This is a genomic window from Geminicoccaceae bacterium (assembly GCA_020638465.1).
Classification (GTDB): Bacteria; Pseudomonadota; Alphaproteobacteria; order Geminicoccales; family Geminicoccaceae; genus JAGREO01.
On the sequence record JACKIM010000001.1, the window covers coordinates 115,344 to 172,470 of the forward strand.

General features: G+C 63.3%; 55 protein-coding genes, 2 tRNA genes and 1 pseudogene (1 of these 58 running past the window's edge). 25 read left to right on the forward strand and 33 right to left on the reverse strand.

The genetic code is table 11. The features are described from left to right. Positions 1-445 carry the start of a peptide ABC transporter substrate-binding protein gene (locus H6851_00500; GenBank protein ID MCB9942089.1) on the reverse strand. It extends 1,145 nt beyond the left edge of the window, so the window shows 445 of its 1,590 coding nt (coding positions 1-445); it begins with the start codon at positions 443-445; the stop codon falls past the left edge of the window. A 174-nt stretch (positions 446-619) separates the two neighbouring features. Here H6851_00500 and H6851_00505 point away from each other — a divergent pair, with 174 nt between their 5' ends. After that, positions 620-1,510, forward strand: a complete 891-nt coding sequence (locus H6851_00505; GenBank protein MCB9942090.1) for a hypothetical protein — start codon at positions 620-622, stop codon at positions 1,508-1,510. Between the two features lie 43 nt (positions 1,511-1,553). On the opposite strand, the gene H6851_00510 is transcribed toward H6851_00505, so the two are convergent. Beyond that, positions 1,554-2,420, reverse strand: a complete 867-nt coding sequence (locus tag H6851_00510; GenBank protein ID MCB9942091.1) for a lysophospholipid acyltransferase family protein — start codon at positions 2,418-2,420, stop codon at positions 1,554-1,556. Positions 2,421-2,637: 217 nt separating this feature from the next. On the opposite strand from H6851_00510, the gene H6851_00515 reads away from it, so the two are divergent. Continuing rightward, complete coding sequence (locus H6851_00515; protein ID MCB9942092.1) at positions 2,638-3,456, forward strand: cyclase family protein; 819 nt, start codon at positions 2,638-2,640, stop codon at positions 3,454-3,456. 133 nt (positions 3,457-3,589) lie between these two features. Next, positions 3,590-4,327 carry a hypothetical protein gene (locus H6851_00520; GenBank protein ID MCB9942093.1) on the forward strand — a complete coding sequence of 246 codons (738 nt, stop codon included), beginning with the start codon at positions 3,590-3,592 and terminating at the stop codon, positions 4,325-4,327. 116 nt (positions 4,328-4,443) lie between these two features. Here H6851_00520 and H6851_00525 read toward each other — a convergent pair. From H6851_00525 to H6851_00540, 4 genes are all read right to left on the reverse strand, one after another. Then, positions 4,444-4,517: transfer RNA gene (locus H6851_00525), tRNA-Gln, on the reverse strand. Positions 4,518-4,526: 9 nt separating this feature from the next. After that, the gene (locus H6851_00530) at positions 4,527-5,273 is read right to left on the reverse strand and encodes an SAM-dependent chlorinase/fluorinase (protein ID MCB9942094.1); all 747 of its coding nucleotides are present in this window, start codon (positions 5,271-5,273) and stop codon (positions 4,527-4,529) included. Then, positions 5,270-6,172, reverse strand: a complete 903-nt coding sequence (locus tag H6851_00535) for a 4-(cytidine 5'-diphospho)-2-C-methyl-D-erythritol kinase (GenBank protein ID MCB9942095.1) — start codon at positions 6,170-6,172, stop codon at positions 5,270-5,272. The genes H6851_00530 and H6851_00535 overlap by 4 nt, the downstream gene beginning before the upstream one ends. Further along, a complete protein-coding gene (locus H6851_00540) occupies positions 6,165-8,015 on the reverse strand; it encodes a tetratricopeptide repeat protein (GenBank protein ID MCB9942096.1) in 1,851 nt (616 codons plus the stop codon). The genes H6851_00535 and H6851_00540 overlap by 8 nt, the downstream gene beginning before the upstream one ends. On the opposite strand from H6851_00540, the gene H6851_00545 reads away from it, so the two are divergent. The 4 genes from H6851_00545 (at position 8,002) to moaB (ending at position 11,899) form a co-directional block, all read left to right on the forward strand. Beyond that, positions 8,002-8,196, forward strand: coding sequence for a hypothetical protein (locus H6851_00545; GenBank protein ID MCB9942097.1), 195 nt, complete (start codon positions 8,002-8,004; stop codon positions 8,194-8,196). The two genes, H6851_00540 and H6851_00545, sit on opposite strands and share 14 nt — an antisense overlap. Positions 8,197-8,510: 314 nt before the next feature. Then, on the forward strand, positions 8,511-9,413 hold the full coding sequence (locus tag H6851_00550; protein ID MCB9942098.1) for a uracil-DNA glycosylase: 903 nt from the start codon (positions 8,511-8,513) through the stop codon (positions 9,411-9,413). Between the two features lies 1 nt (position 9,414). Further along, on the forward strand, positions 9,415-11,370 hold the full coding sequence (locus H6851_00555; protein ID MCB9942099.1) for a lytic transglycosylase domain-containing protein: 1,956 nt from the start codon (positions 9,415-9,417) through the stop codon (positions 11,368-11,370). Then, positions 11,354-11,899: a molybdenum cofactor biosynthesis protein B gene (gene moaB, locus H6851_00560; protein MCB9942100.1), complete on the forward strand. Its 546-nt coding sequence runs from the start codon at positions 11,354-11,356 to the stop codon at positions 11,897-11,899. The genes H6851_00555 and moaB overlap by 17 nt, the downstream gene beginning before the upstream one ends. A gap of 159 nt (positions 11,900-12,058) precedes the next feature. Here the strand turns inward: moaB and H6851_00565 are convergent, their stop codons facing one another. Then, positions 12,059-12,625: a LysE family translocator gene (locus H6851_00565; protein MCB9942101.1), complete on the reverse strand. Its 567-nt coding sequence runs from the start codon at positions 12,623-12,625 to the stop codon at positions 12,059-12,061. A gap of 216 nt (positions 12,626-12,841) precedes the next feature. Between H6851_00565 and H6851_00570 the strand changes: the two genes are divergently transcribed. Then, complete coding sequence (locus tag H6851_00570; GenBank protein ID MCB9942102.1) at positions 12,842-14,158, forward strand: MATE family efflux transporter; 1,317 nt, start codon at positions 12,842-12,844, stop codon at positions 14,156-14,158. Here H6851_00570 and H6851_00575 read toward each other — a convergent pair. Continuing rightward, positions 14,116-14,961, reverse strand: coding sequence for a sterol desaturase family protein (locus tag H6851_00575; protein MCB9942103.1), 846 nt, complete (start codon positions 14,959-14,961; stop codon positions 14,116-14,118). The genes H6851_00570 and H6851_00575 overlap by 43 nt on opposite strands. A gap of 130 nt (positions 14,962-15,091) precedes the next feature. On the opposite strand from H6851_00575, the gene H6851_00580 reads away from it, so the two are divergent. Continuing rightward, positions 15,092-15,168: transfer RNA gene (locus H6851_00580), tRNA-Pro, on the forward strand. A gap of 179 nt (positions 15,169-15,347) precedes the next feature. Here H6851_00580 and tnpA read toward each other — a convergent pair. The 8 genes from tnpA to H6851_00620 all read right to left on the reverse strand — a co-directional run bounded on the left by tnpA (position 15,348) and on the right by H6851_00620 (position 23,165). Further along, positions 15,348-15,779 (reverse strand): IS200/IS605 family transposase, encoded by a 432-nt coding sequence (gene tnpA / locus H6851_00585; GenBank protein MCB9942104.1) that lies wholly within the window; start codon positions 15,777-15,779, stop codon positions 15,348-15,350. Positions 15,780-15,895: 116 nt separating this feature from the next. Further along, positions 15,896-16,753: an IS1595 family transposase gene (locus tag H6851_00590; protein MCB9942105.1), complete on the reverse strand. Its 858-nt coding sequence runs from the start codon at positions 16,751-16,753 to the stop codon at positions 15,896-15,898. A gap of 89 nt (positions 16,754-16,842) precedes the next feature. After that, a complete protein-coding gene (locus H6851_00595) occupies positions 16,843-18,441 on the reverse strand; it encodes a transposase (protein ID MCB9942106.1) in 1,599 nt (532 codons plus the stop codon). A 353-nt stretch (positions 18,442-18,794) separates the two neighbouring features. Then, positions 18,795-19,286, reverse strand: a complete 492-nt coding sequence (locus H6851_00600; GenBank protein ID MCB9942107.1) for a hypothetical protein — start codon at positions 19,284-19,286, stop codon at positions 18,795-18,797. A 1-nt stretch (position 19,287) separates the two neighbouring features. Continuing rightward, entirely contained in the window at positions 19,288-19,992 is a 705-nt protein-coding gene (locus tag H6851_00605) for a hypothetical protein (GenBank protein MCB9942108.1), read from the reverse strand. Beyond that, positions 19,989-21,041: an Mrp/NBP35 family ATP-binding protein gene (locus tag H6851_00610; protein ID MCB9942109.1), complete on the reverse strand. Its 1,053-nt coding sequence runs from the start codon at positions 21,039-21,041 to the stop codon at positions 19,989-19,991. The genes H6851_00605 and H6851_00610 overlap by 4 nt, the downstream gene beginning before the upstream one ends. Continuing rightward, positions 21,038-21,229, reverse strand: a complete 192-nt coding sequence (locus tag H6851_00615; protein MCB9942110.1) for a hypothetical protein — start codon at positions 21,227-21,229, stop codon at positions 21,038-21,040. Before H6851_00615 ends, H6851_00610 begins: the two co-directional genes overlap by 4 nt. Beyond that, a complete protein-coding gene (locus H6851_00620; protein ID MCB9942111.1) occupies positions 21,222-23,165 on the reverse strand; it encodes a 4Fe-4S binding protein in 1,944 nt (647 codons plus the stop codon). Before H6851_00620 ends, H6851_00615 begins: the two co-directional genes overlap by 8 nt. A 196-nt stretch (positions 23,166-23,361) precedes the next feature. Here H6851_00620 and H6851_00625 point away from each other — a divergent pair, with 196 nt between their 5' ends. From H6851_00625 to H6851_00670, 10 genes and pseudogenes are all read left to right on the forward strand, one after another. Continuing rightward, positions 23,362-23,928, forward strand: a complete 567-nt coding sequence (locus H6851_00625; protein ID MCB9942112.1) for a DUF3305 domain-containing protein — start codon at positions 23,362-23,364, stop codon at positions 23,926-23,928. Continuing rightward, on the forward strand, positions 23,928-24,524 hold the full coding sequence (locus H6851_00630) for a DUF3306 domain-containing protein (protein MCB9942113.1): 597 nt from the start codon (positions 23,928-23,930) through the stop codon (positions 24,522-24,524). The genes H6851_00625 and H6851_00630 overlap by 1 nt, the downstream gene beginning before the upstream one ends. Continuing rightward, positions 24,521-25,120 (forward strand): molecular chaperone TorD family protein, encoded by a 600-nt coding sequence (locus H6851_00635; protein MCB9942114.1) that lies wholly within the window; start codon positions 24,521-24,523, stop codon positions 25,118-25,120. Before H6851_00630 ends, H6851_00635 begins: the two co-directional genes overlap by 4 nt. 15 nt (positions 25,121-25,135) lie before the next feature. Beyond that, positions 25,136-25,327 (forward strand): twin-arginine translocation signal domain-containing protein, encoded by a 192-nt coding sequence (locus tag H6851_00640; GenBank protein ID MCB9942115.1) that lies wholly within the window; start codon positions 25,136-25,138, stop codon positions 25,325-25,327. 25 nt (positions 25,328-25,352) lie between these two features. Next, entirely contained in the window at positions 25,353-28,331 is a 2,979-nt protein-coding gene (locus H6851_00645) for a formate dehydrogenase subunit alpha (GenBank protein ID MCB9942116.1), read from the forward strand. A 13-nt stretch (positions 28,332-28,344) separates the two neighbouring features. Beyond that, positions 28,345-28,908, forward strand: a pseudogene (locus H6851_00650) (4Fe-4S dicluster domain-containing protein). Between the two features lie 425 nt (positions 28,909-29,333). Continuing rightward, a complete protein-coding gene (locus tag H6851_00655) occupies positions 29,334-30,488 on the forward strand; it encodes a formate dehydrogenase subunit gamma (GenBank protein MCB9942117.1) in 1,155 nt (384 codons plus the stop codon). Further along, positions 30,485-30,628 (forward strand): hypothetical protein, encoded by a 144-nt coding sequence (locus tag H6851_00660; protein MCB9942118.1) that lies wholly within the window; start codon positions 30,485-30,487, stop codon positions 30,626-30,628. The genes H6851_00655 and H6851_00660 overlap by 4 nt, the downstream gene beginning before the upstream one ends. Before the next feature lie 423 nt (positions 30,629-31,051). Beyond that, on the forward strand, positions 31,052-31,417 hold the full coding sequence (locus H6851_00665; GenBank protein ID MCB9942119.1) for a hypothetical protein: 366 nt from the start codon (positions 31,052-31,054) through the stop codon (positions 31,415-31,417). A gap of 237 nt (positions 31,418-31,654) precedes the next feature. Then, a complete protein-coding gene (locus tag H6851_00670; GenBank protein MCB9942120.1) occupies positions 31,655-33,274 on the forward strand; it encodes a response regulator in 1,620 nt (539 codons plus the stop codon). 203 nt (positions 33,275-33,477) lie between these two features. On the opposite strand, the gene H6851_00675 is transcribed toward H6851_00670, so the two are convergent. Then, positions 33,478-33,795: a ribosome-associated translation inhibitor RaiA gene (locus tag H6851_00675; protein MCB9942121.1), complete on the reverse strand. Its 318-nt coding sequence runs from the start codon at positions 33,793-33,795 to the stop codon at positions 33,478-33,480. Positions 33,796-34,102: 307 nt separating this feature from the next. Here H6851_00675 and H6851_00680 point away from each other — a divergent pair, with 307 nt between their 5' ends. Beyond that, positions 34,103-34,819: a molecular chaperone gene (locus H6851_00680; protein MCB9942122.1), complete on the forward strand. Its 717-nt coding sequence runs from the start codon at positions 34,103-34,105 to the stop codon at positions 34,817-34,819. A gap of 89 nt (positions 34,820-34,908) precedes the next feature. Here the strand turns inward: H6851_00680 and H6851_00685 are convergent, their stop codons facing one another. The 10 genes from H6851_00685 to H6851_00730 all read right to left on the reverse strand — a co-directional run bounded on the left by H6851_00685 (position 34,909) and on the right by H6851_00730 (position 46,194). After that, positions 34,909-35,112, reverse strand: coding sequence for a Flp family type IVb pilin (locus H6851_00685; GenBank protein ID MCB9942123.1), 204 nt, complete (start codon positions 35,110-35,112; stop codon positions 34,909-34,911). A 130-nt stretch (positions 35,113-35,242) separates the two neighbouring features. After that, positions 35,243-35,488 (reverse strand): hypothetical protein, encoded by a 246-nt coding sequence (locus H6851_00690; GenBank protein MCB9942124.1) that lies wholly within the window; start codon positions 35,486-35,488, stop codon positions 35,243-35,245. 176 nt (positions 35,489-35,664) lie between these two features. Continuing rightward, entirely contained in the window at positions 35,665-37,785 is a 2,121-nt protein-coding gene (locus H6851_00695) for an AsmA family protein (GenBank protein MCB9942125.1), read from the reverse strand. Positions 37,786-37,976: 191 nt separating this feature from the next. Next, complete coding sequence (locus H6851_00700; protein ID MCB9942126.1) at positions 37,977-38,750, reverse strand: cytochrome c; 774 nt, start codon at positions 38,748-38,750, stop codon at positions 37,977-37,979. Positions 38,751-39,055: 305 nt separating this feature from the next. Beyond that, on the reverse strand, positions 39,056-39,508 hold the full coding sequence (locus H6851_00705; GenBank protein MCB9942127.1) for a cytochrome c: 453 nt from the start codon (positions 39,506-39,508) through the stop codon (positions 39,056-39,058). A gap of 127 nt (positions 39,509-39,635) precedes the next feature. After that, complete coding sequence (gene recJ / locus H6851_00710; GenBank protein MCB9942128.1) at positions 39,636-41,405, reverse strand: single-stranded-DNA-specific exonuclease RecJ; 1,770 nt, start codon at positions 41,403-41,405, stop codon at positions 39,636-39,638. A gap of 4 nt (positions 41,406-41,409) precedes the next feature. Continuing rightward, positions 41,410-42,402 (reverse strand): class II fructose-bisphosphatase, encoded by a 993-nt coding sequence (gene glpX / locus H6851_00715; GenBank protein ID MCB9942129.1) that lies wholly within the window; start codon positions 42,400-42,402, stop codon positions 41,410-41,412. A 63-nt stretch (positions 42,403-42,465) separates the two neighbouring features. Beyond that, positions 42,466-43,761, reverse strand: a complete 1,296-nt coding sequence (locus tag H6851_00720; GenBank protein ID MCB9942130.1) for a homoserine dehydrogenase — start codon at positions 43,759-43,761, stop codon at positions 42,466-42,468. Next, positions 43,761-44,975 (reverse strand): LL-diaminopimelate aminotransferase, encoded by a 1,215-nt coding sequence (locus tag H6851_00725; GenBank protein MCB9942131.1) that lies wholly within the window; start codon positions 44,973-44,975, stop codon positions 43,761-43,763. Before H6851_00725 ends, H6851_00720 begins: the two co-directional genes overlap by 1 nt. A gap of 100 nt (positions 44,976-45,075) precedes the next feature. Then, a complete protein-coding gene (locus H6851_00730; protein MCB9942132.1) occupies positions 45,076-46,194 on the reverse strand; it encodes a hypothetical protein in 1,119 nt (372 codons plus the stop codon). A 276-nt stretch (positions 46,195-46,470) separates the two neighbouring features. Here H6851_00730 and phaC point away from each other — a divergent pair, with 276 nt between their 5' ends. The 3 genes from phaC to H6851_00745 all read left to right on the forward strand — a co-directional run bounded on the left by phaC (position 46,471) and on the right by H6851_00745 (position 51,000). Next, positions 46,471-48,213: a class I poly(R)-hydroxyalkanoic acid synthase gene (gene phaC, locus H6851_00735; protein ID MCB9942133.1), complete on the forward strand. Its 1,743-nt coding sequence runs from the start codon at positions 46,471-46,473 to the stop codon at positions 48,211-48,213. Between the two features lie 268 nt (positions 48,214-48,481). Then, a complete protein-coding gene (locus tag H6851_00740) occupies positions 48,482-50,083 on the forward strand; it encodes a DUF839 domain-containing protein (GenBank protein MCB9942134.1) in 1,602 nt (533 codons plus the stop codon). 392 nt (positions 50,084-50,475) lie between these two features. Then, positions 50,476-51,000: an OsmC family protein gene (locus H6851_00745; protein ID MCB9942135.1), complete on the forward strand. Its 525-nt coding sequence runs from the start codon at positions 50,476-50,478 to the stop codon at positions 50,998-51,000. A 33-nt stretch (positions 51,001-51,033) separates the two neighbouring features. On the opposite strand, the gene H6851_00750 is transcribed toward H6851_00745, so the two are convergent. The 3 genes from H6851_00750 to H6851_00760 are packed head-to-tail and all read right to left on the reverse strand — an operon-like array spanning position 51,034 to position 53,569. Next, the gene (locus tag H6851_00750; GenBank protein MCB9942136.1) at positions 51,034-52,383 is read right to left on the reverse strand and encodes a HAMP domain-containing protein; all 1,350 of its coding nucleotides are present in this window, start codon (positions 52,381-52,383) and stop codon (positions 51,034-51,036) included. Between the two features lie 5 nt (positions 52,384-52,388). Next, positions 52,389-53,075 carry a response regulator gene (locus H6851_00755; GenBank protein ID MCB9942137.1) on the reverse strand — a complete coding sequence of 229 codons (687 nt, stop codon included), beginning with the start codon at positions 53,073-53,075 and terminating at the stop codon, positions 52,389-52,391. A 2-nt stretch (positions 53,076-53,077) separates the two neighbouring features. After that, on the reverse strand, positions 53,078-53,569 hold the full coding sequence (locus tag H6851_00760) for a MarR family transcriptional regulator (GenBank protein ID MCB9942138.1): 492 nt from the start codon (positions 53,567-53,569) through the stop codon (positions 53,078-53,080). A gap of 296 nt (positions 53,570-53,865) precedes the next feature. Between H6851_00760 and H6851_00765 the strand changes: the two genes are divergently transcribed. After that, complete coding sequence (locus tag H6851_00765) at positions 53,866-54,732, forward strand: branched-chain amino acid aminotransferase (GenBank protein ID MCB9942139.1); 867 nt, start codon at positions 53,866-53,868, stop codon at positions 54,730-54,732. Positions 54,733-54,755: 23 nt separating this feature from the next. Beyond that, positions 54,756-55,301 carry a TIGR00730 family Rossman fold protein gene (locus H6851_00770; GenBank protein MCB9942140.1) on the forward strand — a complete coding sequence of 182 codons (546 nt, stop codon included), beginning with the start codon at positions 54,756-54,758 and terminating at the stop codon, positions 55,299-55,301. A gap of 176 nt (positions 55,302-55,477) precedes the next feature. On the opposite strand, the gene secB is transcribed toward H6851_00770, so the two are convergent. The 3 genes from secB to H6851_00785 are packed head-to-tail and all read right to left on the reverse strand — an operon-like array spanning position 55,478 to position 57,066. Next, positions 55,478-55,993 carry a protein-export chaperone SecB gene (secB, locus tag H6851_00775; GenBank protein MCB9942141.1) on the reverse strand — a complete coding sequence of 172 codons (516 nt, stop codon included), beginning with the start codon at positions 55,991-55,993 and terminating at the stop codon, positions 55,478-55,480. Positions 55,994-56,050: 57 nt separating this feature from the next. Next, positions 56,051-56,587: a histidine phosphatase family protein gene (locus tag H6851_00780; protein ID MCB9942142.1), complete on the reverse strand. Its 537-nt coding sequence runs from the start codon at positions 56,585-56,587 to the stop codon at positions 56,051-56,053. Next, positions 56,587-57,066: an FxsA family protein gene (locus H6851_00785; GenBank protein ID MCB9942143.1), complete on the reverse strand. Its 480-nt coding sequence runs from the start codon at positions 57,064-57,066 to the stop codon at positions 56,587-56,589. Before H6851_00785 ends, H6851_00780 begins: the two co-directional genes overlap by 1 nt. Positions 57,067-57,127: the final 61 nt, after the last annotated feature.

The window sequence follows — 57,127 nt, forward strand, 5'->3', positions numbered from 1 at the left end:
CACCGACATCCTCCGCACGCCCCTCACCGCTGTTGAACATCTTCGCACCGGCGATCGGAAACAGCACATCGGCATATTTCGCGCCGGTGGCAGGATCGAGGATACGACGATAGGAGAACACGAAATCGTCGGCCGTCACCGGATCCCCGTTCGACCACTTCGCATCGTCGCGCAGCTTGAACGTATAGACGAGGCCATCGTCGGACACCGACCAGCTTTCGGCCACGCCAGGCTGCACCGAGCCATCCGCGCCGTCGATCACGAGCCCCTCGTAAAGGTCGCGCAGAATGTTGGATTCATAGATGGTGGACGTCAGGTGCTGGTCGAGCGTTTCCGGTTCCGCGGTATTGCCGCGATGATAGACCATCTCCGCCCGAACCATGGCCGTCGAACCGAGCAACAGGGCCGCCGCCAGCGCAAAGCCTCTCAGATGCCGTTTGATCATGCGCCTCTCCCTTGGAGCGATGACGTGGGTCGCAGGCGGGCAACGGCCGCACTGCTGGACTTTTTCCTTCTCTTTCATTTTAACCCAATCATGCGTTGCAGGCGAGCGATCCATCGTCGCTGGTCGTTGCCAACCATGTCTGGCAGGGCTTCGGATATCGCGGTGGCATCTCCCATGAACAGCAATTCGGCCGATTTCTGGCTGCATCTCGACCACACGGACAGCAATGCGCGCCGCAAACTGGAACAGACCGGCCTCGAACCGGATGCGATCGCCGCCCTCCTAGACCCCGAAACACGTCCGCGGCGGGCCCATTTCGGCAATGGCGACGTGATCATCCTGCGCAGTGTCAACCAGTCTCCCGGCGCGGAAGTCGAGGACATGATCTCGCTGCGGATCTGGTTGACGAGGGAGCGGATCATCACCGTGGTCCTTAGGAACCTGCAACTCGTGACCGAGGCCCGCCAGCGCATCGCCGACGGAATGGGTGAAAGCAGCGCGCCCGACCTGTTCCTGTGGCTTGCCAACACCATCAGCGAACGGCTGAGGGAAACCGTCCGGTCAGCCGAGGTCGAGCTCGAGGATGCCGAGGACAAGATGCTCGAAACCTACGATGCCTCGCTCGCCAACGTGTTCAGGGAACAGCTCCGCCAGGCGGTGGCCCTGCGTCGCTACGCCGAACCGCAGCTTCAGGCGCTCAAGGACCTGCAGGACAATCCGCCCGACTGGATCAACAAGCCACGGCGGCTGCGGCTGCGGGAAATCGTCAACAATCACCAGCGATCCCTGGAAACCCTGATTGCCACTCGCGAACACATCAGCGCCGCACTCGATCAGTTGAACACGATGATCGCCGACCGCATGCAGCGCACCAGCCAGGCACTCACCATCGTCGCAACCATCTTCCTCCCGCTCAACCTCATCGGCGCCCTGTTCGGCACCAATGTGGGAGGCATACCCTATGGTGGCGATCCGATGGGCTTCTGGCTGCTCACCGGCGGCTTCACCCTCGCCTTTGCGATATTGCTGGTTGTCGCCTACACCTACCGCAATCGCTGGCTATGAGCGACATGGGCTGTATACAGCAGTGATCGCCCGCAATCAGCGATCAGCGCGGCAGGGTCGCGAGTGACAGGCAGCCCAGATCGAAGCCGGTTTCCGGATGCCCGTCGCCCGGCAGCGGATTCTCCCTGTTGCCGAGCGCCAGTGTATGCAGGCGCAGGCTGTCCATCAGTTCCTGGCGGTCGCGGATCGACGAGAGAGCATCGAAAGGCAGGGGCTGGCCTATATGCATGCGGATCTCATGCCCGATCTTGTTGCGGACTTCATTGAGCAGCATCGCTGCCCGCAATGCCGGATGAACAAGATTGGCAAGCTGGAAGACAAGGCTGTTGCGCCCCTCGGTGAAGACCGGAATGACCGTGGCCCGGGATTTCATGATCAGCCGTGCCGTGAAGGGCCGCCACGGCTCGTCAACGACGGCGCTGAACAGGGAGGGTGCGCTGGCCACGCAACCGGCAGGGAAGACCAGGATCGCGCCACCATCGGCAAGGTGAGCCTCGGCCCGGCGCCGCGTTTCGAGGTTGGTATCCCGGGCCTCACGGGTCAGCGAAAAATCGATCGGAATGATGCGACGGGCCGCTTCGGGTGCACGGCTCAGCAGACCATGTGCGATGACCCTGAAATCCCGCCGACGCGAACCGAGGAGGTGGCTCAGCGCGATTCCATCGACCACGCCGAAGGGATGGTTGGCGACCATCACGACCGGCCCGGTCGCCGGGATAGCCGCCAGACGATGCGATTCATGGACCAGCCTCAGACGCAGCAGTTCGACCGCCTGTTCGAAGAAGTCGCGGGACGGATCTTGGCGGCGGCAGAGGTCTTCGAGCCTGCGGCGGCCACTCAGTCGCTCGACGACGTCAATGATCGCACGCACCGCAAACGGGTCGGCCGGGTCGGCATAGCTGATCTTCATCGATTCGCTCCTGCTGCCTCAACGTCAGGAGGAACTGGCAGAAATCGGTGACACCGTCGGGACAGCCACACGACAGGACGGTGACAGAAGGCGGGACAGCCCGATGACAGGACATGCGCATCACCGCTTCGGCGTGCATCGAGTCGCGTGTGTTCCTGCTGCCATTGTGTCATATTCCGCCCATCGCAGGTTTTTCATGTCAGGGAGGATGTTCGATATGTGCGATCTGTGCGTCATGCAGTCCGTCAAGCAGCGCATGCTTTCACGACGGCGCCTGTTCCGCACCGGAGCCGCGGGCATGGCCGCGGCGGCCGTCGGCAGCGTCGTTTCGGCACCGGCCGTCCGGGCGGCATCGAGTTCGGTCGTCGACATGACCCACGAGCTTCACGAGGACTTCCCGACCTGGGGCGGCGCACAGCAATTGTTCCGCGAACAGCAGGCGTTCTTCGACAAGGACGGCTTCAATTTGTTCGAAATGCGCATCAACGAGCACACCGGGACCCACATCGACGCGCCGCTCCATTTCTCCGCCGATGGCGGCACCGTCGCCGAGATCGACGTGGGCAATCTCGTCGCTCCCCTGTGTGTCGTCGACATCAGCGCGCGTGCGGCCGAGGATGCCAATACCCAGTTGACACCCGATGACCTCAAGGCCTGGATTGCTGCCAACGGCGACATCCCCGACGGGGCCTGCGTGGCCATGAATTCGGGCTGGGCAGCGAACGTGAACAGCGACAGGTTCCGCAATGCCGACGATCAGGGCACCCAGTACTATCCGGGCTTTCATGTCGAGGCAGTGAACATGCTCATGGAGGAGACCGGCGCGCGCTCCATCGGAGTCGACACCCTGTCGCTCGATTTCGGCCAGTCCCCCGATTTTGCCACCCACTATTCCTGGCTGCCGTCAGGCCGCTTCGGCATCGAGTGCCTCGCCAATCTCGATCAGGTTCCGGCATCGGGCGCCACGCTGGTCATCGGCGCCCCCAAGGTCCGTGGCGGCACCGGTGGACCGGCCCGCGTGCTGGCCCTGGTCTGACATCCTTTCCTGCCGGACGGGACCGGATCTGGTCATCCGGTCCCGCTGCATACAGTTCAGGACTTTTGTATACAGTTTCAATAAAGGAAATAATTCCTTTACTTTCATCCCGGCTCATGTCATGAATGCAGTCATGAGCATCAGTCCCGCCCCGGCAGATTTCGCCACGCATCCCTTCGGGCCGGCGCAACGCATGTTGCGCTGGAGCCACAGGCGGTTGCTGCGGTTCGCATGGTTGCGGGCCATGGGACGATCGCCGGAGCCCGGTACTCCGGATTGTCGCGATATATGCCCGATGGACAGCACCGCTTCCCTGCCCGCCAGCGTGAGATCGCTGATCGCGGCTTTCGAATCCATGGCCGTCGATGGCCGCGACGGGCTGCGCTCCCTGATCGTTGCCCAGGTCCGGCCGTGGTTCAACGAGCTGTGCCAGCGTCTTTTCCATCAGCCGGAAGGGGAAAGCCGCGACCAGGTCGAGTGGATGCGCTGGGCGACGCAAAGGCGTGGCCGACGGCCGCTCGAAGCTCTCGTCGCAAGCGTGCTGCGGCAACTCGACCAATCTCCGCGACCACGCCGGTCGCGGACAGGCTACATGCGACCGCCATCGCCGGAGACGATCGCAGAACGGACCCGCGAGTTGCGGCAGGATCCCGTCCACCAGCAGGCGCTTCAACGTTCCCGGGGCCGTCGCAGCCTTGTCAGGGTCCTGACACGGATCGTCCATAGCCGGCTGATGGCAGTCGGTGCGGCCCTGCTGCAGGCGAAAGACACCTTCGAGCGGGCGGCCACCACGACGGCGGATGCGTCACCGGCACCGCCGGACGATATCACGGCCGAGGAGGTATCCTGCGGTCAAGAAGCCCTGGCCTGATATCACCGGCCCGGCCCCGATCCGTAAAATTTTAGTAAAATCGACACGACTCCGCCCCGTCAGGAAGGGCGGTGGGTCCGGGCTCGCACGACCGGTTGGCCACACCGGATTCCCGGTGGCTGGGGCGCCAGGATTCGAACCTGGGATCGAGGGACCAAAACCCACTGCCTTACCGCTTGGCTACGCCCCAATGCGGGACCTAGATAGAAGTTCGCGAGGCGTCTTGCAACTCGACTGTGAAGGGAGATCCGGGTGACATGCCGGTGAGTTCGGCAGCACTCCGGCGGTTGGCCGCGACTTCGATCAGGCCGGCACTGTTCTCATGGAAGAAGAGCGTGCCTTCGGGCATGTCGGAGAAGGTTCGCGCACGGGCGACAGGGCGCCCATCCACCTTCAGATGGGCACCTTCGGGAAGGTGGCTGGCACGGATGCCGGTGATCAGGTTGCCGTAGACATCGGTGTGGACGATGGCGGCAAGGTCGTCCGGCCAGTCCGGATGACGGGACGGCGCACATGGTTCGAGGTGGTCGCGCCCGCCGCCGGCGAGCCGGGCGGCGAAGGGCGCGAACAGATCGCGGCCGTGGAAGCTCGCCGAAAGGTCCCCGGGCTTCCACGTGATGGCATGACACCGCCACTCGTCCGCCCGGCGCAGGATCAACTCGAACAGCCCGTTGTCGGGCCCCACGAGCCAGCGGCCATCCACCTCGATGGCGAGCGGCAGGCGGTCGCTGCCAACCCCCGGATCGACCACGCCGACAAGGATGTCGCCCGGTTCGGTGCGCAAGAACAGTGCGGCCAGATGATAGGCCGCGAGGCGCGGCTCGAAGGGCGGCAGGTCGGCGATCAGTGTCACCGCGGCGATATCCGGTGCCGTGCGATGGAGGACCGCCATCATCTCGCCGGTATAGGAGCCGCCATGGCCGAAATCGGTCGCCAACAGGATCATGCCGCGTCGACACCCGGAACGGAAGGTGCGGGCGTACCGGCCGAGGTTGCATGAACCCACCACGCGGGATGCTCGCGCCGGAGCAGCGTCTCCGCGGCACGGGCCGAGGCGGCGGTACGGAAAATGGCGAAGCAGGTCGCCCCGCTGCCGGACATCCGGCTGACGATGACATCGTCAAGGGAGCACAGGGCATCCAGGACGCCGGCGATGCGCGGCTCGACGGTCAGCGCTGCCGGTTCGAGATCGTTGCGGCTCGATTGCAGCCAGATCGCGAACTGGACAAGGCTTGCTCCCATCGGCAGCGGCGGCCGCTGCAGCGCGTCGCCATCCAGGTCGAGCGCGCGGAACACCTGTCCGGTGGAAACACCGAAGCCCGGATTGACCAGCAGCAGCGGGATCTCCGGCAGGCCGCGGACCGGATCGAGGCGTTCGCCGATACCGCGCATGCGGGCTGGCCGGCCATAGAGGCATACCGGAAGGTCGGCACCCAGCGCGGCCCCGATATCGCGCAGCCGCTCATCGTCCATCGCGAGCGCCCACAGGCGGCACAACCCGCGCAGGGCCGCCGCAGCATCGCTGGAGCCGCCGCCGATCCCGCTGGCGACAGGCAGGTTCTTTTCGAGATCGAAACACACCGGCGAGCCGCCGCCGGTTTCCTCCAGCAGCCGGGTCGCAGCGCGCATGACGATGTTGTCGCCGCCATCGGGCAGGGACGAGGCAAACGGTCCGGTTCCCTCGATCGACCAGCGGTCCGCGGACGTGAGGGTCAGGCGGTCGGATGGTTCGGCGAAGACAACGAGGCTGTCCAGTTCGTGATAACCGTCATCCCGCCTGCCGCGGACCAGCAGGTCGAGATTGATCTTGGCGCGTGCCGTTTCGACGACGGAACCTTCAGTCACTCTCCGCTTCGCTCACGGCAGGCAGGCCACTTTCGAGCTTGCGGCGGACCTCGGCCGCCACGTCGTCGTCGGGATTGAAGATCAGCGCCCTCTCCCACTGGAAACGCGCCTCGCGTTCCCGACCCACGCGCCAGTAGGCATCGCCCAGATGGTCGTTGATCACGGGATCGTCGGGCTGGAGTTCGACCGCCCGTTCGAGATTCACCACCGCATCGTCATATTCGCCGAGCCGGTAATGGGCCCAGCCCAGGCTGTCGACGATGAAGCCGTCATCCGGCCGCAACTCGACGGCGCGGTTGAGCATGCCCCTGGCGCGGTCGAGATGGAGCCCCTTGTCCACCCAGCTGTAGCCCAGGTAGTTGAGCACGAAGGGCTGATCGGGTTCGAGTTCGAGAGCCTTGAGGAAATCCGCCTCCGCGAGATCCCAGCGGTCCGTGCGCTCATAGGCGATTCCGCGCGCGTAGAGCAGCCGCCACTGGTCCGGGCCCGGCGTCGTGATTCGCGAGATCGCCTCGCTGTAGGCGACCTCGGCTTCGGCGAAACGCTCGTCGCGGCGCAGCATGTCGCCCAGCATGATCAACGCATCGGAACGCTCGGGCCGCCGCTGGCTCATTTCCTCAAGGAGGGCATGCGCCTCGTCGTCGCGGTCGTCGGCGCCGTAGGCCCGTGCGCGCAGGAGGTCAGCATCCCACGAATAGAGCCCGTCGTGCGGGATGTTGTCGAGCGCCTCCAGTGCCCGCGGGATGTTGTTCTCGATCAGCATCTGCTGCGCGATGAACAGCCAGATGTCGCCTTCATCGGGCGCGAGATCCGAGGCCAGCCGCGCCAGGATCAGCCCCTGACCGCCGCCGCGCTGGTCGCCGAGGGCACGGGCGAGGCTCAGCAGGGCATCGGCCATGCCGGTCCTGGCGTCGCGGATCGGCATCTGCGGCGTGACGCCGCTGGCGACCTCCCTGCGCAGGTCGATGAGCACCGTGTCCTCGGGCGCGAGCGCAAGCTGGCTGTCCAGTGTCGCCAGCGCCTCCGTGTCGCGCCCCAGCCGCATCTCGATCCCGATGAGTGCAATCAACAGGCGGGTCGGCAGGCGGTCGGTATCGACGACGGCCGGCTTCAGCAGGTCGTAGGCATCCTGCTCCCGGCCGGTGATGGTGAGCATCGAGGCATGATGATAGGTGCGGACGAGAGCGAGGCCATCGCTGCCCGATCCGGCCGAGATCGACGTCAGCGCCTCATCGATTTTCCCCTCCGCGAACTGCATCCACGCATCGATCAGCGGACCCACCATGCCGGATATTCCGCCCGGCCCGATCTGCGAGATGCGCTCGTGCGCGACATCGAGCTCGCCTTTCCTGAGCGCGTCGAAGGCGAGCAGCATGCGCGCCTCATCGCTCTCGATACCGAGGTCGACGAGCGAGGCCGCCGTTTCCCTGGCCTTGTCGAGGTCGCCACCGGCAAGGCGCAGCAGAAAGACCTGGCGTCGCAGGTCTCCATTGTCCGGCTCGGCACTCAGGGCGATCTCGAAGTTCTCGGCCGCTTCGAGCATCTTGCCTTCGTCAAGCGCGACCCGGCCCGCCAGATAGGCCCCGGCGACCGATGCGTCACCATGCGGCAGTTCGACCGCACGGGCCGAACCCGCTCCATTGCCCCTCAGGGCCACAGGATCCGCGATGCAGGCCGCAAGCAGGAAAACAAGCGCCAGTCCGGCGCCACCATGGATCTTCGATCTTGACGGCAGCGGGCCCTTTGACCATTTAGACGTCGAATCGAGAGGGTAGCCGATAAGTCGCACGCCGCGCCGCCCTTTAGCTGGAGAAGCCACCATGTTGAAGATGTCGAAGAGCAAGAACGACCCGACTGCCCGCGGTCCTGCTCAGCAACTCAAAACGTTTGACGGCAAGAAAATCAAGCCCGCTCTCTACGTTGGAACCGCGGTGGGTCATGGTCGTTACATAGCGGGACAGGATGAGAGCGGCAAGCTCGTCGTCGACCGCGAGGGCCGGCCAATTCCCTTCCGTGACATCTGAGCAGCGGATTCCGTCCGACTGTGCCGTTCGGGCCATGCTCCCTGACGCGCTCCGGCAACTCGGGGCAGGTCGTGGCCCGAAGGTCGCTGGCGAGCCTTATTCCACTCATTTGCAGCGTACTTTTTTACAGCGCATTGCCTTTGCATCTTGCGCAGTGACATTTTTAACACTTGCGATGATTTTCTGATTATTCTAATTCAGTCACAATGAAGGCTTCGTGCGGACACGGTCCCACGAAGATGAGGAGCGGTACCATCCGTTGTCGCAGTGCAGCGCCTGGTCGGCTTGATAAATGGCTTGCAGGAGACCCCCCGATGGTTCCCGCGGATGCTGAACCGAGCGGAGCTGTGACAGCATGGTTGCATTGGTATGCAGCCATGGGTGTTGATTGCTGCCTGCACGATTCACCTACCGCGTTCTTCAACGATCGGCAATCTTCTCATTTCGATTTGCCGCATCCCGGATCGGGGACGCGCCCCGCTCTCGATGATACCCCCAGACCGCCCGCGTCCCGGCCGCTCGCCGCCGAGCCGGCGGCCGGTCCCGTCAGCCTGCCATTCGGTCATGGCTATGCGCCCAATGGTTCCTCATCCGACATCATCCAGGGTGCCCGTTCGCTCGCCGCGTCCTGTTCGACCATCGACGCCCTGCGCACCGCGCTCGAATCGTTCGAGGGCTGCGCCCTGAAACGGACGGCGAACCGGCTGTGTTTCGGTGACGGCAATCCTGCCGCGTCGATCATGCTGATCGGCGAGGCACCGGGAGCCGAGGAAGACCGGCAGGGCAAGCCCTTCGTCGGTCCGAGCGGGCGATTGCTCGACCGGATGCTGGCCGCCATCGGCCTCGGCCGCGAAACGGTCTGGATCACCAACGCGATCTTCTGGCGTCCTCCGGGCAACCGGACGCCGACTGCCAACGAGATTGCCGTCTGTCAGCCCTTCGTCGAGCGCCAGATCGAGATCATGGCCCCCGAGATCATCGTTTTCGTGGGCGGAATCGCCGCCCGCACCCTGCTGGGTACCAGGGAGGGCGTCACGCGGCTTCGGGGGCGCCGCTTTTCCTACGAGCCCGGAGATGGAAAACCGGCCATCCCCGCGATGGTCATGTTCCACCCGGCCTATCTGTTGCGCCAGCCTGCGCGCAAGAAAGAGTCCTGGCAGGACCTCATGACAGTCTCGGAGTGGCTGGAAGACGGCGCCATGCGGAGCATTCACTGACATGACAAGATCAACCGCAATCAGCCGGGCCACGGCAGACACGGGCGATATGCCCCCGGCGGACGCGGCTTTGGCGGATTCGCCGGCAGGGCCTGCCGGCAACGGGCGCCGGCGCGGCGTGGCGCGGCGGTGGCTGTCGGTCGTCGGCGGGCCGATGCTCGCCTGCGGCCTGCTGGCGTCATGGTCCGGCACGGACACCGCCCTCGCCCAGAGTGCCGGCAGCGACGTCATGGTCGCCCGCCTCCTCCCGATGCAGGATATCCCGACCCAACTCGGAATCCTGCCGAGACCTCTGCCGACGGCGGACATTGCCCGTTACAAGATGATCTTCGAGTTGCAGGAAGAGGGGCACTGGAAAGAGGCCGACCATATCATCAGGGAGTTGCGCAGTCCTGTCCTGATGGGCCATGTCCTCGCCCAGCGCTACCTCCATCCCACGGCCTACCGCTCGACCTTCAGGGAACTCTCGGACTGGCTTGAGGACTATGCGGATCTTCCGCAGGCTTCAGACATCTACGCACTTGCCGTCAAGCGGCGCCCCGCGGGGACGAAGGCGCCCGCCGAACCCGTCGCCGGCTATCTCGGCGGTTCCGGCCAGGAACTGCTTGAGGAGCGAAAGGTCGACTATGTAAGCGACAGGAAGCGGTCGGCCAGCCGGACGGTCGCCGTGCGGGACTGGCTGAACCGGATCGAGGAGCTGGTCAGCAAGGATCGCCCGACACAGGCGTCAGGATTGCTGAAGAATTCGGCATCGCGTTATGCCGATACCGTCGAGCAGGATCTCGCGCGCTGGATCATCGCCAAGGGATATTTTGCCAACCGCAAGGACGCCGAGGCCCTCCGGTTTGCCGATCCCGCCGCCAGGCGCTCGGGCAAGTACGAGCCGCGCATCCATTGGACGGCAGGGCTTGCGGCCTGGAGACTGGGCAAGCTCGACGTTGCACTCCGGCATTTTTCCGCGATGGCGCAAAGCGATGCACCGGGCGAGGAAGTGGCCGCCGCCTCCTTCTGGGCGGCAAGGGCTGCCCTGGCCCTGCGCAAGCCCGACAGGCACCAGCAGTTCCTCGAAAAGGCCGCGGAAGCGAGCGATCAGTTCTACGGCCTGCTCGCGCAGGGCCTCTTAGGATTGCGCATCAGCTTCGACTGGCACGAATCCGGCCTGAACAACGACATGCGCAGTACGCTCATGCAGTTCCCCGGTGCCGTGCGGGCCATAGCCCTGGGGCAGGTCGAACGGCCGGACCTGGCCGAACGCGAGATCCGCAAGCTCGCCGCTCGGGCCCGCCCGAAGCTCACCGAGGCGCTCGCGGCCCTCGCAGAGAGCCTGCGCCTGCCCGCAGCACAGATGCGCGTCGCCCAGCGCCTGCGGCTGCAGGACGGCCGCAGTCATGACGGTGCCATGTATCCCCTTCCCGCATGGCGGCCCGAGACCGGCTTCCGCATCGATCGCGCCCTGCTGTTTTCGCTGATGCGCGCGGAAAGCGGCTTCGACCCGCATGCGCAGAGCGGCGCCGGCGCGCTGGGCGTCATGCAGGTCCTGCCCAGCACGGCCAGGGTGGTCGCAAAAAAGACCGACAATGTCGATTACACGGGCAAGAATTCCCTGCGGGAGCCGATCACCAACATGACGATCGGGCAGGCCTATGTGGAGCGCCTGCTCGACAACGGCATCATCAATGGCAGCCTGATCCACACGATCGTCGCCTACAATGCCGGGCTGAAGCGGCTCGACGACTGGGTGGACCGGTTCAAGGACCTCAACAACGATCCGTTGCTGTTCCTCGAAAGCGTGCCCATCCCCGAGACCCGCCTCTACGCCAAGAAGGTGATGGCCAACATGTGGGCCTATCGTGTCCGGCTGGAGCAGCCGACGGCATCGATGGAGCAACTGGCCCGCAACCAGTGGCCGATCTACAGTTCGTTCGATACTGGCCTGCGCTATGCCCGGAAGAATTGACGAGACCCTCGCTTTCCAGCCGTTGAATATCGCCGTCCTGACCGTTTCGGATACCCGGACGATGGCAGACGACCGTTCGGGCGATGTGCTGGTCGAACTTCTCCGCAAGGGCGGACACAGTCTGGCCGACCGGGCCATCGTCCGCGACGAGCGGGACGCTATCGCCACGCACCTGCGCGAATGGTCCGGCCGGGAAGGAATCGAGGTGATCCTGACCACCGGCGGCACCGGGGTGACCGGTCGCGACGTCACACCGGAAGCCCTCGACAGCGTTGCGGAGAAGAAAATTCCCGGTTTCGGCGAATTGTTCAGATGGCTTTCGTTTGACAAAATAGGAACATCGACCATCCAGTCCCGCGCCGACGCCGGGGTCGTCAATGGCACCTATGTCTTCGTCCTGCCCGGCTCTCCCGGTGCCTGTCGGGATGCGTGGGAAGGTATCCTGTCGACACAGCTCGACGTTCGCCACAAGCCCTGCAACTTCGCCGAACTGCTGCCGAGGCTTCGCGAGCATCTGGCCACAGGCTGACCGGACAGCCTTTCCGCTGGCAGCGACACCCGGTTGCAGTCCGCTGCGCCTTCCGTTTCCGCGCCTTTCCCGGTCGTTTGGGCAATCCTGCCCAAACGGGAAAAAACCTATTGCACGGGCGCGGCCGATGATGACGCTTCCACCGTGGCGTCAGTGGCGTCATGCCACAATGACAGCACACCGGCCGCCACCAGGCAAAGCGCTCCGCCACGCTGGAAACGGCAGCGCATGGCCGGCGATATTGATCGCCGCGAGGAGAAGGAAAGTCGCGCCCAGAATGGCGAATTGCAGGATGAGGGGACGGTCGAGAACCACGAACTGGGGCATGAAGGCGACAAAGAACAGGATGCTCTTGGGGTTGAGCATGGTGATCCAGAACGCCCGCATCGAGGGATTCTCGGGCCGGGCACGCCGGGCATCATCGGACAATGCATGCAGCCGGCCCGCATCGCGCCACAGATTGATGCCGATCCAGACCAGATAGGCGGCACCCGCGACCTTGACGATGGAAAAGATGGTAGCCGACAGCGCCAGAATGGTGCCGACACCGGCCAGGGAAAGCGCCATCGCCACCAGATCGCCGGCAACGACGCCCGGAACCGCGCTCAGCGCCATCCTGCGCCCGCGAGTGAGCCCCACGGCGACGACATAGACCACGGTCGGCCCCGGAATGATGAGAATGACGCTCGCCGCGATGACAAAGGCCAGCCAGAGATGCAGTGACATGGGCCGATTCTCCCCTTCCTGAAGAAGGTCGACGTTAGGGTATCCGCAGCGATCGGGCGACAGTTTCCTGCTCGGGGATATCCATCCTTATTCCATGGGTCACGAGAGACTGGCGGTGTTGTGAGCGCCAATCCGTCGATACGACATGACGGCTTGCCATGGTGAGAGTGACAGCGTACGCCACGGGGTCCCGAGAATGAACGGACCGCCCCTGTCGTGCCTCCCTATCGCCAGTCCTTCCGCCTCGCCGTGCCCCTGATCCTGTCCAACGCCACCGTGCCGCTGCTGGGCATGGTCGATACAGCCGTGATCGGGCGCCTGCCGGAGCCGCACCATCTGGGAGCGGTCGCTCTCGGGTCCGTCATCATGAGTACCCTGATGTGGCTGAACGGTTTTCTGCGCATCGGCACAGGTGGCCTCACGGCACAGGCCTTCGGCGCGGAGGATCCTGACCAGTTGCGCATCGTGCCGCTGCGCGCGGCCCTGGTGGCCCTCGTGACCTCGCTGCTGATCCTCGGCACGGCCCCCGCGCTGATGAGCGGCGCGCGCCTGGTCTTCGCACCGGGCGAGGCTGTTGCCGCCGGGATGGATACCTACCTCGCCATCCGCATCGCCGGCATTCCGGCGATCCTGCTCACCCAGGTGTCGGTAGGCTGGTTCCTCGGCCAACAGCGTCCACTGCTGCCGCTGCTGGTGATGCTCACCGCCAACGGCCTGAACGCCGTGCTCGACATCGTGCTGGTCCTGAAGCTGGGCTATGGCGTGGAGGGCGTGGCCGTGGCCACCGTGGCCGCAGAATACACGGCCCTGGCCATCGCGCTGCTCCTGGCCCGTCGACAACTTCGCCTGTTGCCGCGCGCGCCCCTGCCCTGGCGGCGCATCGTCGATCCCGCGGCGCTCGGGCGCTTCTTCCGTCTCAGCCGCGATCTCGTGCTGCGTACGCTGGTCATGGAAACGGTATTCATCGGCTTTGCCGCCCTCGGTACGCGCCAGGGCGAACTCATCCTCGCCGCCAATGCCGTGCTGATGAACTTCTTCACCCTTCAGGCCCACGGTCTCGACGGTTTTTCCGATGCGACCGAGGCCATGACCGGACGGGCCGTCGGCCGCCGCTCGGGTCCCGAACTCCGGGACGCAGCCATTGCGGGCTTTGTCAATGCCGGCCTTCTCGCCCTGCTCATCACGGCGGGCTTCATCGCCTTCGGCACGACCATCGTCGATCTGCTCACCACCATCGAATCCGTGCGCGAAACCGCCCGCATCTACCTGCCCTACGTCATGGCACTGCCGCTGGTGTCGGTCTGGGCCTTCGTCATGGACGGCATATTCTTCGGCGCCACCCGGGCCCGCGAGTTGCGCAACGCCATGCTGCTGTCGGCCCTGGTATTCGTGGCGCTCACCGCCGCATTCCTGCCTCACATGGGCAATCACGGCCTGTGGGCGGCCTTCCTCATCTACATGGGGACACGCGGCATCATTCTCTGGTCGATCTACTGGCGATCCGATCGCGGTGCCGGATTCGCCTGCCCCTGAGAACCGAAGGGTGCCATCAGCAGGCGCAGGAGCGGCCGCTCGCGCATCCGCTCCACCCCCAGCTTCATCCCGGAAAAACGTCGTGTCGCACTGCGCGAGCCGAAGATGCGGTCCCAGAAGCTGAACAGCGTACCGTAATTGCTGTCCGTGTCCCGACGCAACGCGTGATGGTGGACCCAATGGATCCCGGGCGTGACGATGATCCTCGACAGCCGGCGCTCCACCCATGGCGGCAGGGCGGCATCGCTGTGATGGAAGATGGCGCAGACCAGCACGATGGTCTCGAACAGGATCACCGATGCCATCGGCATGCCGAACAGGATCACCACCAGCGCCCGGACCAGTGCGGAGAGGACCACTTCCCCGACGTGGAAACGAAAGGCGCTGGTGGTGTCCAGCAACTCATCCAGATGATGCACCTGATGGAAGCGCCACAGGAACGGGACCTCGTGATTGGCCCGATGCCAGGCATAGATCCACAGGTCGAGCACGAGGATGTCGAGCGGCCAGCCCGACCATGCGGGCCGCAAGCCGAGATCGAACCCCGCTGCCCACCATGTCACCGGCAGGACGATGAGCGGTCCCGCTGCCGCATTCACCGTCACCAGCGCCGCATGCCGTCCGAGCCGCTGCCACGCAGCCCGGCCGGCATGCCCCGCACGCAACAGCAGGGGCCGCGGATCGGCAGGTCGCACGCGTTCCCACAGACCGAACAGGAGGAGTGCCGCCAGCACACCTCCCGTCTTCACCGACAGCAATGTCTGGATATCCACCGCACCCGTCCCGTTGCGACACGACGACATGACTGGCTTGGCCGACCTTTTCCCGATCGTCAACCAACCGGATCATGGATGCACGCCTTTGTCGTGCCGACCCTGCCAATCCCCCTTGCCGCCACCGCGCAACTCCACTATACCCGGCGCCGCTGGTCGACGGAGTGTAGCTCAGCCTGGTAGAGCACTGTCTTCGGGAGGCAGGGGTCGGGTGTTCGAATCACCCCACTCCGACCAGATATTTCCTGTTGAACGGTGAGGCCATCGGTCTCTCGTGTTCCAGCGGGCAACTTCTTTGGCTCAGTTCGCAGTAAATATCCCCCGGCAGAGCCGGGGGCTTTGGTTGAGAGCCGCTCAAAGCGGCGGTTTGCGGCGCTGCGCGGCCGCAATCTGTTCGCCGCCTGAAGGCGGCATGTTCAGGGTAACAGCGCGAGTTGATCGAGCCGGCGATCTTCCTTCTCCTGATTGCGAATGTAGTCGCGGATGACCGTTTCGTCTCGCCCGACCGTGCTGACAAAATATCCTCTTGCCCAGAAATGTTGGCCAACGAAATTGCGTCGGCGTTCGCCATAAACACGGGCTAAGTGAATGGCGCTCTTCCCTTTGATGAAGCCGACGACATTGGAGACAGCATATTTGGGGGGAATGGCGAGCATCATGTGGACGTGATCCGGTAGCAGATGACCTTCTATGACCTTGCTCTCCTTTTGTTTGGCTAGCTGTCGAAAAACCGCGCCGAGATGTGGGCGCAGGCCTGTATACAGCGTCTTGCGTCGGCATTTCGGGATAAAGACGACATGATATTTGCAGTCCCAAACGCTGTGACTTAGGCTCTGATACGTGTCCATCGCTGACGTTCCTTCCGTATGCGTGGTGGCAAACGAAAGAAACCCGGCGATGGACTGCCGGAAACGTCAAACTCGGGCTGCCGCCCCGGCATAGCCGGGGGATCTCCTATTTTAGTTTAGCTGTTGATGGCCAACCGCAACCATTCACGATGGTCCGGAACATCGGGCTTTTTGTCGAGCACGTGGTGCCATGCCAGATAGTTCGGCAGGTATTTCGTGGCGACGCCGTTGAAGGCGGCGATCCAGCTCTTGAGGCGGCTGTGGCGGGCGTTGGCGTTCTGGATGTGCCAGCTTTTGTCGCGGACATGCTCGCCGTGGCGGCTGTTGACGGGCTCGTGATGGATGCCGTGACGATCGGCAACCAGGCGGAAGGCCGCGTGGCTGTCGGTACATAGGACGCCGTCGGCGGGCAGGCTGGCGCCGATGGCGGCGTCGATGGCATCGGCACTACGGTCGGCCAGAACCGCCGCGCGTGTCGATCCGGTGCGGTCGCGGGCGACCAGCACAGGTACCTGCTCGTCGCTCAAGCCGCGCTTGCGGGCCGGTGTGGCGCGTCTTTTGGGCGGTCGCGGCGGCGGATCAGCCTGCTTTCGCCAGCACCGCGACCCCTTGAACGAACGCCGGAAGAAGGTCTCGTCGGCTTCGACGATACCCGAAAGCGCCTCGGCATCGGCCACGCCCGCCCGAAGAAAGCGATGCCGCCAGCGAAAGCTCGTCGCCACCACCACCCGGCAGATCTTCGCTGCCTTGCGAACAGTGTCACTTCGGGAAAGACAGGCGGTGAAGCTCAACCATTGCGCCTTCCTGCGCAGGCGCGCCAGCGGTGTGCCGGTCAGCGCGTTGAACGTCCGGCCGCAGGTCGCACACCGAAAACGCCGCAACCCGTGACTCCTGCCCCACGGCTTCGAACCTTCCGCCCGGCAATGCGGGCAGGCCGGTTCCGGGCGAAGGCGAGCTTCCAGAAGCCCGATCACCACCGCCTCGTCCCCGCCACCGGCAAGCGCCGCTTCGAGCCGTTGTTTCTGCTCAACGTCAAGGGTAACCGGTGCAAAAGTCCGGGCGATCAGACCTTGGCGGCGGTGACGAGCTGGGCGAGTGGTGGGATTTCTGTCGTGTATGGTACGGCGAGTCGGTGGCCGAGGAGCTGGAAGAAGGAGACGTCGAGTTTCTGGCAGGTTTTCATGCAGCCGAGCAGGGTATCGCGTGCCTGACGGCCGGCATCGGACCAGGTGCCGCCGGAGATCTTGCGTTTGGTGACGTGGCAGCGGATGTCGTTTTCCGAGCCGTTGGTGTGCAGGGGGATTTCGGGTCGGTCGAGGACCAGGAGGAGTTCCGGTTTGCGGGCATGCAGGCGTGCGAGCAGGCGATCGAGGGTGGCGAAACCGGTCTTGCGCTTGAAGATGCGGTCGAAGCGGGCACGGAGCTGGGCAGCTCGCGACCTTTGCGGGGCTTGTTTGTAAGCCTTGAGATCGGCGTAGAACCACCAGACGAGCTGGCGGAGGAGATCGATGGCACGTCTTTGGCTTTCATTGAAGCCGACGAGCTTGTGGATCAGGCGCTCGGCATGAACCCAACAGAGTGCATGTTGGCCGACGCGGAACTGTCCGGCGCCATCGGAGACGATGACGGTATCGTTCAGCAGACCGTGGTGGTGGATGCTGCCCCACAGTGCGGCCTCGGTGGCGATTTTGACCGGGTCGGGGTGAACATCGAGTTGATCGATACCGAGTTCGCCCAGATGGGCCGAGAAGGCGCCGCGATCGGCGAATGTCCTGGTGTCATGCGCCTCCAGCCGGGCGATCACGGAGCCTGCCAGCGCATGTTTGCGCATGTAGCTGAAGGCGTCGTCATTGAGGACATAACCGCCATGACCGGCGCGCAGCAGTTCGAGAAAATTCACCCGGCTCTTGGAAAACGTCGTCGCGAAGTGGGTGAAGCGGTCATCGCCGATCTGGGTGGTGAAGCCGTTTTTGGCGCCATGCCGGGCGCCGGTGTCATCGACGGTGATCCATTTCGCGCTCTCGAGACCGGCGCGGAACAGCTCCGTGGCCTCGTCATGCAAATCGCCTGGATCATTGTTCAACAGCCGGATGACCTGGCACTTGGAAATGACGATGCCGATCTCGTTCAGCATCGCCGTCAAGCGTTCCGTCGTGACCTGGCCCTGGACGTGCTGCAGAATGATGAACCGCACCAGTTCAGGCCCGAAATGCCCGCACAAGCCCTGGGGCAACGGCGCTGTCACCGTTCGCCCGTCCGGCGTCATCCAGCGCTCCCGGCGATAGCGGATCACCCGGCTCTCCAGCCGCAGATCCTGCACGACAAAATCCTCATACCCCTTGAACCGCGAGCCGGGCGGCGCCTCAACCCCGAGCTTCTGCTCCTCGCTCACCACAGGAACCCGCCGGCTGGCCTTCGACGAACCACCCCGCTTGCCCTTGCCGCCTCGCTTGCCTGTGGCCGTCGATGTTCCGGCCTTCGCTGCCATCCCCGACGGTTTGATCTTCGGCCGCCCTTTCAGCCCCTTGAGCCGGGCAATCTCATCCCGCAATGCTGCATTCTCCGCCTCCAGCAAAGCGACGCGCTCCAGCAGCGCCGCAACCAAATCGCGGAGATCATCAAGGCCGAGTGTGGCGAGGTTGGTGGCATTGGGCTTGGACATAACAAACTTGAATCACGTCCCATCGCTCTTGGGAATCGAGAACATATTCTTATTCCATGCGCGCAGATCAAGCCTCAAAAATCCAGTCCGCCCGGACTTTTGCACCGGTTACCGTCAAGGCGAGCAACCATCGAAAGAAACAGTTCGAATTCCTCATTGCGCATCAGTCGGTTCTCCCAAATTCATGGAGAACATAACATGAACAACAGCTAATGGGAACTGAGCCACTTCTTTTCTAGCGCAAGATCATGATGGGCCGTCGACGATCTCCCTGAAGCGTCCGGACGTCGCAATTCCGGGCCAGGCTGCTGTTCTTCGGTCTGATTGCCCAATCTCCTGACCGAGCCGTTGTCCTATGACTGCCCGCCACCATCGGGACTGGCGTGGACGGCAAAGGCTTGCAGCCGGGTTTCCTGCGGTCTGATCCAGCGATATTCCTCACGCACGCCGGCAGAGGTCAGGCTGCGGGCAACCGTCAACACGGTGTTGGGGTCGTGATCGGCGCAAAGGTCGGTCATGTGGCGCATCTCCTCCCCGGCGACCGGCAAGGCCACATCAATCGAAGGGGCGCCGTAGTGGCTGACGAAATGCCCGGCCAGCCGATGGGTCAGCGCTGCACATTCGCCAGGCGTGATTCGTGTCACGGCAACGAAGGTGACGCGACCGAAGCTGTCCAGCCCCAACCAGCCATTGGCAAAGGCCTGGCGCGCCTTGCCGCTCAGATCGGCGTCGGTCCAGTTGGAAAATTCGAACCCGCCGCTTATCGCCCATTCGCCTGTCACCGCCGGGCGATGAAAGATACGACTGTCACTTTCGTCGAAATGCACGGCACGGGCAAGGTACATGTCAGGTCTCCGGAATTGCGGACAGGGGCTCGGCGGTCGCAGCTTCACCCTGCAAGGCAGTCCTTGCGAAGTCCCCGTCAAGCCCCGGGCAACCGCCCTCGCCCCGTTCCATGCACAACCCCTGCCATTCGCGCATCAAAACGGAGCGACCCAGCCGGTTGTCCAGGCACGACAGCCAGTAAAGGCTGTGGCGGCCCCATGCGCCCAGAAGGTCGGATGCTGTCAGCGGACACCCTTCCCCGGCCAGCGAAGTCTGCCCCGGCATCTCGCCGCCTTCCGTTCCGTTCGCGGAACGCAGTGTCACGTCGCAACCGACCACCAGCCAGTCCGGGACGACCGCCGGATCGCATGTTGCCGCCGCCACGCGAAACCCGCCTGCCCGGGCACCGTTGAGCCACAGGACGCCATCCCGCCCCAGCAGGAGTTGCAATTCGCTCGGGCCGAGACTGCCGATCGCATTCTGCATCCCGACCATACAGGCCGGCAATGCCGCCATCGCACGGACCAATGCCACGTCAGGGGCGAGGACCATCGCCGCCTGCAAGGTCCGGGCGGTTTCCCGCCAGCATACCAGACCCGCGTCCACGCCCGCCATGGCCCGCCCGCGGGCAACCTGCATCGGTTCGTCGACACAGGCCAGTGCGGACATCAGCGGCGGCAGATCGGGTACCGGGCCCGGCCGGTGTCGCGACGGACCGGACATCATGCGTGGCCGACCCCGATCAGCCGGCGGGCAAGTTCGCGGAAGCTCCTGGCCTGCTCGCTGCATGCATCGCTGACGACGATCGGCGCACCGCCATCGGCAGCAGTCCGGATGGACAGATGCAGCGGTATTTCGACCAGCAATGGCACACCCAGACGTTCCGCCTCGGCCCTCACGCCGCCATCGCCGAAGATGTGCTCGCGCGCGCCGCAGGTCGCGCAGACATGGACCGACATGTTCTCGACCAGTCCAAGGATCGGCACGTGCATCTTGCGCAACATGTCGATCCCCTTGCGCGCATCCAGCAGGGCGATGTCCTGCGGGGTCGAGACAATGATCGCACCATCGACGCGCACCTTCTGGGCCAATGTCATCTGCACGTCGCCCGTTCCGGGAGGCAGGTCAACGATCAGGACATCGAGCGCTCCCCATTGCACCTGGAACAGCATCTGCTGGAGAGCCCCCATCAGCATCGGGCCGCGCCAGATCACGGCCTCGTCCTCCGAGGTCAACAGGCCGAGGCTCATCAGCGTGACGCCATGGTTGCGCAACGGCAGGATGGTCCGGCCATCGGGACTGGCCGGGCGGCCGCTCACACCCAGCATGCGGGGCTGGCTGGGACCATAGACATCGGCATCAAGCAGCCCCACGCGGCGCCCTTCGGCGGCCAGTGCCGTTGCCAGATTGGCAGCCACCGTGGACTTGCCGACACCGCCCTTGCCGGATGCGATGGTAATCACGTTCCGGATACCCGGAACCGGTTCGGGACCCGACGTCGCGGCCGGCCCCAGATCCGGTGGCGGCCGCTGCGAATGCGCCGTCATCGCGATCGCCACCCGGTTCGCTCCCATCTGGTGCAACACCTCTTCCGCAGCGGCCTTCACCGCCTGCATCTGGGGAGCGGCCTGCTGGGCGATCTCCATCACGAACCGCACGGAATCGCCATCGACCATCAGCGCACGGACCAGACCGGCGTCCACCATGTCCCGACCGGAAAGCGGGTCGGTAACGGTCTTCAGCGCGGCGAGGACGTCATCTCGCGTCAGGCTCAATCGGAAGGCCCCATAATTTCACCAGTGACGACATGCTCCAGATCGAGTTCTTCAACGGTCAGCACCACCTTGACCTTGAACGGACCCCTTGCTTCGGCGTTGCGCACAGCTTCTTCGATCACCTGTTGCGACGTCACGCCAACCTGCTTGAGGAACTTGCGCATCGACATATTGAATTCGTCATTCATCCGTCTCATCCCTTCTGAGATAATCTTCGGTCGTACGCGGGCGACGCAGTCCCATCGCCATGGGATTTTCACCGCGGAAGTGGGCCTCGACCCGGCAATCCTCGCACATCCGGATGAGCCGCGATTGCACGCTGCCGGCAAACATCGGATGCTGGCCTTCCAGCTTCTCGACGATCCGGCGGATCGTCGACGCCGTCCCGAACGGCTTGCCGCATTCAATGCAGGCAAAGGGCTCTTCTTCGTGCAGGATGCGCGCCGAAAGCGCCCCATCACGGGGATCGAAGCGCGGATTCAGCCCGATTGCGCCTTCCGGACAGATCGTGACGCACAGACCGCACTGCAGGCAGGCATCCTCCTGGAAGCGCAGTTGCGGACGTTCGGGATTGTCCATCAACGCCCCCGATGGACATAGCGAGACGCAGGACAGGCACAACGTACAGGCGCCACGATCCAGCACCACCTCGCCATAGGGAGCCCCGGCAGGCAACGGCACCGGGTCGGTGAGGCCAAGCGCCCTTGCCGACAGCCGGGCGATCTGGCGGCGATTGCCCATCGGCAGAACCGGCGCCACGGGGTCGGGGGTATTCCCGTCATAAAGCACATCGGACAACCCATCCGGATCGGCCACATCCAGCAGCGACAGGCGATCCCCGGCACCCATCGCACGGGCCAGCGCCAGTTCGTCCTGCAACGGTCCGACTTCGGTACGCGGACCGGGCAGAACCGTCACCGACGCGAAGCCCAGCGCCAGCGATGCCAGCGCCTCGGCATGGCCGAAGGCGTTCAATGCGGTGATCTCCAGCGGCAGGACATCGGCAGGCAGCCCCCTTCCCGAACGGGCGGAAAGGCGGATCATCTGCGCCCCGTGATCGTCGTGAACGAGCAGGCGCGGAGACCTGCCGCCGGCCCTGCGGTAGGTCGCGGCCAGCACCTCAAGCCGGCGCAGCAGATGAGCCAGAGGCGGTGTCTCACAGGTGATGGCACCTGATGGGCAGACAGAGGAGCAACCGCCGCAACCAGCGCAGACATGCGGATCGACAACGACATGATCCCCCTCGGGCGCAAGCGCACCGGTCGGGCAGACATTCAGGCACCGGGTACATCCGGTCTTGCTGGCACGGGAATGGGCACAGGACGACGGATCGACACGAATGTGCAAGGGCTTTTCGAACACGCCCACCATCTGTGCAGCGTCGGCCAGCAGCTCCGCCACCGCACGGGGGCTGTCCGGATCGGCACGCAGATAACCGTCGCGTTTTTCATGCGCGGGAAACAGCGGCCTGTCGCCCGACAGATCCACCACCACATCGCAATTCGACCGGGCTCCGTCCCTCGGTCCGGTGAAGCGCGGTGGGCCACGCCCCGCGGGATCGAGCATCTGCAACCGGTCGATCCGGACGGAAAAGCGCCCAAGGCTGCCTGTCACGCCGGCCAGGCGTCCTACGACGACCTGGAAGGCGGCAGGCGCTTCGACCAGATCCGGTGTCGCCGGCAGCAACACGGTCACCGCCATCGTCCGCGAAAGCACCTCTGCCGCGGCCAGCGCGGGACCGGCATCGCCAACGACCAGCACCGTTCCGCCGCTCTCGACGTCCATGACCGGCGTTTCCGCTGCAGGCAACAGCGCCTCGGCCAGAAGGGCGGCCTGCTTGGGCGCGGGATCGGCGTCGTCGCTCCAGCCGGCACGATCGCGGATGTCCACGCACTGCGGCACGGGTCGCCCAACTCCTGCGGCCATCGCACCGAAGCGGGCCGCTTCCTGCCCGCAGGCGATCACGATCTCCCCCTCACGGAGTGCCGTCAGCACCTGCTCCATCTCGGTCGTGCAGAGGGCCGAGTGGACACGCGACACCGTACGGCCGGTTGCGGCGGCGATCCGGTCGGCATCGACCGGTTGGCTGGCAGCACAGTTGCACAGAAGAATCGTTCGGTTCATGGATGCGTCTGTTTGTTGACCCATCCGGACTAAGCATGAACCGCTTCCGACCTCAAGGAATATGGGAAACGACGGGAAATATCTCCCCAGCTTCAACTTTTCTTGCATGAACGGAAGTTTCCTTGCAATCCTTTGCGGGTTTTGGAAACCTGTTCGCGCTTGGATGTGGCCGAAAACCGGATGGAGAACCGTAAAAATGGCGCTGGTCCGCGCCCATCTGCCGGTGGGAATCGTCGTGCGTCGCGCACCCGGCGTGACACGTTGGGCCAGGTGGTCGTGGCGGGTCAGTGCCGTCCTGCCGGGCGCCGCGCAGGCCGACTGGCGGGAACTGCGGCGCGAAGGTGATACCGTCGAGTACCATGCCGCCACTCTCCCGCTGGAGCTGTGGTCGTCGGATACGGAAGCCTATTGCCTCGCGCTGGAATCCCGAGTGCCCGGCGTTACCGTGGTGATGCAGCCCGACAACCGCCCTGACGCCGTGATGCCATGGCGCCCGACCCATATCACCGCATCCGTTCACGAAGGGCAGGACTACGGGGATGCGGGCGAGGCAATACTGGAATATGTCCCCATGCCTCCCGCTCTGGTCGCCTGGGTCAAGGATTTCATCGACACGCATCATCGGAACGAAGCCTTTGTCAAGCGCAGGCGCGACAGCAAGCGCGTCGATCTGGTCGAGGACGGAATAGGCGATCCGCGCATCCGGCAGGTCAGCGATGTCTATCGTGCCCCCCATCCCGAACAACGAAAGGCGGCCGGCTGATGACCGATTTCTGGTCCCGCCGCCGTGCTGCCGTTGCGGCGAAGGAAACGATGGATATCGAGGCACGGGAACTGGCATCCCTACGCCTGGTGCAGGAAGGAATGACCGAGTCCGAGTTGCTCGCTAGTCTGGAACTGCCCGATCCCGACGACATGACCGCAGGTGATGATTTCTCCGCGTTTTTGCGCCGTGAGGTACCGGAGTTCCTGCGCCGTCGGGCCTTGCGTACCCTGTGGCGATCCAGCCCGGTACTGGCCAATCTGGACGGTCTGGTCGATCATGGCGAGGACTTTTCCGACACCGCTACCGTGGTACCGGGAATGCGCACGGCCTATCAGGTGGGGCGAGGTATGCTGGACCATGTCACGGCTCGTGCCCGTCACGATACCGACAAACTCGCCGACGACGGCGCTATCGAGCAGGTCGCAGATAGCGGCCAGCCGAGCGGATCCTTGGAGCGAAGCCGGGTATCACGCATCCGGCAGTCCGCTGCCCCCGGGACACTGTCGCCGCCGGCATCGCCAGTGGCATCGACGGAACCTGCCGCACCGATGCCGCGACACATGCAGTTCCGCTTTCACGAGGACGGCGCATGACCCGGACCGCCGCCTTGCCAGCCGAAGAGGCCATGCGTGCCGATTTCTACGGGTTCCTCGCGGGATTTCTGGCCCGGCCGCCGGGTGCCGAAAGGCTGGCGCAGGCTTCGGCCCTGACCGGCGATGACGGCCCGATGGGTCAGGCGATCGCCGATCTGGCGGCACGCGCGGGCACGACATCCCCCGAAGCGGCCGCGCGCGAATTCAATGCACTGTTCATCGGGCTGGGTCGCGGTGAGCTCCTGCCCTACGCGAGTGTCTATCTGACGGGCTTCCTCAACGAGAAGCCATTGGCCAGCCTGCGCCGCGACATGGCCACACATGACATGCGCCGCGCTGATGACATATTTGAACCCGAAGACAACATTGCCAGTCTGTGCGACATGATGGCCGCACTGATCGAGGGCCGGTTTGCCGATCCGGCACCGCTGGCCGAACAGGGGCAGTTCTTCACCCGTCACCTGGCGCCCTGGGCGGGACATTTCTTCGACGACCTCGAACACGCGAAGGGGGCCGCGCTCTATGCTCCCGTCGGTCGCATCGGCCGCATCTTCGTCGACATCGAGAAAGAAGCCTTCCGCCTGGGCGGAGCTTGAGAAAAGGAGCCAACGATGAGCCACAAGAAACCCGCCAACCGCCGGGATTTCCTCAAGATGACGGCAACCGGCGCACCCGTGGCTGCCGTTGTCGTCCTGACCAGCGATGGTGCCGAGGCCGCACCGGTGAGGAAGTCCGACCGGGGAGACGCCTGCATGCAGGACACGGCGCATGTCCGGCGTTACTATGAACTTGCCCGGTTTTGATGCGGCCTGATCAGGGAGAGCACAGATGCTGAAGCGCAAGACAGATGGCACACCACGCCTTGGCGCCGTTCCGCCCTTTGCGACATCAGCCGCAAAGTCACCCGTCAGCCGCCGCAGTTTCCTGCAACGCTCCGGACTGGCGGTGAGCGGCATGGCGGCACTCGGCGGCGTTGGGGCGGGTACGGTCACCCGCGCCCATGCCCAGAACGTAGCCACCGCCGGCGAGATCAGGACGATAAAATCCGTCTGCACCCATTGCTCGGTCGGTTGCACCGTGCTGGCCGAGGTTCAAGATGGCGTGTGGATCGGGCAGGAACCGGGTTTCGACAGCCCCTTCAATCTGGGCGCCCACTGTGCCAAGGGCGCATCCGTGCGCGAACATGCGCATGGCGAGCGGCGCCTGAAATACCCCATGAAGCTGGTCGGCGGTGAGTGGCAGAAGGTGAGCTGGGACGAGGCGCTCGGCGAAATCACGGACCGCATGCTGAAAATCCGCGAGGAGAGCGGTCCCGACAGCGTCTACTGGCTGGGCAGCGCCAAGCATTCGAACGAACAGGCCTACATGATGCGCAAGTTTGCGGCCTACTGGGGCACAAACAACGTCGATCACCAGGCCCGGATCTGTCACTCCACCACGGTCGCGGGTGTGGCGAACACCTGGGGCTACGGTGCGATGACGAACAGCTACAACGACATCCACAACAGCAAGGCGATCCTGATCATCGGCGGTAACCCCGCGGAAGCCCATCCGGTATCGTTGCAGCACCTGCTCAAGGGCAAGGAAGAAAACAACGCCCCATTGATCGTCTGCGATCCGCGTTTCACCCGCACGGCAGCCCATGCCGACGAATATGTCCGCTTCCGGCCCGGCAGCGATGTCGCCCTGGTCTGGGGTATCCTGTGGCACATTTTCGAGAATGGCTGGGAGGACAAGGAGTTCATCCGCACACGTGTGTGGGGCATGGACCAGGTCCGCGCCGAGGTCGCGCGATGGACACCCGAGGAAACCGAGCGTGTCACCGGTGTACCCGGTGCCCAGCTGGAACGTGTTGCCCGGCTGATGGCGCACAATCGTCCCGGCACCCTGATCTGGTGCATGGGCGGTACCCAGCACACCAACGGAAACAACAACACCCGGGCGTATTGCATCCTGCAGCTCGCGCTGGGGAACATGGGGGTTTCCGGTGGCGGCACCAACATCTTCCGTGGCCACGACAATGTGCAGGGTGCGACCGATCTGGGCGTGCTGTCGCATGACACTCCCGGATATTATGGCCTGTCCGACGGCGCATGGGCGCACTGGGCGCGTGTCTGGGAGGAGGACCTGGACTGGCTGAAATCGCGCTTTGCCGTCATCAAGGACGCCGATGGCAACGACAAGCCGCTGATGAACGAGAACGGCATTCCGGTCAGCCGCTGGATCGACGGCGTGCTGGAGGACCCCGCCAACATCGACCAGCCTCAGGATGTGCGCGCGATGGTCTTCTGGGGACATGCGCCCAACAGCCAGACCCGCATGGCCGAGATGAAGACGGCCATGGAAAAGCTGGACATGCTGGTGGTGATCGACCCCTACCCTTCCGTCTCCGCCGTGCTGCATGACCGCAAGGACGGCGTTTACCTGCTGCCGGCAGCAACCCAGTTCGAGACCCGCGGGTCCGTCACCGCCTCGAACCGCTCGATCCAGTGGCGCGACCAGGTCGTGGCTCCCTTGTTCGAAAGCAAGCCCGACCACGTCATCATGAAACTGTTCGCGGACAAGTTCGGCTACACCGACCGCCTGTTCCGCAACATTGCCATCGAAGGTGACGAGCCGGTCATCGAGGACATCACCCGCGAGTTCAATCGTGGCATGTGGACCATCGGCTATACCGGCCAGAGCCCGGAGCGGCTGAAGCTGCACATGGCCAACCAGCACACCTTTGACAAGACCACGCTGCGCGCCAGTGGCGGGCCCTGCGACGGCGACTACTACGGATTGCCCTGGCCCTGCTGGGGTACTGCGGAGATGAAGCATCCGGGCACGCCCAACCTGTACGACATGTCGATCCCTGTCAGCGAGGGCGGCCTGACCTTCCGTGCCCGTTTCGGCGTGGAACGCGACGGCGAGAACCTGCTGGCCGACGGTGTCTATTCGAAGAACAGCGAGATCGAGGATGGCTATCCCGAATTCACCTACGAGATGCTGGTTCAGCTCGGCTGGGACAAGGACCTGACCAACCGCGAAAGATACGTGGTCGGCAAGGTCGCGGGCATCGAATCGATGCAGGGGAACCCCGACGAGGTCGATGACGCACAGGCCATGCCGTTGCCATCGGACTTCAATGAGAAGGTCGCCAAGATCAACTGGAAGACAGATCTTTCAGGCGGCATCCAGCGGGTGGCGATCCTCCATGAATGCGCTCCTTTCGGCAACGCCAGGGCTCGCTGCAATGTCTGGACCTTCCCCGACCCCATCCCGCTGCATCGCGAACCTCTCTACACCAACCGTCGCGATCTGGTTGCAGACTACCCGACCTATCAGGATCGAAAGTTCTATCGTCTGCCAACCATGTACGAATCGATCCAGAAGAACGATTTCTCGGAGAAATTCCCGATCATCCTGACCTCGGGCCGACTGGTCGAATATGAGGGTGGCGGTGACGAGACCCGGTCGAATCCCTGGCTGGCGGAGTTACAGCAGGAAATGTTCTGCGAGGTCAATCCTAGGGACGCCGGCAATATCGGCATCCGTGACGGCCAGCAGATCTGGGTCGAGGGTCCGGAGGGCGGCAAGGTCCGGGTCAAGGCCATGGTCACCGAGCGGGTAGGTCCGGGTGTGGCCTTCATGCCCTTCCACTTCGGCGGTTTCTTCGAAGGCAAGGACCTGCGCTCGAAATATCCCGAGGGTGCGGACCCGATCGTCCTGGGTGAATCGAGCAATACCGCCCAGACCTATGGCTATGACAGCGTGACACAGATGCAGGAAACCAAGGCCACGCTCTGCAAGATCTCGGCTGCGTAAGGAGGAACACGACATGGCACGCGCGAAATTCCTGTGTGACGCCGAACGCTGCATCGAGTGCAATGCCTGCGTCACCGCCTGCAAGAACGAGCATGAAATTCCATGGGGCATCAACCGCCGCCGGGTCGTGACGATCAATGACGGCAAGCCTGGCGAACGTTCGATCTCGGTCGCCTGCATGCACTGCTCCGATGCACCCTGCATGGCGGTCTGTCCGGTCGACTGCTTCTACCAGACGCCCGACGGGATCGTGCTGCATTCCAAGGATTTGTGCATCGGTTGCGGCTACTGCTTCTACGCCTGTCCCTTTGGCGCGCCGCAATATCCCAAGGCCGGGAATTTCGGCAGTCGCGGAAAGATGGACAAGTGCACATTCTGCGCCGGCGGTCCCGAACCCGACGGATCCGAAGCCGAGTTCCGCAAGTACGGCCGCAACCGCATTGCCGAGGGAAAGCTGCCGATCTGTGCCGAGATGTGCTCGACCAAGGCGCTGCTCGCCGGTGATGGCGACATGGTCAGCGCGATCTACCGCGAACGGGTGATCGCTCGCGGTTTCGGGACGGGTGCCTGGGGCTGGAAACAGGCCTATGGCGATGGTCCGGATGCGTCACTGCCCGATGCGTCGATCGCCCCTCCACAGCCAGTCGATACGTCCCGGGATGCATCCGGCACTGCGCCGACCGGCAACTGATCGCAACGAGGGAGAAGGCTGCCATGCCGATGCCAATCCGCTGTCTTGCCCTCGGGCTGGCCATGGTCCTTGGGCTCGCCGTGCCCGGCAAGGCTCAGACGGTGAACGAGGGCGATTTCGGCCGGGACGTGCAGCGACCGACGCTCATGGAACCGATCGGGCAGCCATCGTCATCGGTCAGGCCGCCTGCGCCCGATGAACGCGCACTCGAAATTTCCAGCCAGCCGAAGGCCGAATGGGCGGTCACCCGGATGTCGGACCCGAGTGATGCTTCATCGTCCGTGCGGCTGAATGACCCGGCAACAGCCGAAATGCCTGGGGATACGCTGCGCGATGTACTGGCACGACAGAAGCCGGCCAGTGAATCCGCCGAAACGCTGCTGAAGCAAGTCCTGTTCGGCGGCACGCCCGGTGCCACCATGCCGGTCGATCCGGCCAGCACTCCGGCGGCGGCCAACCCGGAAGCCGCCATCGGCCCGCTGGCGGTGGGCGGGGCCCACAACGATGCAGAGATCTGGTCGGCGATCCGCAACGGTCAGGCCGACACCGACACCCAGGTTCGCGGACCGGCCACCGGAACGCTGATCCAGGATGGCGGCATGCCGTGGCTGCAGTTCCGCAGCGGACCGTTGCTGCACTGGGGCGGCTGGTTGCTGGTGGGTACATTGGCGGTTGTGGCCGCGTTCTTCCTGTTCCGGGGCCGCATCCGCATCCAGGGGCGGAAAACGGGTCGAACGATTGAACGCTTCGCTTTTATCGAACGCTTCGGTCACTGGTTGACGGCGGGCAGCTTCATACTGCTGGCTGTTACCGGTCTGCTGACCCTGTTCGGGCGGATTGCCCTGATTCCGCTGATCGGGCATGCCGCCTACTCGCCCGTCGCCATCGGCAGCAAGTGGGTCCACAACAACGTCTCATGGGCCTTCATGGCCGGACTGATCCTGATCTTCGTGCTTTGGGCCGGACGCAATATTCCCCGGCGCGTCGACCTGCAATGGATTGCAAAGGGTGGCGGACTGTTCTCGAAGAACTCGCACCCGCATGCGGGCAAGTTCAACGCCGGGCAGAAGATGGTGTTCTGGGCAGTGGCGCTGCTGGGTGTCTCGATTTCCCTGTCGGGACTGTCCCTGCTGTTCCCCTTCGATCTCCACCTGTTCCCGGGGACCTTCGCCTGGATCAACGGCATCTTCGGCACGCACCTGCCCGAGGTGATGTCGCCCCAGCATGAAATGCAGCTGGCACAGACGTGGCATGCTGTCATCGCCTTCATCTTCATGGCCATCATCGTGCCGCACATCTATATCGGCTCGGTCGGCATGGAAGGCGCCTTCGATGCCATGGGATCGGGCGAAGTCGAGGTGCAATGGGCCGTCGAGCATCATGACCTGTGGTTTGAAAAGGTAACCGGGCGCAAGGCGCAGGACTACATGCAGAATGGACCATCGCGGCAGGGAAGCATGTCATGAGGGCGATGTATTCCGCATTCGTGATGATTGCGATCATCGGCATCGCGGCCGGATGGGCGCTGAACCGCACCGCCCCGACAACAGCCGAGGCCTGGACCGCCCACGAAAGCGTCCGCTTGGGCGATGCCGTCGAACCATAGGTCATCGATCGCTTTCTGATACGCCGAGCTTGAACCCATGAGGTGAATGATTGTCAGCGGGTCTGGACGACCCGTGGCAGGATATTCGCGCCCGCGGGAATTTCTCCCGACGGCTGTTCGGACCCGCATCTTATTATACAAAAATTTAGCGCGAAATATAGCGAAAAGCGATACTCTTGTGCAACCTTACAGGCGTATGCACCATGGGGCGTCTTTAACCACAGGTAGCTGCATAACTTGGTACTGTTATTTTTCTTTCATACTTGCGCGTGGGTCGCTTCATGCGCGATAGAGTGGTCGTTAACCTTAAATTAAGGTTAACCGACTAACGACGATCCGGGAGGGGCAAGCCCCTGTCGTATCGCCCAACCAAAAGGCTTCTCAGCAATAGGGCCGAGTAACCAACGCGACTGGTGACGAGTCATGGCAAATCAACAGGCACGGATAAGCAAGGACATATCCTTCACGGATATTCTGGCAGATGTCTTCGAGCAGGAAATTCGGCAGACTTCCGGTGATGTTGGCGACAGCAGTCGCCTCACGCTGCGGCTGACCGACCTCATCGAGGATACCAATGGCGAGGTGGTCCTCTTCAATGATTCCCACCTGCCGAGGCTGGCGGTGGTTACGGATATCAGCCCGGTGGATCGCGGCGAGGTGGGCCGCCATGTCACGGTCAACGGCGACGATGTTACCGGCTTCCACTACATCGCGTTCGGCAATGGCCTGAAACTTTACTATCAGGACGGACTCGACCTGCTGCTGGTTGACGATAACGTCCATGCCTGAGCCTTCCGTCACGGTCTGACGGACTGACTTGCGAACATCCGCGCGGTTTCCTTGTGACCGTGAGGGATCGTGCCGATGTTCGGGGTCAGGTATTGCCAATGCAATCCGAATGGGATTAATGGTTTTTTAATTCTACCAGAAGTAGAATTATCAAATCATTCACCTCAGGTTGCTGGCATGGCGGAAACTCCCTCTTCCTCATCACATTCCCCGGGACATCCGGCAGCACGACCGCCGGTGGATGACGGGAGTTGCCTGATTGCCCGGTTGCGATCACGGATCGCCGGGCTCGAACAGGCTGTCGGGGCCGCCGAAGAGACCAACGAAGCTCGCGCCACGTTCCTCGCAACCATGAGCCACGAGCTGCGCGAGCCGATGAATGGCGTTCTGGGCATGGCTCGCCTGTTGCGCGAGACCCAACTCGACCCGGAGCAACTGGCCTATGTCGAGGCGGTGGTCGACTCGGCCGAGGCGTTGATTTCCATCATCAATGATATTCTCGATCTGTCGCGTATCGACGCCGGCAACATCGAGTTTGTCAGCGTGGACTTCTCGCTGCGCCCCTTTTTCGACCGGTTGGGAACACTCCTGCGGAACCGGGCTACCCGCAAGGGACTGGAGTTCCGCATCGAGCTCAGCGATGCCCTGCCGGGCGTTCTTCGGGGCGATCCGGGTCGTTTGCGACAAATGCTGATCAATCTTGCCGGCAATGCCATCAAGTTCACGAGCCAGGGGGAAGTGGTCGTTCAGGTCCGCGCGGAAACGGCTCGAAATGACCGCACAGTTCTATTCATGTCGGTGAGCGACACCGGAGCAGGTATTCCCCATCACGTGCAGGAACGGCTCTTTTCCGCCTTTGCTCAAGCCGATGCCGGAATACCGCGCCTCTACGGCGGCAACGGCCTCGGGCTGATGATCGCCCAGCGGCTCGCTCGGGCCATGGGCGGCGAAATCAGCGTCCACAGCGACGGCGTACATGGCAGTCGCTTCGATGCGAGCGTCCAGCTCGATGCGGCGGGCGACGAAGACGCGCCGACGATCAGCCGGGCCGATCTTGCCGGCACCACCATGCTCGTCGTCGATGCCCAGAAGCGCAGTCGGGAAACCGTCATCGACCTCGGCTCGCTCTGGAATATGCATGTACGCGGCGCCATTTCCGCCATCGAGGCCCTCAGCGCCATCCAGGATGCAGCGGACCGCGGCGAGCCGTTCGACTTCGTGCTCATCGACCGGTCGGTCGATGAAGGTAGCGGGGACGCCATCGGGGAGAAGGCGCGGACGGTTGCTGGCATGGAAAACAGCCGTCTCGTCCTGCTGGTCGCATCGGGCATGCGCGGCGATGCCAGGCGCGCGCGCGAGGCCGGTTTCGACGCCTATCTGCCCAAGCCGCTGACGGCCAGCACCCTGCTCGACTGCCTGCAGCAACTGCGCGCCGGGCCGGTCGAGGGTGGCCTGCTCACCATTCATTCCCTCTCCGATCACAAGCGCAAGCCGCTTCGCATCCTCGTCGCCGACGACAACCCGGTGAACTGCAAGCTCGCGACGATCATGCTCCGGCGAGCCGGGCATGCCGTGGAGATCGCCGCCGATGGTCAGGAGGCCGTGCGGATGGTCGAAAGCGGCCAGTTCGACCTCGTCTTGATGGACATCCAGATGCCGGTGATGAACGGGCTCGATGCAACCCGTCGCATCCGCGAACTGGCCGATGCGACGAAGTCGGCCATTCCCATCATCGCCATCACCGCCAATGCCATGCGCGGCGATGACGCACCCTGCTATCGGGCCGGCATGAACGGCTACGTCACCAAGCCCATCGACCGCGCCAGCCTCATGACCGCCATCGACGGCGTGGTCTAGAGCGTTTCCCGATCAGGAAGCACCCTCGATCGGAAAAGGGCGGAATCGCTCTTCCGGCGTCCTGCCCGTTTTCCTCGGCAGCCCTGCTCCGCCGCTCCGATGCTGCGATCCGAACGGCGGGGCGGTTCATGGAAATGCGCGAACGTACCCGCCCGGAATCCCGGGGCCGGTGCACTGCGGGAGCCGCCACATCCGGCGATCAGTTAGTTGCCCCGGTTTTTCTCCACATAGTCTCTCAGCCGCCTCCTGGCCGTGTCGAATGCATCGGCCACGGCCGAATGAATATCCGTCACGGGGTCGCGCTTGATGACGATCTCGTTTCTGGGCAGTCCCAATTCTATGCTTACCGTAAAGGATTTCGCCCTCTGATTGGTACGATGTGGACTATCGATGACCACCCGGCCGGAGGTAATCCTGTCACAGACCTCGCTCAATTTTCTCATCCGGTCGCGTATCTCGTCCTCGACCGCGTCGCTGTGTTCGAGATTGTGAAACGTTACCTGCAACGGTTTGTCCATCATCAATTTCCCGAGTTTGGAGCGTTACGGGTTGTCCGCCGGTGATCGCACCGAAGTACGGACGGACAGCCACTGTGACGGTTTGATCCTGATGCGGTCAATTTGACAATAAGCCTAATATAGGTATAATTTCTATAACAAAACAATCTGTGGCTTTTTCAATTCCCTTTGTGGTAGATAAGTCGTTCGCCGAATGTGCCCACGCTCAGCGGACGAATATTACGATCATGATGACTCCCGTTGTTTTCCGCAGCACTTCCTTGTTCTACCGTCACGGCAGCTGCACGATCCGAACCCGACAGCCCTGCGCGTGACGTCCCGACCGATGGGGCTGGCACGTTTCACCTTGGCCGGACTGTGTCTGTGGCTCCTTGGAGCCCATGCCGCGGCGGCCTTTTCGATCTCGGCAGGACGTATCCAACTGTCCGACGAAAACCCGGTTGCCAGCGTGATTCTGTACAATGGCACGGCGACGAGCGCCATTATCCATGCCGAAGCCTTTCAGTGGAATTCGTCGTCAACGGGCGATCAGAGGCCGATCAAGGCACGCGACATTCTCGTCTCACCGCGTTCCTTTCATCTTGCCCAAGGAGCCAGCCAGGAAATCCGCCTGCGCGAACGGCAACGGACCAGCAACCGGGAAAGAACCTACCGGCTGGTAATCGGCGAGATCCCCAATTCGATGGAGGTCACCGTCGTCAACGTCGAGTTCGCGACGAAATTCGATTTGCCCGTGTTCGTCACGCCGGAAGGTGCCCATCCCGAGCCGCAATGGCGGATCAGTGAAAGTGGCACCATGAGCTCGGCCATCGAACTTTCCAACACGGGCACCGCCCATCTCCATGTCGAGAATCTCGTGGTCAGCCGACGAACGGACGGCAAGGCGATCACCACCGTCAGGGCCCCCTTCGACGTGCTGGCCGGCCGCTTCCTGACCATGCCGATCGGTACCGTAGCGCGTGGCGTGCCCCTGCGCGTCGAAGCACAGACCAATATCGGGCCGATCATGGTCGAATTCCCCCCCTGACTTCCCTCTTCACGCCAGATGGAGAATGTCCCGGTACCAGGAGAGATATCGATGATACCGGATCGCCACGATCCCGTGTCCCGTGTCGATCAGGGGGTGTTGGCCACCGACAGGGTATCGCCGATCTTCTGCCAGCTGATGACGATCTGATCGCTGACCTGCGTGAGAATGATGATGCAGATCACGGCCAGAAGCGATCCCAGCAGGCCATATTCTATGGAATTGCTTCCACGTTCGTCGCTCAGCAATGCATCGAAAAGCGCATGGCCCATCCGGAATTTAGCCGCGAACATATCCGATCTCCATCCTTCGCACGGAGGAGATGATCGCCGAATGCCCTTAAGGTTTCACTAAAAAGTCCGGTTTTTCAGCGTGATTTGCCGTCGATGGATACAATGTCGCGGTTCGCGCCGTGCGGCCATCTCAGTTGATGGCCTCTCGCATGCCCTTCACCAGCGCTGTTCCCGTCGACGTCCACAGGCTGCTCGATTCGCCGCCGAACCCGACGAGCGCGGCCACTGCCGTAATCGCCACTACCGCCGCCAGCAGCGCATATTCGATTGCCGTGGCTCCTCCGGTCACTCCGGCAAGACGGACAAAAGCCAGCGGCCAGCGACACGCCGACACCCCATGCAGGCCCGCAAGATGCCACAAGCTCGCAATGTTCATCGCAGGGTCCCTTTTGTCCCACCTCCCGGTCGGACGCGGCCAGTCGCCCGTACGCGCGGTCGGAAACCGGATCGTCAAGGCGTGATCCCGACAAGCTAGCATGCCGACGTTAACGAGTCTTTAACTCCTACATCCCGGCACGGCCGCATCGGCGGACGATTCCCCACGCCCCGCCGTCAGTTCTTCCCAAGCAGATTGCCCAGCGAGTTGATCAGCTTGTCCCCGACCTTGCTCCCGCTGCCCGCGCCATCGGCAGGCCCCATTGCAGCACCCGCACTCCCGCTCGCGGGAGTACCATTCGATGTATCCGTCCCGAACAGCCCCTCGACGACGTTGCCCAGCCCTTTCTCGGAGCCGCCGCCGACGATCGACTCGAGCTTCTTGCCCAGATTCTCGACAGCCGCGGGATCCTTGGCAAGGCTGCTCACTGCGGAGGTGAGTCCACCGGGCTCCAGCACATTGCCCGAAAGAATCCCGTTGATCTTCAACTGGACGCTTGGATCGGCCCAGGGGCCAGTGATGGCCACCGGAATACCGGCCCGGAAGTCCGGTTCACTCTTCGCATCCTGGCCCTGAAGGGTCGACGCCACCTCGGGTTCGATGGCGTAGTCGAGCTTCTGGTCGGGAAGATCGACCGTACCCGCCCCGTTCAGTCGCAGCAGCGGTGCGCGCAGGGCCAGATCCCTGTTGTCCAGTATGCCCTTGTCGATGGTGAATGTGCCGCCCAACTCCGCAAAATCGGTGTTGCGCGCCTCACCTGCCGAACTGCTCACGCCCAGTGTCAGGATCTCGCGCATCAGCGCACCGATATTGATGCCGATCAGGGCTCCGTCGCGGAACATGATCTGCCCCTTGCCGGCCAGCCCTTGCATCAGGGCCCGAACACTGTTGCCCTTGCTGGCGACCTCCACCTGCAGGTCACCCTTGCCGGCCAACCGCTCGAACTGTGCAACACTCTTGAGCAGGGGCAGCATGTCGATGCCGCTGGCCTTGATGTCCGCCTTCATGTCAGGGGACTCGCTGCCGACGACATCGAGATTGACCGCCAGGGTCCCGTCATAGAGCGTCTGATCGCTGACCTCGACGCCGGCATGGCTCGCGTCTGCCAGCAAATGGAGCTTGCCCGCGCCCAGGTCCAGCGGATCGGCCTTCAGGCCCGCGTGATCGACCGTCAGATCCATGTCGACCGGCAGGGGCAGGGGCAAATCGAGTGGATCCGCAGGCCAGCCGGAAGACGCCCTGGCGGCCGAATCATCTCCCTTGCCGCCACTATCCATTTTCTTTGCGGGCAAGTAGGGAGTGAGGTCCATGGCTGCCAGGGACAACGTGCCGGTCACCTTGGGACGATCGCCCAGGGCAATCGACAGATCGCCCTGCGCCGAGAGATCGTCGACACTGGCCTTCAATCCACTGATGTCGACATGGTCGGGACCGCTCTTGACATCGGCATCGATACTGACGGTCTTCAGCGTGCCATCGGGCAGGTCGAGAGGCTTTCCAGCCCAGGACGCCAGACCACGCAGATCGGTCAGGTCGACAACCGTCTTCAGATCGACGGCGTGCGCTCCGGCATCGAGGTTTCCCTTCATCGATGCCTTCCCGCCCGGCAGGTCGAAGGCGAGCTCCACATCGCTCGCTCCTCCCTCTGCCAGCTTGCCGGCATCGGCGACCTTGCCCTCGACGCTGGCGGTCTGGCCGCCCTGCTCGACCGAGCCGTTGATGTCGATGGCGGGGGAATCCGTCGCCCCGGCAATCGTCAGGCGGATACCGCCAAACTCGCGCTTGATACCCTGGACCCGATCATCATAGGTGACAGTACCATCCTCGATACGGATGTTGCCCACGACCAGTCGAGGCATCTTTCCGCCGCCATGGCCGCCACGCTCCCGCTCGTCACCCTTCTGCGCATCCGGGTAAAACTGCCAGTTGGGTACGCCGCTCTCGTTGACCGATAGATGTGCCGTGGGCTTGACCAGCGTCAACGTGCCGATATCGATCCGGTCCTGAAACCACGCCAGCGCATCGACCGCGAGCGTCAGTTCGTCGAACGATGCCATCGTTGCGTAGGCATCGCCCTCGCGATTGGCAAGGCTGACGCTGGTGGCATGGACCGTGAGCGGCGGGAGAAGCGTGTAATCGAGATCGCCGGCAATCACCAGTTTCCGCCCGAGCGCCCTGCTGGCGAGACTCTCGATCTGCCCCTTCACGAAAGAGGTCGGCAGGACAAAGGGCGCGGCGACGACAGCCACCACCAGCAGCACGACGATCAGGAGCAATGTGGTCAGGAACTTGCGCATGGATCCGACTTTTCAATGAATGACAGGGAAGATCGAAGCGTCATGTTTACCGGCATCATGCCGGTATTTGCTCCCCGGCACCAGTCGCCGGAACGTCGCAATTGCCAGGGACGGGTGGAGATCGGATGACAGGCGGAAGACTCCCGGTTCATGTGCCGGGCCGATCACGTGAAGACCGGGCCGGCACGCTGTCAGGGCAAGGCCATCAGATAGGTGACAATCGCCTTGCGGTCCTCATCCGAAATCCTGGAAGTATCGTTGGCGATGATCTTCGCCATGCCGCCTCCGGCGAAATCGCCATCCGGCATCATTCCAAGATTGAGGAACATCTCCAGATCGCCAGCACTCCAGTCGCCGATCCCCGCGGCATCGTGGGTGATCGCCGGGACCTTCTCGCCCTCCGCTCCGTCCGGATTGCCCGCGTAGGAACGGCTGGTATCGAGCGCACCGAAGATGTTGCGCGGAGTGTGACACTCGGCACAATGCCCTGGCCCCTCGGTCAGGTAGGCTCCCCGGTTCCACAGGTCGTCATGTTCCGGATCGGGTTCGAACCGGGCTGGCTCGAAGAACATCCAGCGCCATCCCCACAGGGCGAAACGGACGTCGAAGGGAATTTCCAGGTTGGGCCAGACCGGCATGCGCAACACATGGTCCGGCGTCGTCGCCTCCACCGGCTCCATGGTGTCCAGATAGGACTTCAGCGCCTTCAGGTCCTCGTCCGTCATCCTCGTGTAGGATGTAAAGGGGAAGGCCGGGTAGAATGGCTCGCCTTCGGGCGAAATGCCCTCCCTCATGGCCTTGATGAAGTCCGCCTCGGTCCAGCCGCCGATGCCTGTTTTCGGATCGGGCGTGATATTAGGCGGGTAAAAGGTGCCGAAGGGAGAAACGATCGGATCGCCACCGGCCAGCAGCGGTCCCTTTTTCGTGGTGTGGCAATTGGTACAGCCACCGATGTGAAACAACATCTCGCCACGCTCGGTGGACGGGTCCGTGGCGGACGGCTCGGGAAGCGTCGCCGCTTCGGTTCGTTCGATGAATCCATGGTCGAGAAACTGCACCGGACCGGCCATCACGACAGTGGCGGCCACGATCACGGTGGTGAGGTGCCAGACGGTCATACGCATGTGCGGAAAAATCTGCCAATAGGGTGATATCCCGCCAGGCCGGTTCCGGCCCGGACGGGACAGGACAAAAAACGACAGGATGGTATTCCCGACCGAGTGGAATCCCGACCGATTCGGGACGATACTGCGGTCGGGAACGGGTCACGTCAGTCCTTCTTGCGGAAGTCGCCGTGACATTCGCCACAGCCTTCCTTGCCCATCTTGGCGAATGCCGCCAGCGTCGCCTGGGCATCGCCACCGGTGGCAGCCTCCGCCAGATCGGCCGAGAGCTCGGCGAGAACGTCCGAGTCCGACTTGAACTCGTCCGGCTTTTCCCAGATCGACGGGAGGGCGTAGGTCTCGCCGCTGTCGCTGCCTGCGGGGAACATCGCCGGCAGGTGGCTGGCGAGCGAACTGATGGCTTCAGCGTGCGGCACCACCTGGTCGAGGGGCTGGGTCTGTTCCGTGAGAATCGACTTGATCGCGGCAGTATGTGCACCGAAGGACTTCATGACCGCCTGGCGATAGGCCACGACACCCGTGGCATTCTCGGCATACACGCTCGCGGAACCGAGCAGGACGACGGCAGCGGCGGCCGTGCTCACAAGAGACAGTTTCATCGACATCCTCCCAATGGGGACAAGAGTGACAAGCCGGGACAATCCGATCTCGACGTCGCATACCCAACACGAATCGCGATCATGTGCAATTGGCGATTGTCTTCTTCACAAATGATTGAGCGAGGTGTCAGCGGCCTGTTTCAGCGGACATCGGTGCCGCATCGACAATCTCGAAAGAGGGACGAACCTGACCGCGATATTCTTCCCGCTTCAATTTTCCTGCCAGCATGACCATGCCGCCATCACGGGAAAGATGATAATCGAGGTCCTTTTGTGCGGCGCGAAAGGCGATGGCCTTCACGGCACCGCCGGCCGGACCGCCGATGAGGCACGACAGGTGGCCGGTCCCCACCGTACGCGGCCGCATGATCCGCGCCTCACGCAGCCCCAGCAGCGGCTCCGGATTGCCCGCGCCAAAGGGAGCCAGGGCACCGAGCTTTTCCACCAGATCGAGATTGACGCCGGATGGCGATATCAATCCTTCGAGGTCGAGTGGCAGTGGTGCAGGAGGTTTGCCCGTCCCGCCGACCTCGTCGACAAACTGTTCGAAGGCTGGAAGCTTGTCCCGCTCGATGGTGATGCCGGCAGCCATCGGATGCCCCCCGCCCTTGACCAGCAGGCCGGCTTCACGTGCTTCGAGAACGATCCGCCCGATGTCGATCCCCGGCACCGAGCGCGCCGAACCGACACCGGTATTCCCATCGAAGCCGATGGCGAAACATGGCCGGTGGTAACGCTCCATGAGACGGGCGGCAACGATACCGACGACCCCCACATGCCAGCCATCCGCGGCCGCGACGAGGATCGACCGGCCCGCTTCGACCTGCGTCTCGACAGAGCGTTCGGCGGCCTTGAGGCACTCGTGTTCGAGTTGTTGACGACGGTGGTTGAGTTCGTCCAGTGCCGCCGCGAGCCCCTCGGCATCGCCGTCGTCTTCGGTAACCAGCAATTTCCATCCGAGATCGCTGCGCCCCAGCCTGCCGCCGGCATTGATCCGCGGCCCGAACGCAAAGCCGAACTGTGTCGCCTCACGCACCACCTCGACGCCCGCGGCCCGGCCCAGCGCCCTCATGCCCGGATTGGCGCCGGCAGCGGCCACCTTGAGCCCCTGGCGCACGAAGGCCCGGTTCAAGCCGTGCAGCGGTACGACATCACAGACGGTACCGAGCGCCACCAGATCGAGCCAGCGCATGAGATCGGGCACCGGGCCGTGCTGACGAAGCAACCGGTTGAGCCCCACCAGCAGCACGAACGTGACGCCGACCGCGGCCAAATGCCTCAGCGGACCTTCCTGATCCAGGCGGTTGGGGTTGATGACAGCCAACGCCGCGGGAAGGACCCTGTCGGCCAGATGATGGTCAACGACAATGGTATCCAGTCCACGCGATACCGCGTGCTCCAGCGCCTCATGCGCGGTCGTGCCGCTGTCCAGCGTCACCAGCAGGACCGCACCGGCATCGGCCAGGCGGTCGATGGCCCCGGGATTGGGGCCATAACCGTCCTTCAACCGGTCGGGGATCGCCACGTCGAAGGGACAGTCAAAGGCTGTCAGATATCGCGCAAGCAAGGCGGTCGATGTCGCTCCATCGACGTCATAATCCCCGATGATCCCGACCCGCTCACGCGCGCGGATGGCCCGCGCCAACCGCTCGACCGCCGAATCGAGGTCAAGCAGGTGCGACGGATCGGGCAACAGGTCGCGTATGCGCGGATCGAGAAACGAGGTCGCGCCTTCCTGATCCATGTCGCGGCAGGCAAGGACCCGGGCAACGATCTCCGGCAAATGCAGGCGCTGGCTCAGTCTTGCCGTCCTGCCGGGATCGGGTTCGATGAGCGACCAGCGGCGACCGGTGAAGGAACTCTCGACGAGCGTTGCCCGCCCGGTCCCCGCCGTCACCGTCTCAGCGACCGAAATGCGGGACAACGTCTGCCTTGCGGGCAATGTTGTGCTCGGCCTGGATCAGGCGCACCGTGCCGGTCTTGGAGCGCATGACGATCGATTCGGTCATCAGGTGGTTGCCCACACGGCGAATGCCCTTGAGCATGGTGCCATCTGTCACGCCGGTTGCCGTGAACATCACATCGCCACGGGCAAGCTCGTCGACCTGGTAGACACGGTTGAGATCGTCGACGCCCATGCGCCTGGCCCGTGTCTTTTCTTCCTCGTTGCGGAAGGCGAGCTGTCCCTGGAACTGTCCGCCAATGCAGCGCAGGGCCGCAGCGGCAAGCACCCCTTCAGGTGCGCCGCCCGTCCCCATGTAGATGTCGATGCCGCTGTCGGCGCGCGAGGTCGCGATGACACCGGCGACATCACCGTCGCTGATGAGACGGATACGGGCTCCAGCCTTGCGAACATCGCCGATCAGCTTTTCATGGCGCGGACGATCGAGGATGAGGACCACCAGTTCCGCCACCGAAACGCCCTTGGCGTCGGCGAGGTTGCCGAGGTTTTCCGCCGGGGCCTTCGTAATATCGATGATCCCTTCGGGGAGACCGCCGCCAACCGCGATCTTGTTCATGTAGGTGTCGGGAGCATTGAGGAAACCGCCATGCGGGGCCATGGCCAGACAGGCGATCGCGTTGGGGCCGCCCTTCGCGCAGATGGTTGTCCCCTCCAGCGGATCGAGGGCAATATCCACTTTCGGACCTTTGCCAGTCCCCACCTTCTCACCGATGTAGAGCATCGGTGCCTCGTCGCGCTCGCCCTCGCCAATCACCACCGTGCCGGCGATGTCCAGCACATTGAGCGCATTGCGCATGGCGTCGACGGCAGCCTGGTCCGCGGCCTTCTCGTCGCCCCGCCCCATGAGCATCGATGCCGCCAGCGCGGCAGCCTCGGTCACGCGGACGCTATCCAGCGCCATGTTGCGGTCTTCACTCTGGTAGTCGCTCATCCATGCCTCTCCTCGACGCCCGCCCTCGCACAAGTGCTCGCGGCGGAACCATTCATCAATCGCTCAAAGCTGTTCGATGCGGATCATGCGCGGTGTCTCGATCACCGACTCGAGCCGGCCGATGGCCGCAAGCGCATCGACCATGTGGGCCTCCTCGGCCTCATGGCTGGTCAGGACGATCGGGACCTGCTGGCCGGGATTGCGGCCACGCTGGATCAGGGCCTCGATCGAGACGTCGTGGTCGCGCAGCACGGCCGACACATCGGCCAGCACGCCCGGACGATCGAGCACCATGAGACGGATGTAGTAGCAGCCGCGATGACGCTGCATCGGCGCAATGGCGTGATCCGCCAGCCGGTCCGTCGGCACCCCGAAGGTCGGCAGGATCAACCCGCGGGCAATATCGACGATGTCAGCCACCACGGCCGATGCGGTGGGCCCGCCACCGGCTCCCCTGCCCTCATGCATCACCGCATCGACATCGTCGCCTTCGACAACGACCGCGTTCAGCACGCCTTCCACCTGGGCGATCGGAGCAGCTCTCGGCACCATGCACGGATGCAGCCGCTGCTCCAGCCCGTCATCGGTCATGCGCGCCAGCCCGAGCAACTTGATCCGGTAGCCGAGTTCCTCCGCAAACGCGATGTCGAGCGCGCTCACATGGCGGATACCCTCGATATGGATCGCGTCGAAACGCGGCGGGCCGCCAAAGGCCAGGGAAGCCAGCAGGGCGAGCTTGTGTGCGGCATCAATGCCATCGACGTCGAACGATGGATCGGCCTCCGCATATCCCAGCGCCTGAGCCTCGTCGAGCACCTCCTGGAAATCGCGGCCGCTCTCACGCATGGCGGTGAGGATATAGTTGCATGTCCCGTTGAGGATGCCCTGCACCCGCAGCATGCCGTTGGCAGCAAGCCCCTCGCGCAGCGACTTGACGATGGGAATGCCGCCCGCGACCGCCGCCTCGAAGCCAAGATGCACTCCCTTCGCCTCGGCCAGTGCCGCGAGTTCGGCCCCGTGATGGGCAAGCAGCGCCTTGTTCGCCGTGACCAGCGGCTTGCCGCGCTCCAGGGCACCGCGGCACACGTCGAGGGCGATGCCATCCGCCCCGCCGATCAGTTCGACGACCAGATCGACGCCATCGTCGGCGACAAGGTCGCGCGCGTCCTGATGCCAGCGGCAACCGGAAAGATCGATGCCGCGATCACGACCAGGGTCGCGGGCGCTCACCGCGACCACCCCGATATCCTTGCCGGTCCTCTGGGCGAGAAGAGCCGCCTTGCGATGGATCAGGGCGACCGTGGTGGCGCCGACCGTTCCAAGCCCGGCCACTCCGATTCGAAGGACATCTGCCGCCATCAGGCCACCGCCAGGCTGGAACCGCCATCGGACTGGCCGGCTCGTCTGAGAAAATCGCGGATGTTGCGCACCGCCTGCCGCAGACGGTGCTTGTTCTCGACCAGCGCCATGCGCACATAGCCCTCGCCATATTCTCCAAAGCCGATGCCGGGCGAGACGGCGACATCGGCCTCCTCAAGCAGCAGCTTCGAAAAGGCGAGCGAGCCCATGGATCGAAAGGCCTCGGGCACGGGTGCCCAGCAGAACATGGTGGCCGGGGGACGGGGAACATCCCAGCCCACCTTCGCCAGCCCGTCCACCAGCACATCACGGCGCTCTCGGTAGAGCTGGCGCACCTCGTCGACGCAGTCCTGCGGACCGTTCAGGGCCGCCGTGGCGGCGACCTGGATGGGCGTGAACGCGCCGTAATCGAGATAGGACTTGATGCGTGTGAGCGCGCTGACCAGATGCCGGTTGCCCGCCGCGAAACCGATGCGCCATCCGGGCATCGAATAGGTCTTTGACAGGCTGGAGAACTCTACCGCCACGTCCATGGCTCCCTCGACCTGAAGGATCGAGGGTGGCGGCTCCTCGAAATAGATCTCGGCGTAAGCGATATCGGAGAGGATGAACATCTCGCGCCTGCGGGCGAAGGCCACCGCCTCCCTGTAGAAATCGAGATCCACGGTCTGTGCGGTGGGATTGGAGGGGAAATTGAGGATCATCGCCGTCGGCGCCGGTACGGAATGCTCGGCTGCCCGTGCCATCTCGGCCATCAGGTCGACACCCGGACCGAACGGCACATGCCTCAGACCGGCTCCGGCGATGAGGAAGCCGTAGGGATGGATCGGATAGCTCGGATTGGGAGTGAGAATGGTGTCGCCGGGTGCCGTGATCGCCTGGGCGAGATTCGCCAGCCCCTCCTTCGAGCCCAGCGTGACGCAAATCTCCTTCTCGACATCGAGTCCGACGCAGAACCGTCGCTCATAGTAACCCTTCAACGCCCGTCGCAGACCCGGTATGCCGCGCGACGTCGAGTAGCGGTGGGTCTTCCCGTCGCGCGCGGCCTCGACCAGCTTCTCGACGATGTGCGACGGGGTGGCACCGTCGGGATTGCCCATCCCGAGGTCGATGATGTCCCGGCCTGCCGCACGCGCTGCCGCCTTCATCTGGTTGACTTCGGCAAACACGTAGGGCGGAAGACGGCGGATGCGGTGGAACTCGATGTCTCTCATGACCAATCCGGGGAACGAGGCTCGCAATTTCGCGACACTTGCGACGAAGGCATGGGCCTTCCGTCACACAACGCGGCATATTGCACGATGCATGGCTGATTTAGCCACCATTGGCCACGGGGTATACGACGACCTTCTCCCCTGATCCACCGGTTTCAATGTCGATCCAGTTCCCGGGGACGCCATTCTGGACAAGGCGCATGGCGACCGATCGTGCCCTGTCGAGCGCCAGCAGCTTCGGATCGCCCGAAGCGACGACTTTCGCGCCCTGCCCGGCCCTTTGCAGGCGTACCGCAAGACTGCGCAAGGCATCATTCTCCCGCGAATCGACAACGGAGCTGCCCACCGAAAAATCCACGGTGAGATATCTGGGCAAGGGGCGGTCGTCGAGAGGCGTCCCAAGGAACACCACGGGCAGGTCGGCATAGGCCGTTTCGGCGGCGTCCTCCGGACTTGCCGGCACTTTGCTCCCGGTCCCGGCATTCCCCGCGGATGGAACGGTGTCGGATGGGGGAGGAGTGGCGGCCGGGGCGGATGCCGCCGGTGGAACGTCTTCCCCTGGCGATGGCGTATCCGATGATGATGATGGAATTTCGGGCATGTTGCGGGCAGCATCGCCGGCGGCATCGCCCACCGGCAGCAGCCCCGCGACGCTGGTATCCTCGATAATCGCCGTGCCTCCATCCGGGGCGTCGCCGTTTCGCGGCGCCTCGATGGCCGGTTCCGCCCCCGGCAACGGCGAGGCGACCGCAGCCGCCTGCTCGCGTTCGAGCGTCCGCAGAAAATCGTTCAACGATCCGTCATCCTCGTCCTGCAGCATCGCATCCCGGACATAGGCGGCAGTCAGGTCGGTAGCCGGCCCGCTCTCGTCCTGCACCGGTTGGGCAGGAGGTGCCGGCACGGGAACAACCGGATCGGGAGGCATGCTGCGCAACCCGGCCTCGCGCTGCAATTTCTGGCCCGCATACCGCGCGTTCTCGCGATCGGCCACCAGACCCCTTTGGATCTCGCGCTCCTGACGCAGGTCATAGGTCAGATTGGGACGTTGCGGAACATCCTGCAGCCTTGGAAAGGCGACTTCATTGCCGTCGGCATCGACCGTCGAAGGCGCCTCCGGCCGATCCGGAAGCGACGGGTCGAAATCTCCGCATCCTGACAGGATAAGCAGCAGCACTGTGGCGGCACAAGCTCGAATGGATGGATTTCGTCCGTAATTCATGCAGCTGCGTCACTCATACATGCCTCACTGGCCCGCTGCGCGGTTGGCGGAGCAGGAGCGATCGGTTAAAGATCCGTCAGGCAGCTCATTGCTGCAAGTGCGAAGTGAACGTCCGATCCCGCGCAGTCCGTATCGACGCTCGCCTCGCCACCGATTTCACCGCCGGTACGCGGCAGCATCGATCGTCCGGGTATTGATGCCGGAAGAATAAGGGAAGTTTCCATGGACAAGCAACAGCAAGCCGCCGGATCGAACCCGGAACAACTGGTGGAGATCATGAGCGACATCGCCCAGCGGTCCCAGTCGATTGTCGAGGAGTTCGTCAATCGCCAGACCAGCGGCGACAACAAGGGGCCGAGCCCCGAACTGACCCAGCTCAGCGCCGCGTTCATGGAACTCACCGCACGGATGATGAGCAATCCGGCCGAGATGATGCGCGCCCAGTTCGGCCTGTGGCAGGACTACATGCGCCTGTGGCAGTCGACCGCCCAGCGGATGATGGGACAGGACCCCGATCCGGTGATCGCGCCCGACCGGGGCGACCGCCGCTTCAAGGATCCTGCCTGGAACGACAATCTCCTCTTCGACTTCATCAAGCAGTCCTACCTTCTGTCGTCGCGTTATGTTCTCGATGCGGCGACCAATGACGACCACGGGCTCGACGACAAGACCCAGCAGAAGGTGGAGTTCTACACCCGGCAGTTCGTGGATGCGCTCGCACCCTCGAATTTCGTCATGACCAACCCCGAAGTCCTGCGCAAGACCGTCGAGAGCCGCGGCGAGAACCTGCTCAAGGGCCTGCAGAACATGCTGGGCGACCTTGAGGCGGGCAAGGGCAAGCTCAAGATCAGCATGACGGACATGGACGCCTTCGAGGTCGGCAAGAACATCGCCACCACGCCCGGCAAGGTGGTCTATCAGAATGACCTGATCCAGCTCCTGCAATACGAGCCCGCCACCGAGCAGGTGAACATCCGCCCGCTGATGATCGTCCCGCCGTGGATCAACAAGTTCTACATCCTCGACCTGCAACCCAAGAACAGCTTCATCAAGTTCGCGGTCGACCAGGGCTTCACCGTGTTCGTGCTGTCGTGGGTCAATCCCGACGAGAAACTCGCCCACAAGACCTTCGAGGACTACATGTTCGAGGGGCCGCTGGCCGCTCTCGATGCCATCACGCAGGCCACCGGCGAAAAGGACGTCACGGCCATCGGATACTGCCTCGGCGGCACGCTGCTGGCCTCCACGCTGGCCTATATGAGCACGAAGAAGGACAACCGCATCAAGGCCGCGACCTTCTTCACCACCATGGTCGACTTTACCGATCCCGGCGAACTCGGCGTGTTCATCGACGAGGAGCAACTGGCCAGCATCGAGGAGATGATGACCAAGCGCGGCTATCTGGATGGCTCGGAGATGGCCACCACCTTCAACATGCTGCGTGCCAACGACCTGATCTGGTCGTTCGTGGTCAACAACTACCTGCTCGGCAAGGAGCCGTTCCCGTTCGACCTGCTCTACTGGAACTCCGACTCCACGCGCATGCCGGCAGCCATGCACAGCTTCTACCTGCGCCGCTTCTATCACGAGAACAAGCTGGCAGAGTCCGGCGGCATAGAACTCGGTGGCGTGCCCATCGACCTGACCAAGATCCGCACGCCGGTCTACTGGGTCTCGACCAAGGAAGACCATATCGCCCCCTGGAAGAGCACCTATGCCGCGACCCAGTTCTACAAGGGGCAGAAGCGTTTCGTGCTGGCCGGTTCGGGTCACATTGCAGGTGTCATCAACCCTCCCGCCTCGGGCAAGTACGGGTACTGGACCAATGCCGCCCTGCCCGCCGATCCCGACAGCTGGTACGAAACAGCCTCGCAGAAGGACGGCTCATGGTGGAACGACTGGGCCGAATGGAACCGGTCCAAGGCTGGCAAGATGGTTCCCGCGCGCAAGCCCGGCGACGGCGAGCTTCCGGTACTGGAAAATGCGCCGGGCAGCTATGTGGCCGCCAAGGTGTGCTGACCATCCGCTGCCGATCAGCTGGCATGGCCTGAACCACGGGAAATTTGCGTGTTACCAAACGGACGGGTCGACTGGCCCGTCCGTTTTTCATTCCATGAACCTGCTGTCTGCGCGGACAGCTGCCTGTCGCCGGAATTGCCATGCCGCATCGCCCGTGTCGTCATGGAACTGTCATGCCGGCACGCTAGATCGTCCCTCACTCACGGCGGGCGGGTGCCGCCCGCACGGTCGAGAGTCGACGCGTACCCATGACCTTCAGGACAGGCCCATGAAACGATATCAGATCCTTGCCGGCATTGCCCTCCTGGGCTCAACCGCCCTCGGCGGCCCGGCCGCGGCCGAACTGGCCCGTATCGCCAGCGTGCCGCTCGGAGCCGAAATCACCGGCCTGCACCTCACCGAGGCAGGTGATTTCTTCATGAACATCCAGCACCCCGCCACGGCGATCACTGGCCCCTATAACAAGGCCACCGTCGGTGTGTTCGCCGATGCCGATTTCAACGCCGTTCCGGAACAGCTTCAAGCATCGGCCGTACCGGACTCGGATTTCGAGAAGCAGACGGTCATGACATCCATCGGAACCTACCAGGTTCTGGCCCAGCAGGGTGATTTCGCCGATGCGATCCCCGACGGTCTCGGTGCCATCCTCACCGCCGGCGGCAAGATCATGAAGTCGTCGAACGATCCCGATTTCAACGGTTTCATTCCCATCGGCGACAACGAGGGCTATCTCTTCACCAACTGGGAAGACCAGCCCGGCGGCATGTCGCGCATGAAGCTGGTCAAGGGTGACGACGGCCGCATGACGGTCGATCCCGAGGACGTGCGCATGCTCGACTTCTCCAGCGTCAACGGTACGTGGATCAACTGCTTCGGTTCGGTGAGCCCGTGGAACACGCCGCTGACCTCCGAGGAGCTCTATTTCGACACCACCGAAAACTGGATCGATGCCTCGGCCGGCGAAGACTTCGAGGGTGCCGAGACGACCCGCACCTATCTCGGCGGGCCGAGCAACCCCTACGACTACGGTTACATCGTCGAGATCACCGATCCCGCCGGTGCCGCCACGCCGGTGAAGCACTACGCCATGGGCCGCTTCAGCCACGAGAACTCCGTGGTGATGCCCGACCGCAAGACCGCCTATCTGTCCGATGACGGGACCGACACCGTCTTCTTCAAGTTCGTCGCCGACAATGCGGGCGATCTGTCGGCGGGCACGCTCTATGCCGCCAAAGCCACCCAGAATGGCGAGAACGGCGGTTCATCGGCGGAGGTCGGCTTTACGATCGAGTGGGTGGAACTGGCCCATGCCAGCAACGACCAGATCGCTGCCTGGATCGGCGAATATGCGGGCAAGACCGCCGAGGACAGCACCGACGGTGCCGAGTACATCTCGGATGAGGATGTCGCCGCCTGGGCCGCTGGCGAGGCTGCCGACGACCGCGCCGCCTTCCTCGAAAGCCGCAAGGCCGCCGCCGCCAAAGGTGCCACCGCCGAGTGGCGCAAGATGGAAGGTATCATGGCCAACTTCAAGGCCATCGAGAATGGCAGCGCACCTTACCTCTACATGGCCATGTCCGAGATTTCCAAGGGCATGTCCGACGGCGAGGGTGACATCAACATCGCCGAGAACATGTGCGGTGCCGTCTACGAACTGTCGTTCGACGAGACTTACAACATCACCGGAATGACTCCGCTGGTGGCCGGTCACGGCTACGACAAGAACGAGGCGGCCAATCCCTGCCCCGTCGACTCGATCTCCAATCCCGACAATGTCGCCGTGCTCGATGATGGCCGCGTCATAATCGGTGAGGACACCGGCAATCACGAGAACAACACCCTGTGGCTGTTCACCAAGCCGCAATCCTGATTTGACCCAGGGCTGACGGGCGCAGCGTCAGAACCGCGCCCGTTCCTTTTGGCGGGCCCTGTGCCCGGGTGCGATCAGGTAACCCGTTTCAGGGTGCAGTTACATTCATGACCGAACAAATTACATTAATACGCCTAAGCGGATAAAATCGCTTGATTAAAATATTTCATAGAATATTGTTGATGTTACATACGTTCATAATTACAATCTTCATAGTCTTCATCTCAAGCAGCACCGTATCCGCAGCTGAGCCTGGCCAGATGAACAGACAATCCCCGATGAAGTCCTTGGCTATTCTCATTTTGCTCGATTGAGATATTGTCCATCCCGGCCGCCAGCGTCAAAATCATGGATGGCCGCAAATCAGTCCATGGCAGGGAGGAGCAAGCCCGATGTCAGACGATCTCAAGCGTATTATCAGTGAGACCGGGGCAGCGTTCCGCGCTGATGCCAGCGCCGCACAGGCTGTGTTCTCGTCATCGTCGCAATTGCAGGAAGGCCTGCGCTCGCAGGTTTCGATCCGCCAGCACGGTCTCGTGGTCGATGAACCACCAGCCCTGGGGGGCACCGATGCCGGTCCCAACCCGGTGGAACTGATCCTCGCGGCCCTCGGCACCTGTCAGGAAATCACCTATCGCGCCTTCGCGGCGGCACTGGGCATTCCGCTTGCGGGCGTGTCGGTGAAGCTCGATGGTGACATCGACCTGCGCGGCTTTTTCGCCGTCGATGATTCGATCCGCCCGGGCTATCAGAAAATCACCGGAACGGTCACGCTCGTCTCCGACGCGCCTGTCGAGAAACTGGAGATGCTCAAGGAGGCCGTTGATGGCCACTGTCCCGTGCTGGACATGCTCAGGAATCCGACACCGGTAGCGCTTTCCGCCCGGTTTCAGCAGCCCGCCGGGACAGCTGCCTGACGCCTGTTGTCTGCGGTCCGGCATTCCGTTCGTTCAGGCCGGCAGGCGGATGACGGCCATCGCCCCTCCGCGCGAGGAGCGGCCCAGCGTGAGGTCGCCGCCGTGTCCCAGGACGATGTCACGGGCAATCGTGAGGCCCAGACCGGTGCCGCCGCTGCCGGACTGACGCGATCCCTCGACCCGGAAAAACGGCTGGAAGGCCTGTTCCCAGAGCTCCTGCGGAATACCCGGCCCGTCATCCTCGATGGCCACCACCACCTCGCGCGGGAGGCGCTTGGCCGTGATGCGGATCCAGCGGCCATAGCGGGCAGCATTGTCCACCAGATTGGCGAGGCATCGGCGGAAGGCCAGTGGCCGCAATGGCAATTCGATCGTCGGGTCGGCGAGGATCTCGAACACCACATGCGACCGCTCCGCCCGGGCGCGCATGCTCTCCAGCAGCGGCAGCAACTGCTGTGGTTCGGTGGCCTCGCCCTCCTCGCCCCGGACAAAGGCCAGATAGGTCTCGACCAGGTCCATCATGTCGGCGACATCTTCCTTGAGGCCAACGACCATGCCTTCATCGCCGCCGATCATCTCCAGTTCGAGCTTCATGCGGGTAAGCGGCGTCTTGAGGTCGTGACTGATGGCCGCCAGCATCTCCATGCGCTGGCCGATATGGCGCAGGATGCGATGGCGCATGCTGTTGAAGGCCCGCGCGGCCTGGCGGATCTCGGCCGGGCCGCGAGGCTGGAAGTCACCGACGTCACGTCCCTTGCCGAAGCTCTCGACCGCCTGGGCGAGTTCCTTGATCGGCCCGGCCTGCAAGCGCAGGAAATAGACGGCGATGGCGATGAGGCCGATCGAGGCACCGATCATCCAGACCAGCAGCATGCTGGTCGTGGTGCTGGTGACGCGATTGCGCGGTGCAAGCACGCGCAGGAGCCCGTCGTCGAGCTGGACATACACCACCACGCGCGTGGGCATTTCCGAATGCAGATCGACCACGAACGGACGGTCAAGCCTGTCGGCGAAGGCATCGACGATCTTCTCGTCGATATGGGAGAAATCCTGCGACCTGATGCCGGCCGCAGCGATCGTCCGGTCGAGCTGGCCACCGGGCAGCAACGTAAAGGTGAGATCGCCGTGGCGACTGAAGCTGTCGAAAATCCGTTGCCGCTCGCCTTCGTCCTGTACCCCCTTCAACATCTCCACGGCCATCGCGACCTCGCCGGCGACACCGGTCGCCAGCCAGCGGGTCACCACGTCCCAATGGCGATTGTAGAAAATCACCGCCAGCACGATCTGCAGGGCCAGGATCGGCAGGACGACGATCATGAAGGAACGCCAGAACAGTGTTCTAGGTACTATGGTACGATTCAGGAAATCGCGCAGAGGTCCCATGACGGCTAGCGACCGGTACGCAGGACATAGCCTTCGCCACGCATCGTCAGGAGGTGACGAGGCTGACGCGGATCATCTTCGAGTTTGCGCCGCAGGCGTGCCATCTGCACGTCGACTGCCCGGTCCGAGCCGCTGATGCGGCTCAGGTCCGCCAGTTCGGTGCGCGAGAACGCATGTCCGGGCCGCGCCGCAAGCGCCTGCAACAACGACAGCTCCCCGCTCGTCAGGTGGATGGCCTCCTCCCCCCGACGCAACAGCCCCGTGGCGACATCGAAGCTGAATGCGCCGAATTCGACCCGTCCGGCCGGTGCAGGCGGCCTGGCACGGCGCAATATGGTCGAAATGCGCAGGATCAACTCGCGAGGTTCAAAGGGCTTGGCCAGATAATCGTCGGCCCCGGCTTCCAGCCCCTTGATGCGATCCTCGGTGCCGCCGCGAGCCGTCAGCAGAATGATCGGCAGGGCACTGGTGCGCCGGAGCTCTTGCGTGAGATCGATTCCGCTCTCGCCGGGCATCATCACATCGAGCACCATGATGTCGAAATCGAAATTGCGCAGCTTCGCCCGTGCTTCCCCGGCGTCTGCGGCCGTACTGACGATATGTCCCTGCCGGGTCAGGAACCGCTGGAGCAGACCGCGCAGCCGGTCATCGTCATCGACGACGATGATGTTTGCACCGCCTCCCTCGTCCACATTCACGATCCATTTTCCGCAGGACGCGGGGAACGCTGCGGCACGCTGCCGGCCATCCCCTGCAACACCTCCCGGAATCCTTCGACTGCGTTCACCCCGACCTTTCCGAACGCCTTCTTCAGTCGGCTCCGCTGGACAGCCACCGGGTGTTCGAGCGTTGCCATGGCCCTGTCGGTCAACCGGACCCGTCGCAGCCGGCGATCGCTCTCATCGACGACCACTTCCACCAGCGAGCGTGCGGCCAGGGATGCGACATGGCGCGACAGGCTCTGCTTGGTGATGCCGCTCACCTGGTGCAGTTCGGTCATCGAAAGCCCCGGGCGTCGAGACAACAGGAAAAGCAACGTGAAATCGTCAAGCTGCAGTCCCTCCCTGTCGAGCAGCGGACGGATCGCGGCCACGAGCCCCAGATGGGCCGAGGTCAGCAATTCCAGGCTCGTGTCGAGTTCCTCGTCGCGCAGGAACAGGGGATTGCGTGTTGCGGCCGAAGGCATCGGATCAGGTTTCCCGGCATCGCAACGGCGAAACGGGGCCGGCGCCCGTCACCATCCCGAAATCATCGGCAATTTGCAGAAAACTCAAGACGTGAAAGTTCGCAGGATTGCAGGCACCAACGGGCCGCAACCGACCGGCTGGTCTTCCATTTCGGCCCATGCGCCTGGCGTTTCCCGGCATCGCACTATTCCACTACCCGCCTCGTTGACTCATATGAGGTCGGGTGATAGCGACTGCAATCCTTGAAAATCACTCATCACACGGCGCTCCGCCGGTGCGTTCTGGATTGCACGACATGGCTGACCTCATACCCTACGATGCGCGGGATGGATATATCTGGTTCAATGGTGAAATGGTCGCCTGGCGGGACGCGCGGTTGCATGTGCTCAGCCACGGCCTGCATTATGGAAGCAGCGTGTTCGAGGGAGAGCGGGCCTATGCCGGCAAGGTGTTCAAGCTCACCGAACACAGCCAGAGATTGATCGACAGCGGGCGTATCCTCGGCTTCGAAGTCCCTTACAGTGCTGCCGAACTCGACGCCGCAACCAATGCTGTCATCGCGAGGAACGGGCTTTCCGACTGCTATGTCCGTCCCGTGGCCTGGCGCGGCTCCGAGCAGATGGGCGTATCGGCGCAGAAATCGCGCATCAACGTCGCCATCGCCGTATGGGAGTGGGGAGCCTATTACTCCGATCTGCGGCTGACCCGCGCCATCTACAACCGTCCGGCACCCGATACGGCACCGGTCCACAGCAAGGCCGCCGGCCTGTACATGATCTGCACCATCTGCAAGCACGATGCCGAGTCGAAGGGTTTCGGCGATGCGCTGATGCTGGATTATCGCGGTTACGTGGCGGAGAGCACCGGCGCGAACATCTTCCTCATCATCGATGGCAAGATCCACACGCCGTTGCCCGACTGCTTCCTCAACGGCATAACCCGGCGCACGGTGATCGACCTGGCGAAAGCGCGGGGGATCGAGGTCGTCGAACGACACATCAAGCCCGAGGAACTGGGCAATGCGCAGGAAATCTTCGTGACCGGCACGGCTGCCGAGGTGACGGCGGTGCGGGCCATCGACGATCTCACCTATCAGCTCGGACCGGTCACGCGGGATCTGATGGAGGACTTCCGCAAGCTCACGCGCGGCGAGAGCGCCTGATCCGCTCCGGTCGGGGAAAAGGGATGTTCTCGGTATGTGTCTTTTGCGGGTCGCGCTTCGGTCGCGACCCGGGCCATGAACGTGACGCGCGCGAACTCGGGCGCATGATCGGAGAACGGGGCTGGCGGCTGGTCTATGGCGGCGGCAGTGTCGGCCTCATGGGGGTTGTCGCCGACTCGGTCATGACTTCAGGTGGCAGTGTTCTCGGAATCATTCCCCAAAGGCTGATGCAGCGCGAGGTCGGCAAGGGCGACATCAGCGAACTGGTTGTCAGCCGGGGCATGTTCGACCGCAAGGAGCGGATGATCGCCGAATCGGACAGCTTCGTCGCAATGCCCGGCGGGCTTGGCACGCTCGACGAACTCTTCGAGGTACTCACACTCAAGCAGCTGGGCTACCACGACAAACCGATCCTGCTGCTGGACCGTGGCGGCTTCTGGTCACAGACGACAGCACTGGTCGACCACGTCATAGCGCAGGAATTTGCCGCTGCCGATGCGGCATCGCTGATGGAATGCATCGACGATGTTCCAGGCATCATCCGCCGTCTCGGAAACATCAACGCCTGATCCCGGTCCCGTCGAGGGCAAGGCCGGCCCGGCGAAACCTTCTTGGTCCGCCGGACCGCCCGCTACCGGCCCTAGTGCACCGATCCAGACGGATCATACTGATCTGTCTGGATAAATTGATGCAAAAACAAGGAACTAGTGCTCGGGTGAATGAACGAAGTGAATGCGTCTGAGCACTAGTTGACCTGCGAACTGCCGTTGCCACCGGCTTGTGCTGCCGCTTCCTGTGCCGCCATGAGACGGCGGCGGAAGAGCGCGACGAAGTCGATCGGATCGATCATCAGCGGCGGGAAGCCGCCATCACGGGTCACATCCGCAATGATCCGGCGCGCGAAGGGGAACAGCATTCGCGGGCATTCGATCATCAGCAACGGCTGCAGGCTATCCTGCGGGATATTTGCCAACCGGAAAATGCCGCCATAGTGAAGCTCGACCAGGAACACGTTCTCGTTGCTGGCCTTGGCGTCGACATTGACCTCCAGCAATACCTCGAACTGCTCGGCGTTGAGCTGCTGCGCCCGGACATCGACGCGGATCTGGATTTCCGGTCGTGCGTCCTGCTGCTGGAGACCGAACGGTGCCTTCGGATTCTCGAAGGACAGGTCCTTGGCGTATTGGGTAACGATAGAGATGCTCGGTGCAGCCTGCGACTCGGCACCCGTTGCGGCGCCTTCGTTGCTCTCGGTTGTCATTGTCGTCTCCTTGACATGTATGGACCTTGTATTCCGTCATCGATCCGGGGGCGTCACTCAGCGGTTTCCCGCCGTGCTGGACGCAACCCGGACAATGGCAGCATTGTCGACCGACTGCCCGGTAGCCGCGAGGATGAATCCCCAATGACAGACAACGAGGATATGATCGCGGTCGGCCAATGTTTCCGTGCGCCGCAGGAACGTCCCGGCGCGCTGTTCGATGGATCGGACGCTCTCGATCCGCGCACCCCACCAGCGATCGGCCAGGGCCGAAAAGTCGAGATCCGGCCAGGCCCGCTGGAGTTCGTCGCGGGAGGTGCCCTGATCGCAACTGAACGCACAGCGCTCTCGTACCAGCGCCTCGACCTCGATGTCGACTCCGAGCTTTGCGGCGATGATCGATGCCGTCTGCAGGGTCCGCCGATAGGGACTGGCGATGATCCGGCGAATGCCTTGCCTTTCCAGCCCTGCTGCCGCATCCATCGCCTGCTGCCTGCCACGAGCGGTCAGCTCCGGGTCCGGAATGCCGGCATCGATGCGCACGGCACCGAACGGCACGTTCCATTCCGATTCGCCATGACGGATGAGCAGCATCAGCGTTCCGGTCCCGACGGACGTCCCCAGTTGCCGCGCGGTGGCGGCATGTCCTCAGTGTCGACGACTTCCTCGTATTCGCCGTCGATCACATCGCCCCGCCGTGTCTGAGCGCTGCCGAAAGAGCGGCTCTGGATGTCGATGCGATCACGGAAGCGCGCGTAGACCATGCGCCGCAGTCCCGGCCACAGCAACAGGAATCCCATGGTGTCGGTGATGAAACCGGGCGTGAGCAACAACGCACCCGCGACAAGGAGACACAGCCCCGAGAATACCTCGAACACCGGCAGGGCACCTTCGGCCATCTGCCTTTGCACCGTCTGGATGAGGCCAAGTCCTTGCCGGCGAATGATGATGCTGCCGACCACGGCGGTGAGAATCACCATGGCGATCGTTGGCCAGAGCCCGATCAATCCCCCCACCTGAATGAAGGTCGCAACCTCGACGATGGGTACCGCGACAAGCAGAATAAAGAGAATGAATGCAGGTGACACGTTCCGACCCTGTTTGTTTTTCGCTGCTGGACCTTATATGATGATC

Excerpts from the sequence above, each read along its gene's own strand:
- H6851_00675 (MCB9942121.1), bottom strand. The coding sequence starts at position 33,795 with ATGATGGACAAACCGTTGCAGGTAACGTTTCACAATCTCGAACACAGC.
- H6851_00690 (MCB9942124.1), bottom strand. The coding sequence starts at position 35,488 with ATGAACATTGCGAGCTTGTGGCATCTTGCGGGCCTGCATGGGGTGTCG.
- H6851_00695 (MCB9942125.1), bottom strand. The coding sequence starts at position 37,785 with ATGCGCAAGTTCCTGACCACATTGCTCCTGATCGTCGTGCTGCTGGTG.
- H6851_00505 (MCB9942090.1), top strand. The coding sequence starts at position 620 with ATGAACAGCAATTCGGCCGATTTCTGGCTGCATCTCGACCACACGGAC.
- H6851_00595 (MCB9942106.1), bottom strand. The coding sequence starts at position 18,441 with ATGTCCAAGCCCAATGCCACCAACCTCGCCACACTCGGCCTTGATGAT.
- H6851_00615 (MCB9942110.1), bottom strand. The coding sequence starts at position 21,229 with ATGAATGACGAATTCAATATGTCGATGCGCAAGTTCCTCAAGCAGGTT.
- H6851_00700 (MCB9942126.1), bottom strand. The coding sequence starts at position 38,750 with ATGTTGTTTCACATCGGTGGCTGTACCAATTGCCACACCACGAAAAAG.
- H6851_00765 (MCB9942139.1), top strand. The coding sequence starts at position 53,866 with ATGGCTGACCTCATACCCTACGATGCGCGGGATGGATATATCTGGTTC.
- H6851_00720 (MCB9942130.1), bottom strand. The coding sequence starts at position 43,761 with ATGGCGGCAGATGTCCTTCGAATCGGAGTGGCCGGGCTTGGAACGGTC.
- moaB (MCB9942100.1), top strand. The coding sequence starts at position 11,354 with ATGCCCGGAAGAATTGACGAGACCCTCGCTTTCCAGCCGTTGAATATC.
- H6851_00605 (MCB9942108.1), bottom strand. The coding sequence starts at position 19,992 with ATGATGTCCGGTCCGTCGCGACACCGGCCGGGCCCGGTACCCGATCTG.
- H6851_00685 (MCB9942123.1), bottom strand. The coding sequence starts at position 35,112 with ATGTTCGCGGCTAAATTCCGGATGGGCCATGCGCTTTTCGATGCATTG.
- H6851_00770 (MCB9942140.1), top strand. The coding sequence starts at position 54,756 with ATGTTCTCGGTATGTGTCTTTTGCGGGTCGCGCTTCGGTCGCGACCCG.
- H6851_00730 (MCB9942132.1), bottom strand. The coding sequence starts at position 46,194 with ATGAATTACGGACGAAATCCATCCATTCGAGCTTGTGCCGCCACAGTG.
- H6851_00645 (MCB9942116.1), top strand. The coding sequence starts at position 25,353 with ATGCTGAAGCGCAAGACAGATGGCACACCACGCCTTGGCGCCGTTCCG.
- H6851_00515 (MCB9942092.1), top strand. The coding sequence starts at position 2,638 with ATGTGCGATCTGTGCGTCATGCAGTCCGTCAAGCAGCGCATGCTTTCA.
- glpX (MCB9942129.1), bottom strand. The coding sequence starts at position 42,402 with ATGAGCGACTACCAGAGTGAAGACCGCAACATGGCGCTGGATAGCGTC.
- H6851_00600 (MCB9942107.1), bottom strand. The coding sequence starts at position 19,286 with ATGTACCTTGCCCGTGCCGTGCATTTCGACGAAAGTGACAGTCGTATC.
- H6851_00510 (MCB9942091.1), bottom strand. The coding sequence starts at position 2,420 with ATGAAGATCAGCTATGCCGACCCGGCCGACCCGTTTGCGGTGCGTGCG.
- H6851_00620 (MCB9942111.1), bottom strand. The coding sequence starts at position 23,165 with ATGAACCGAACGATTCTTCTGTGCAACTGTGCTGCCAGCCAACCGGTC.
- H6851_00750 (MCB9942136.1), bottom strand. The coding sequence starts at position 52,383 with ATGGGACCTCTGCGCGATTTCCTGAATCGTACCATAGTACCTAGAACA.
- H6851_00575 (MCB9942103.1), bottom strand. The coding sequence starts at position 14,961 with ATGTCGTCGTGTCGCAACGGGACGGGTGCGGTGGATATCCAGACATTG.
- H6851_00705 (MCB9942127.1), bottom strand. The coding sequence starts at position 39,508 with ATGAAACTGTCTCTTGTGAGCACGGCCGCCGCTGCCGTCGTCCTGCTC.
- H6851_00740 (MCB9942134.1), top strand. The coding sequence starts at position 48,482 with ATGAAACGATATCAGATCCTTGCCGGCATTGCCCTCCTGGGCTCAACC.
- H6851_00565 (MCB9942101.1), bottom strand. The coding sequence starts at position 12,625 with ATGTCACTGCATCTCTGGCTGGCCTTTGTCATCGCGGCGAGCGTCATT.
- H6851_00725 (MCB9942131.1), bottom strand. The coding sequence starts at position 44,975 with ATGAGAGACATCGAGTTCCACCGCATCCGCCGTCTTCCGCCCTACGTG.
- H6851_00780 (MCB9942142.1), bottom strand. The coding sequence starts at position 56,587 with ATGCTGCTCATCCGTCATGGCGAATCGGAATGGAACGTGCCGTTCGGT.
- H6851_00635 (MCB9942114.1), top strand. The coding sequence starts at position 24,521 with ATGACCCGGACCGCCGCCTTGCCAGCCGAAGAGGCCATGCGTGCCGAT.
- H6851_00530 (MCB9942094.1), bottom strand. The coding sequence starts at position 5,273 with ATGATCCTGTTGGCGACCGATTTCGGCCATGGCGGCTCCTATACCGGC.
- H6851_00660 (MCB9942118.1), top strand. The coding sequence starts at position 30,485 with ATGAGGGCGATGTATTCCGCATTCGTGATGATTGCGATCATCGGCATC.
- H6851_00545 (MCB9942097.1), top strand. The coding sequence starts at position 8,002 with ATGTCGAAGAGCAAGAACGACCCGACTGCCCGCGGTCCTGCTCAGCAA.
- H6851_00745 (MCB9942135.1), top strand. The coding sequence starts at position 50,476 with ATGTCAGACGATCTCAAGCGTATTATCAGTGAGACCGGGGCAGCGTTC.
- secB (MCB9942141.1), bottom strand. The coding sequence starts at position 55,993 with ATGACAACCGAGAGCAACGAAGGCGCCGCAACGGGTGCCGAGTCGCAG.
- H6851_00625 (MCB9942112.1), top strand. The coding sequence starts at position 23,362 with ATGGCGCTGGTCCGCGCCCATCTGCCGGTGGGAATCGTCGTGCGTCGC.
- H6851_00550 (MCB9942098.1), top strand. The coding sequence starts at position 8,511 with ATGGTTCCCGCGGATGCTGAACCGAGCGGAGCTGTGACAGCATGGTTG.
- H6851_00640 (MCB9942115.1), top strand. The coding sequence starts at position 25,136 with ATGAGCCACAAGAAACCCGCCAACCGCCGGGATTTCCTCAAGATGACG.
- phaC (MCB9942133.1), top strand. The coding sequence starts at position 46,471 with ATGAGCGACATCGCCCAGCGGTCCCAGTCGATTGTCGAGGAGTTCGTC.
- H6851_00760 (MCB9942138.1), bottom strand. The coding sequence starts at position 53,569 with ATGCCTTCGGCCGCAACACGCAATCCCCTGTTCCTGCGCGACGAGGAA.
- H6851_00630 (MCB9942113.1), top strand. The coding sequence starts at position 23,928 with ATGACCGATTTCTGGTCCCGCCGCCGTGCTGCCGTTGCGGCGAAGGAA.
- tnpA (MCB9942104.1), bottom strand. The coding sequence starts at position 15,779 with ATGGACACGTATCAGAGCCTAAGTCACAGCGTTTGGGACTGCAAATAT.
- H6851_00520 (MCB9942093.1), top strand. The coding sequence starts at position 3,590 with ATGAGCATCAGTCCCGCCCCGGCAGATTTCGCCACGCATCCCTTCGGG.
- H6851_00665 (MCB9942119.1), top strand. The coding sequence starts at position 31,052 with ATGGCAAATCAACAGGCACGGATAAGCAAGGACATATCCTTCACGGAT.
- H6851_00655 (MCB9942117.1), top strand. The coding sequence starts at position 29,334 with ATGCCTGGGGATACGCTGCGCGATGTACTGGCACGACAGAAGCCGGCC.
- H6851_00555 (MCB9942099.1), top strand. The coding sequence starts at position 9,415 with ATGACAAGATCAACCGCAATCAGCCGGGCCACGGCAGACACGGGCGAT.